This window comes from Thalassospira sp. (assembly GCF_048059015.1).
Classification (GTDB): Bacteria; Pseudomonadota; Alphaproteobacteria; order Rhodospirillales; family Thalassospiraceae; genus Thalassospira.
Genome location: NZ_JBLLNT010000018.1, coordinates 1 through 57,671 on the forward strand (window position 1 = coordinate 1; position 57,671 = coordinate 57,671).

Annotated in this window: 44 protein-coding genes, 2 tRNA genes and 1 pseudogene; 32 read left to right on the forward strand and 15 right to left on the reverse strand. The window is 53.9% G+C overall.

The genetic code is table 11. From position 1 onward, the window contains the following. From ACMZ66_RS20080 to ACMZ66_RS20095, 4 genes are all read left to right on the forward strand, one after another. Positions 1-990: TRAP transporter large permease (locus ACMZ66_RS20080; RefSeq protein WP_416940014.1), on the forward strand; the 990-nt coding region annotated here is incomplete at its 5' end. Between the two features lie 68 nt (positions 991-1,058). Next, positions 1,059-4,700, forward strand: a complete 3,642-nt coding sequence (locus ACMZ66_RS20085; RefSeq protein ID WP_416940016.1) for a hydantoinase B/oxoprolinase family protein — start codon at positions 1,059-1,061, stop codon at positions 4,698-4,700. Between the two features lie 336 nt (positions 4,701-5,036). After that, positions 5,037-6,713: an FMN-binding glutamate synthase family protein gene (locus ACMZ66_RS20090; protein WP_416940018.1), complete on the forward strand. Its 1,677-nt coding sequence runs from the start codon at positions 5,037-5,039 to the stop codon at positions 6,711-6,713. Positions 6,714-6,752: 39 nt separating this feature from the next. Continuing rightward, entirely contained in the window at positions 6,753-7,106 is a 354-nt protein-coding gene (locus ACMZ66_RS20095) for a VOC family protein (protein ID WP_416940020.1), read from the forward strand. Positions 7,107-7,136: 30 nt separating this feature from the next. Here the strand turns inward: ACMZ66_RS20095 and ACMZ66_RS20100 are convergent. From ACMZ66_RS20100 to ACMZ66_RS20115, 4 genes and pseudogenes are all read right to left on the reverse strand, one after another. Continuing rightward, positions 7,137-7,382 (reverse strand): annotated as a pseudogene (locus ACMZ66_RS20100) (YjhX family toxin); the annotation flags it as partial. 236 nt (positions 7,383-7,618) lie between these two features. Continuing rightward, complete coding sequence (locus ACMZ66_RS20105; RefSeq protein WP_416940021.1) at positions 7,619-8,095, reverse strand: GNAT family N-acetyltransferase; 477 nt, start codon at positions 8,093-8,095, stop codon at positions 7,619-7,621. A 169-nt stretch (positions 8,096-8,264) separates the two neighbouring features. After that, positions 8,265-9,266 carry a diguanylate cyclase gene (locus tag ACMZ66_RS20110; RefSeq protein ID WP_416940023.1) on the reverse strand — a complete coding sequence of 334 codons (1,002 nt, stop codon included), beginning with the start codon at positions 9,264-9,266 and terminating at the stop codon, positions 8,265-8,267. Between the two features lie 71 nt (positions 9,267-9,337). Continuing rightward, the gene (locus tag ACMZ66_RS20115; protein WP_416940024.1) at positions 9,338-10,759 is read right to left on the reverse strand and encodes a branched-chain amino acid ABC transporter permease; all 1,422 of its coding nucleotides are present in this window, start codon (positions 10,757-10,759) and stop codon (positions 9,338-9,340) included. 170 nt (positions 10,760-10,929) lie between these two features. Here ACMZ66_RS20115 and ACMZ66_RS20120 point away from each other — a divergent pair, with 170 nt between their 5' ends. Together ACMZ66_RS20120 and ACMZ66_RS20125 are read left to right on the forward strand one after the other, a co-directional pair. Beyond that, the gene (locus ACMZ66_RS20120; protein ID WP_416940026.1) at positions 10,930-11,637 is read left to right on the forward strand and encodes a TIGR00266 family protein; all 708 of its coding nucleotides are present in this window, start codon (positions 10,930-10,932) and stop codon (positions 11,635-11,637) included. A 213-nt stretch (positions 11,638-11,850) separates the two neighbouring features. Beyond that, entirely contained in the window at positions 11,851-13,254 is a 1,404-nt protein-coding gene (locus tag ACMZ66_RS20125; RefSeq protein ID WP_416940028.1) for an FAD-linked oxidase C-terminal domain-containing protein, read from the forward strand. 74 nt (positions 13,255-13,328) lie between these two features. On the opposite strand, the gene ACMZ66_RS20130 is transcribed toward ACMZ66_RS20125, so the two are convergent. After that, the gene (locus ACMZ66_RS20130) at positions 13,329-14,417 is read right to left on the reverse strand and encodes a lipid A deacylase LpxR family protein (RefSeq protein ID WP_416940030.1); all 1,089 of its coding nucleotides are present in this window, start codon (positions 14,415-14,417) and stop codon (positions 13,329-13,331) included. Between the two features lie 262 nt (positions 14,418-14,679). After that, positions 14,680-15,516 carry a DUF2189 domain-containing protein gene (locus ACMZ66_RS20135; protein ID WP_416940032.1) on the reverse strand — a complete coding sequence of 279 codons (837 nt, stop codon included), beginning with the start codon at positions 15,514-15,516 and terminating at the stop codon, positions 14,680-14,682. A 472-nt stretch (positions 15,517-15,988) separates the two neighbouring features. Here ACMZ66_RS20135 and ACMZ66_RS20140 point away from each other — a divergent pair, with 472 nt between their 5' ends. From ACMZ66_RS20140 to queG, 10 genes are all read left to right on the forward strand, one after another. Next, complete coding sequence (locus tag ACMZ66_RS20140) at positions 15,989-19,573, forward strand: AsmA family protein (protein ID WP_416940034.1); 3,585 nt, start codon at positions 15,989-15,991, stop codon at positions 19,571-19,573. Between the two features lie 170 nt (positions 19,574-19,743). Next, positions 19,744-21,270, forward strand: coding sequence for an inorganic phosphate transporter (locus ACMZ66_RS20145; protein WP_416940036.1), 1,527 nt, complete (start codon positions 19,744-19,746; stop codon positions 21,268-21,270). Between the two features lie 232 nt (positions 21,271-21,502). After that, on the forward strand, positions 21,503-22,048 hold the full coding sequence (locus ACMZ66_RS20150) for a VUT family protein (protein ID WP_416940038.1): 546 nt from the start codon (positions 21,503-21,505) through the stop codon (positions 22,046-22,048). Positions 22,049-22,138: 90 nt separating this feature from the next. Next, positions 22,139-23,191 (forward strand): tRNA preQ1(34) S-adenosylmethionine ribosyltransferase-isomerase QueA, encoded by a 1,053-nt coding sequence (gene queA / locus ACMZ66_RS20155; RefSeq protein WP_416940040.1) that lies wholly within the window; start codon positions 22,139-22,141, stop codon positions 23,189-23,191. Positions 23,192-23,197: 6 nt separating this feature from the next. Further along, positions 23,198-24,340 (forward strand): tRNA guanosine(34) transglycosylase Tgt, encoded by a 1,143-nt coding sequence (gene tgt / locus ACMZ66_RS20160; RefSeq protein WP_416940042.1) that lies wholly within the window; start codon positions 23,198-23,200, stop codon positions 24,338-24,340. A 10-nt stretch (positions 24,341-24,350) separates the two neighbouring features. After that, complete coding sequence (queF, locus tag ACMZ66_RS20165; RefSeq protein WP_416940044.1) at positions 24,351-24,818, forward strand: preQ(1) synthase; 468 nt, start codon at positions 24,351-24,353, stop codon at positions 24,816-24,818. A 198-nt stretch (positions 24,819-25,016) separates the two neighbouring features. Then, a complete protein-coding gene (locus ACMZ66_RS20170) occupies positions 25,017-25,550 on the forward strand; it encodes an RNA polymerase sigma factor (protein ID WP_416940046.1) in 534 nt (177 codons plus the stop codon). 100 nt (positions 25,551-25,650) lie between these two features. Continuing rightward, a complete protein-coding gene (locus ACMZ66_RS20175) occupies positions 25,651-26,700 on the forward strand; it encodes a FecR family protein (protein ID WP_416940048.1) in 1,050 nt (349 codons plus the stop codon). Between the two features lie 256 nt (positions 26,701-26,956). Then, positions 26,957-29,380 carry a TonB-dependent siderophore receptor gene (locus tag ACMZ66_RS20180; protein ID WP_416940051.1) on the forward strand — a complete coding sequence of 808 codons (2,424 nt, stop codon included), beginning with the start codon at positions 26,957-26,959 and terminating at the stop codon, positions 29,378-29,380. A 118-nt stretch (positions 29,381-29,498) separates the two neighbouring features. Then, positions 29,499-30,653 carry a tRNA epoxyqueuosine(34) reductase QueG gene (queG, locus tag ACMZ66_RS20185; RefSeq protein ID WP_416940053.1) on the forward strand — a complete coding sequence of 385 codons (1,155 nt, stop codon included), beginning with the start codon at positions 29,499-29,501 and terminating at the stop codon, positions 30,651-30,653. Between the two features lie 6 nt (positions 30,654-30,659). Here the strand turns inward: queG and ACMZ66_RS20190 are convergent, their stop codons facing one another. Further along, a complete protein-coding gene (locus ACMZ66_RS20190) occupies positions 30,660-31,439 on the reverse strand; it encodes a phosphodiesterase (RefSeq protein WP_416940055.1) in 780 nt (259 codons plus the stop codon). A gap of 75 nt (positions 31,440-31,514) precedes the next feature. Between ACMZ66_RS20190 and ACMZ66_RS20195 the strand changes: the two genes are divergently transcribed. Then, complete coding sequence (locus tag ACMZ66_RS20195) at positions 31,515-31,784, forward strand: ribbon-helix-helix domain-containing protein (RefSeq protein WP_416940056.1); 270 nt, start codon at positions 31,515-31,517, stop codon at positions 31,782-31,784. 12 nt (positions 31,785-31,796) lie between these two features. Further along, positions 31,797-33,683, forward strand: coding sequence for an asparagine synthase (glutamine-hydrolyzing) (gene asnB / locus ACMZ66_RS20200; RefSeq protein ID WP_416940058.1), 1,887 nt, complete (start codon positions 31,797-31,799; stop codon positions 33,681-33,683). Here asnB and ACMZ66_RS20205 read toward each other — a convergent pair. Beyond that, positions 33,651-34,745, reverse strand: a complete 1,095-nt coding sequence (locus ACMZ66_RS20205) for a response regulator (RefSeq protein ID WP_416940060.1) — start codon at positions 34,743-34,745, stop codon at positions 33,651-33,653. The two genes, asnB and ACMZ66_RS20205, sit on opposite strands and share 33 nt — an antisense overlap. 278 nt (positions 34,746-35,023) lie before the next feature. Between ACMZ66_RS20205 and ACMZ66_RS20210 the strand changes: the two genes are divergently transcribed. The 7 genes from ACMZ66_RS20210 (at position 35,024) to ACMZ66_RS20240 (ending at position 42,555) form a co-directional block, all read left to right on the forward strand. Further along, on the forward strand, positions 35,024-35,926 hold the full coding sequence (locus tag ACMZ66_RS20210; protein WP_416940062.1) for a MurR/RpiR family transcriptional regulator: 903 nt from the start codon (positions 35,024-35,026) through the stop codon (positions 35,924-35,926). Beyond that, positions 35,923-37,299, forward strand: coding sequence for an aspartate aminotransferase family protein (locus ACMZ66_RS20215; protein ID WP_416940064.1), 1,377 nt, complete (start codon positions 35,923-35,925; stop codon positions 37,297-37,299). Before ACMZ66_RS20210 ends, ACMZ66_RS20215 begins: the two co-directional genes overlap by 4 nt. After that, positions 37,299-38,129 (forward strand): 3-keto-5-aminohexanoate cleavage protein, encoded by an 831-nt coding sequence (locus ACMZ66_RS20220; RefSeq protein ID WP_416940065.1) that lies wholly within the window; start codon positions 37,299-37,301, stop codon positions 38,127-38,129. Before ACMZ66_RS20215 ends, ACMZ66_RS20220 begins: the two co-directional genes overlap by 1 nt. Positions 38,130-38,334: 205 nt before the next feature. Next, complete coding sequence (locus ACMZ66_RS20225) at positions 38,335-39,312, forward strand: TAXI family TRAP transporter solute-binding subunit (RefSeq protein WP_416940067.1); 978 nt, start codon at positions 38,335-38,337, stop codon at positions 39,310-39,312. A gap of 196 nt (positions 39,313-39,508) precedes the next feature. Continuing rightward, on the forward strand, positions 39,509-40,966 hold the full coding sequence (locus tag ACMZ66_RS20230) for a TRAP transporter permease (protein ID WP_416940069.1): 1,458 nt from the start codon (positions 39,509-39,511) through the stop codon (positions 40,964-40,966). A 72-nt stretch (positions 40,967-41,038) separates the two neighbouring features. After that, complete coding sequence (locus ACMZ66_RS20235) at positions 41,039-42,112, forward strand: DUF3394 domain-containing protein (protein WP_416940133.1); 1,074 nt, start codon at positions 41,039-41,041, stop codon at positions 42,110-42,112. 14 nt (positions 42,113-42,126) lie between these two features. Continuing rightward, positions 42,127-42,555 carry a universal stress protein gene (locus ACMZ66_RS20240; protein ID WP_416940071.1) on the forward strand — a complete coding sequence of 143 codons (429 nt, stop codon included), beginning with the start codon at positions 42,127-42,129 and terminating at the stop codon, positions 42,553-42,555. A gap of 91 nt (positions 42,556-42,646) precedes the next feature. Here the strand turns inward: ACMZ66_RS20240 and ACMZ66_RS20245 are convergent, their stop codons facing one another. Further along, positions 42,647-42,961, reverse strand: a complete 315-nt coding sequence (locus ACMZ66_RS20245) for a hypothetical protein (RefSeq protein ID WP_416940073.1) — start codon at positions 42,959-42,961, stop codon at positions 42,647-42,649. A 329-nt stretch (positions 42,962-43,290) separates the two neighbouring features. Between ACMZ66_RS20245 and ACMZ66_RS20250 the strand changes: the two genes are divergently transcribed. Continuing rightward, complete coding sequence (locus ACMZ66_RS20250; RefSeq protein WP_416940075.1) at positions 43,291-44,163, forward strand: formylglycine-generating enzyme family protein; 873 nt, start codon at positions 43,291-43,293, stop codon at positions 44,161-44,163. Positions 44,164-44,332: 169 nt separating this feature from the next. Beyond that, complete coding sequence (locus ACMZ66_RS20255) at positions 44,333-45,073, forward strand: DUF6969 family protein (protein WP_416940077.1); 741 nt, start codon at positions 44,333-44,335, stop codon at positions 45,071-45,073. A gap of 86 nt (positions 45,074-45,159) precedes the next feature. Here the strand turns inward: ACMZ66_RS20255 and ACMZ66_RS20260 are convergent, their stop codons facing one another. Then, a complete protein-coding gene (locus tag ACMZ66_RS20260) occupies positions 45,160-45,558 on the reverse strand; it encodes a c-type cytochrome (RefSeq protein ID WP_416940079.1) in 399 nt (132 codons plus the stop codon). A gap of 473 nt (positions 45,559-46,031) precedes the next feature. On the opposite strand from ACMZ66_RS20260, the gene ACMZ66_RS20265 reads away from it, so the two are divergent. Further along, the gene (locus tag ACMZ66_RS20265; RefSeq protein WP_416940081.1) at positions 46,032-47,168 is read left to right on the forward strand and encodes a DUF2336 domain-containing protein; all 1,137 of its coding nucleotides are present in this window, start codon (positions 46,032-46,034) and stop codon (positions 47,166-47,168) included. A 144-nt stretch (positions 47,169-47,312) separates the two neighbouring features. Here the strand turns inward: ACMZ66_RS20265 and ACMZ66_RS20270 are convergent, their stop codons facing one another. The 4 genes from ACMZ66_RS20270 to ACMZ66_RS20285 all read right to left on the reverse strand — a co-directional run bounded on the left by ACMZ66_RS20270 (position 47,313) and on the right by ACMZ66_RS20285 (position 51,123). Beyond that, positions 47,313-48,704, reverse strand: coding sequence for a TRAP transporter large permease (locus ACMZ66_RS20270; RefSeq protein WP_416940083.1), 1,392 nt, complete (start codon positions 48,702-48,704; stop codon positions 47,313-47,315). Positions 48,705-48,725: 21 nt separating this feature from the next. Further along, the gene (locus ACMZ66_RS20275; RefSeq protein WP_416940085.1) at positions 48,726-49,310 is read right to left on the reverse strand and encodes a TRAP transporter small permease subunit; all 585 of its coding nucleotides are present in this window, start codon (positions 49,308-49,310) and stop codon (positions 48,726-48,728) included. A 109-nt stretch (positions 49,311-49,419) separates the two neighbouring features. Beyond that, complete coding sequence (locus ACMZ66_RS20280) at positions 49,420-50,481, reverse strand: TRAP transporter substrate-binding protein (protein WP_416940087.1); 1,062 nt, start codon at positions 50,479-50,481, stop codon at positions 49,420-49,422. Positions 50,482-51,046: 565 nt separating this feature from the next. After that, positions 51,047-51,123, reverse strand: a tRNA-Pro gene (locus tag ACMZ66_RS20285). Positions 51,124-51,343: 220 nt separating this feature from the next. Here ACMZ66_RS20285 and ACMZ66_RS20290 point away from each other — a divergent pair. From ACMZ66_RS20290 to ACMZ66_RS20305, 4 genes are all read left to right on the forward strand, one after another. Further along, positions 51,344-53,092, forward strand: coding sequence for a ShlB/FhaC/HecB family hemolysin secretion/activation protein (locus tag ACMZ66_RS20290; RefSeq protein ID WP_416940089.1), 1,749 nt, complete (start codon positions 51,344-51,346; stop codon positions 53,090-53,092). 12 nt (positions 53,093-53,104) lie between these two features. After that, positions 53,105-55,120, forward strand: a complete 2,016-nt coding sequence (locus ACMZ66_RS20295; RefSeq protein ID WP_416940091.1) for a hypothetical protein — start codon at positions 53,105-53,107, stop codon at positions 55,118-55,120. Positions 55,121-55,312: 192 nt separating this feature from the next. Next, entirely contained in the window at positions 55,313-56,593 is a 1,281-nt protein-coding gene (locus ACMZ66_RS20300) for a diguanylate cyclase (protein ID WP_416940092.1), read from the forward strand. After that, positions 56,580-57,395 (forward strand): substrate-binding periplasmic protein, encoded by an 816-nt coding sequence (locus tag ACMZ66_RS20305; RefSeq protein WP_416940094.1) that lies wholly within the window; start codon positions 56,580-56,582, stop codon positions 57,393-57,395. The genes ACMZ66_RS20300 and ACMZ66_RS20305 overlap by 14 nt, the downstream gene beginning before the upstream one ends. A 100-nt stretch (positions 57,396-57,495) precedes the next feature. On the opposite strand, the gene ACMZ66_RS20310 is transcribed toward ACMZ66_RS20305, so the two are convergent. After that, positions 57,496-57,572: transfer RNA gene (locus tag ACMZ66_RS20310), tRNA-Pro, on the reverse strand. Between the last annotated feature and the right edge of the window lie 99 nt (positions 57,573-57,671).

The window sequence follows — 57,671 nt, forward strand, 5'->3', positions numbered from 1 at the left end:
GGCTGTGGCATCTTTGCTGCTGTCTCGGGTTCTTCGGCAGCAACGGCGGCAACGATTGGCCGCATGTCGATCCCGGAACTGCGCAAGCAGGGCTATGCCGATAAGCTGATCCTTGGCACACTTGCCGGATCGGGCACCCTTGGTCTCCTGATCCCGCCTTCGATCATTCTGATTGTCTATGGTGTGTCGGCCGAACTTTCGATTGCCCGTCTGTTCATTGCCGGTGTTTTGCCCGGTGCGATGCTGATCATCATGTTCATGAGCTTCGTTGGCATTTGGGCCACAGTAAACAAGGACAAGATGCCGCCTGCGGCACCGACCCTGCCATTTGCTGAAAAGCTTCGTGCATCTGGTCGCCTTATTCCGGTCATTGCCCTGATCGCTGCGGTTATTGGTTCGATCTATGGCGGTGTTGCCACCCCGACCGAGGCAGCAGCATTCGGTGTTGTTGGTGCGCTGATCCTGTCGCGTCTGAGCGGTTCACTGACATGGGAAAGCCTGATTGATGGCATCATGGGTGCAACGCGCACATCTTGCATGATCTGCTTTATTCTTGCTGGGGCTGCTGTTTTGACCGTTGCCATGGGCTTTACCGGTATCCCGCGTGAGCTGGCTGCATGGATCGCGCATATGGAACTGTCACCCTATGCGTTGCTTGCAGCACTGACCGTGTTCTTCATTGTTCTTGGCTGCTTCCTTGACGGGATTTCGGTGGTGGTACTGACCACGTCTGTGATCCTGCCGATGGTACAGGCTGCCGGGATCGATTTGCTCTGGTTTGGCATCTATGTGGTTCTGGTGGTCGAAATGTCGCAGATCACCCCACCCGTAGGCTTCAACCTTTTCGTTTTGCAAGGTCTGACAGGCAAGAACCTGTTTGCGATTGCGCTGGCTGCTTTGCCCTTCTTCTTCCTGCTGTTGCTCGCCGTTCTGATGATTACGATTTTCCCGGAAATCGTGACCTGGCTGCCGCAGCAAATGAACGGCTAACCGGCTTTTTGAAGATCTGATCGTTCGTACAGAATTTTATGACTACAGATGCCCAAGGAGACAGCATCATGGCTTCTCACGACCAAAATTCGCCCGCTTCGCAGACCACCGGCCAGCCAAAATGGCAGTTCTGGATTGATCGCGGCGGCACCTTTACCGACATCGTTGCGCGCAAACCCGATGGTTCGCTTGTCACCCACAAGCTGCTGTCGGAAAACCCGGAACGCTATCGCGACGCCGCCATTCAGGGCATCCGCGAACTGCTTGAAGTTCCTGCTGGCGAAAAAATCCCGGCCGAGAAAATCGAAGCCGTAAAGATGGGCACCACGGTTGCCACCAATGCGCTTTTGGAGCGCAAAGGCGACCGCACGGTTCTTGTCACCACCAAGGGCTTCCGCGATGCACTGCGTCTGGCCTATCAGAACCGTCCGCGTCTGTTTGATCGCAACATCAAACTGCCAGAAACCCTTTATGAAAGCGTGATCGAGGCTGATGGTCGTTTCGACGCGCAAGGGGCTGAACTGACCCCGCTTGATCGCGACAATCTGCGCAAAGATCTTCAGGCGGCTTATGACAGCGGCATTCGTGCTTGTGCCATCGTCTTCATGCATGGCTATCGTTACACCGCCCATGAAAATGCTGCAGCCGAAATTGCCCGCGACGTTGGCTTCACCCAGGTTTCCGTAAGTCACGAAGTCAGCCCGCTGATGAAGCTGGTATCGCGCGGTGACACCACGGTTGTGGATGCTTATCTTTCTCCGATCCTGCGCCGCTATGTGGATCAGGTCGCATCCGAGCTTGGCGGCGTGAAACTGATGTTCATGCAGTCCAATGGCGGTCTGACCGATGCGGCCAAGTTTCAGGGCAAGGACGCGATCCTGTCTGGTCCGGCTGGCGGTGTTGTCGGCATGGTTCGTACGGCCGAAATGGATGGCTTTAAACAGGTCATTGGTTTTGATATGGGCGGCACGTCAACCGACGTTTCGCACTATGACGGCGAGTATGAACGTGACTTTGAAACGCAGGTTGCCGGTGTGCGTATGCGTGCGCCGATGATGAAAATTCACACCGTGGCCGCTGGTGGTGGTTCGATCCTGCATTTCGATGGTGCCCGTTTCCGCGTGGGGCCGGACAGTGCCGGTGCAAATCCGGGCCCGGCTGCTTATCGCCGTGGTGGTCCGCTGGCCGTAACCGACATCAACGTCATGCTGGGCAAGGTTCAGCCAGAATTCTTCCCGAACGTCTTTGGTCCTGAAGGCAACGAGCCGCTTGATGCGGATGCAGTTCGCGCGGGCTTTGCCGACATGGCGCTTAAGATCAAGGAAAGTACGGGTCAGGTCAGAACACCCGAAGAAGTCGCCGAAGGCTTCTTGCGTATTGCTGTTGAAAACATGGCAAACGCGATCAAGCAAATCTCGGTGCAGCGCGGCTATGACGTGACCGATTACATCCTGCAATGCTTTGGCGGTGCCGGTGGTCAGCATGCCTGTCAGGTGGCTGACACCCTTGGCATGACCAAGGTGTTCGTCCATCCGTTTGCCGGTGTCTTGTCGGCCTATGGCATGGGCCTTGCCGATATTCGTGCGATGCGTGAACAGGCCGTCGAAGCCAAACTGGCGACCGAAGCACTAGCCGGTCTTGGCGAGCAGCTTGATGCGCTGGCGGTTGACGCCCGTGGCGAATTGCATGAGCAGGGCATTACAGATGCCAAAATCTCGATGCTGAAAAAACTGCATCTGCGTTATGACGGTACCGACACCCCGCTGATCGTTGATTTTGGCGATGTCGATGCCATCAAGTCGCAGTTCGAAGAACAGCACAAACAGCGCTATGGCTTCGTCATGAGCGAAAAGCCGCTGGTCGTTGAAGCCGTTGCTGTCGAGGCAATTGGCGAAACCCAGGGCCTGCCAGACGCCGAAGCCGAAGCATCCCACGAAGATGTCGCAATCAATGCACTGGCATCACGCCGTGTTGTCTTTGATGGCGAGGCACAGGACACCCCGTTCTACAAACGCGAGGCCCTGAAGCCGGGTGCGACCGTGCGTGGTCCGGCTGTGATTGTCGAACCGGTCGGCACCACCGTGATTGATCCGGGCTGGGAAGCCAAGGTCAATGGTCGTGACCATCTGGTCCTGACCCGCGTTGTCCCGATGAAACGATCCGAGGCGATTGGAACCCAGGCCGATCCGGTGATGCTTGAAGTCTTCAACAACCTGTTCATGAACATCGCTGAACAGATGGGCGTTACCCTTGCCAACACTTCCTACTCGGTGAACATCAAGGAACGTCTGGACTTCTCCTGTGCCGTCTTTGATCAGGAAGGCCTTCTGATCGCCAACGCTCCGCATATGCCGGTCCATCTTGGATCGATGGGTGAGTTGGTTCAGGCCGTCATTGGCAACAATGCCGGCAAGATGAAGCCGGGCGACGTTTATATGCTGAACGATCCGTATAATGGCGGCACGCATTTGCCCGACATTACGCTGATCACGCCGGTCTTTGGTGATGATGGCAAGGATGTTCTGTTCTATGTCGCATCGCGTGGTCACCATGCCGATGTTGGCGGGATCACCCCGGGCTCCATGGCGCCGAATTCCCGCATTCTTGAGGAAGAAGGCGTTCTGATCGACAACTTCAAACTGGTTGATCAAGGCAAGTTTGATGAAGCTGGCCTGACGGCACTGCTTGAGGGGGCAAAATACCCGGCCCGTAACCCGTATCAGAACATTGCTGATCTGCGCGCACAGATCGCCGCCAATGAAAAAGGCGTGCAGGAACTGCGCAAGATGGTCGATCACTTTGGCCTTGATGTTGTTCACGCCTATATGGGCCACGTTCAGGACAATGCCGAAGAAAGTGTTCGTCGCGTGATTGATGTGCTGAGTGACGGCGAGTTTTCTTACGAGATGGACAATGGCGCGGTCGTAAAGGCCAAGGTCACCATCCATAAGGAAACCCGGTCGGCAACGGTCGACTTTACCGGAACGTCCGATCAGCTTGATAACAACTTCAACGCACCGTCGGCCGTAACCCGTGCAGCTGTGCTTTATGTCTTCAGAACCCTTGTTGATGATGACATTCCGCTTAATGCCGGGTGCCTGAAGCCGGTCAATCTGATCGTGCCCGAAGGTTCCATGCTGAACCCGCGTTATCCGGCCGCCGTTGTTGCCGGTAACGTTGAAACCTCCCAGCATGTCACGGACACGCTTTATGCGGCCCTTGGTGTCATGTCAGGTGCACAGGGCACCATGAACAACTTCACTTGGGGCAATGATACGCATCAGTATTATGAAACCATCTGCGGTGGTTCGGGTGCCGGTCCTGACTTCGACGGCACCAGCGGTGTTCACACCCATATGACCAACTCGCGCCTGACCGATCCCGAAGTCCTTGAATGGCGCTTCCCGGTCATGCTCGAAAGCTTTGAAATCCGCAAAGGGTCGGGTGGTAAGGGCAAACACAAGGGCGGTGATGGCACCACCCGTCGTGTTCGCTTCCTTGAAGACATGACCGCATCGATCTTGTCCAACCACCGTCGCGTGCCCAATCAGGCCGTTGCCGGTGGCGAACCCGGCCAGCTTGGCCGCAACGCAATCGAACGCGTTGATGGTTCCGTGATCGAGCTTAAAGGCACCGATGGCGCAGAAATGCATCCGGGTGATGTCTTCATCATCGAAACACCAGGTGGTGGCGGTTACGGCAAGGCCTAAGGCCAACTGCTCATGTCACCATCCACTTCTGACCGGAAACGCTGATTTCCCCCTTAACACGGCGTTTCCGGTCACCGCACTCCCTGCTAGCAGCACCTTGGCCGCCCGGAGTTTATCTCCTGGGCGGCATTTTTCTTGAACTTGGCACGACCATCCCTACATGGTGAAGAAGTGGGGACTTCTTTAAAATCAACGACATTGCCATTGAGGCTTGCGGACAAATCAGGGATGATCGCAGGCAATGCTGCAATCAGGGATCGGTTGCCAATGCCTGCCCGCACAGGCGGTGACCAAGGATCCATCAGGTCGACCTGACAAAAACAGGATGAGAGCACCGTGAAATTCTTGATCTTGAACCAGCGCTATTTTGTCATCGGCAGTGTCGCGCTTTTGACAGTCATTTCCGTGATTTGTGCTGGCACTGTCGATAGCTGGTTCTGGGTGCCAGCCGTGATCTTTGGGCTGTTGCTTCTGGTCGGTGCACATGACCTGCATCAGCATAAACACTCCATCCTGCGCAACTATCCCATCAGCGCGCATATCCGCTTTATCCTTGAAAGCTTCCGCCCGGAAATTCGCCAGTATCTTCTCGAAAGCGACCAGGATGAAATCCCGTTTAGCCGTCAGGCACGTGGTCTTGTCTATCAGCGCGCCAAGGGTGTCGAAGACAAACGCCCGTTCGGCACGATCGAGGATGTCTATAAATCGGGCTATTCATGGATCACGCACTCGGTTGCGCCCAAGCACATCACTGATACCAATTTCCGGGTGCGCGTGGGTGGTCCGCATTGCAAGCAGCCCTATGATTGCAGCCTATATAATATCTCGGCCATGAGCTTTGGCGCGCTTTCGGGCAATGCGATCCTTGCTCTTAACAAAGGGGCAAAAAAGGGTGGCTTTGCCCATGACACGGGCGAAGGCAGCATTTCGCGTTATCACCGCGAAGGCGGTGGCGATCTGATTTATCAGGTGGCGTCGGGCTATTTCGGGGCGCGCAACGAAGACGGCACATTCTCCGAAGAAAAGTTTGCCAAAACCGCCTCTGACCCGCAGGTCAAAATGATCGAGGTGAAGCTAAGTCAGGGCGCAAAACCCGGCCATGGCGGTATGTTGCCGTCAGCAAAAATCTCGCCCGAAATTGCCGAAGCACGCGGCATCCCGATGGGACAGGATTGTGTTTCGCCTGCCGCACATAGTGCCTTTGATACCCCGATTGGCCTGATGGAATTCATCGGACGTCTGCGTGATCTTTCGGGTGGCAAGCCTGTTGGCTTCAAGCTGTGTATCGGTCACCGTCGCGAATTCATGTCGATTATTAAGGCGATGCTTAAAACCGGCATCACTCCGGACTTTATCGTAGTTGACGGCAAAGAAGGTGGCACCGGTGCCGCCCCGGTCGAATTCGCTAACCGTGTCGGCATGCCGATGCAAGAAGGCCTGACATTCGTTCATAATGCGCTTCGTGGTGCAGGCATCCGCGATCAGATCAAAATCGGTGCGGCGGGTAAAATCGTCTCGGCGTTTGATATTGCCCGGACCCTTGCGCTCGGTGCTGACTGGTGTAATGCCGCGCGTGGCTTCATGTTTGCACTGGGCTGCATTCAGGCGCAAAGCTGCCACACCAACTGCTGCCCGGTTGGTATCGCGACACAGGATAAAATCCGCCAACGCGCCCTTGATCCGGGTGATAAAAGCGAACGTGTCGCGCGTTTCCACAAAAACACCATGCATGCATTGGCTGAAATCACCGGTGCAGCAGGCCTAACCGATCCGCGTAACTTCATGCCTTATCACTTTATGGTCCGCCAAAAGGACAATGAATTCCTTGATGGCAATGAAGCCTATCCGTACTTGCCCGAAGGGTTCCTTGTTTCAGGCAACGAAATTGACGAGCTTTCCGAATGGCATTCCCGCTGGGATCGCGCGTCGGCCGAAACCTTTGCGCCAAAGGAAATCCCGTTTGGCCCCTATAAACGGGTTAAGGACACCCCCAACGAAGAAGCCGCTCAATAGCCAGACATTAACCCCCAAAAAAGCAGGACCATCGCCCCAATGGTTGTTAAACGAATTGTCGCAAACTTTGCGGTCGATGACATCGCAAAGGCCGAACGTTTTTATGAAGATATCCTCGGCCTTGATACTGTCATGGATCATGGCTGGATCAGGACCTTTGCCGTTGCCGGTGAAACCATGACCACACAGGTCAATTTCGCCACCGAAGGCGGATCAGGTACGCCAGTTCCTGATATGTCGATTGAGGTCGACGACCTTGATGAAGTGCTTGGCAAAGTGACCGATGCCGGGATTGCAATCGAATATGGCCCGGCTGACGAGCCATGGGGTGTCAGGCGGTTCTATGTTCGTGATCCATTTGGCAAGCTGATCAATATTGTCATGCATAAATGAAGAAAGCCCGGCCATTGGCCGGGCTTCTTGTTAGCGTTGAAACATCTCCGCGCGGACCGCAACCAACCCTTCGCGGGTAATGCGATAGGGGGCACCGGCGCGGGATCGGATGAAGCGGCGTTTGCGCAGTTTCTTGAAAACCTCGATCGTGCAGGCGGTCAGAAACCAGCCGTCACGGGTAATGCAATCAGCTTCGAGGATACGGTTGCGGTCGTCCTTGATCACTTTGATCAGGCCGCCTTGTGCGAGTGCGTGAAGCACGCGCTGTTCATTCTTTGAAAGATTTAATGCTCAGAGTCCGAAAACCAGTAAAGAAAACGGTTTTCGATCGGGACGGGCACAACAGTACCGGTCACGCGCACCCGATTGTTGGTCGGGCAGGCGGTCCGATCTGCTGATCAGCGGTCTGGATGGTCAGGCTTTCAAACCGCGATCAGCGGCTGTGCCGGGACTCTGACATAAAAACTCCGATTAAATTCAGAACGGCAGATAGCCGTTCTGAGATCAATCTGTCAAGCAGCGCGCTGCATTTCGACGGTGGGGATATCACGATCCGGGACCGGTCCGGTGACCAGGAATCCGAACTTGCGATAAAATGCCTTGGCGCGTTCATTATGGGCCACGACTGTCAGGCGGACATTGGTGCGCGTGCCTTTTTCGGCCAGCGCATCAAGGGCAGCAATCATCAGTGCCTTGCCAGCGCCACTACCGTGGGCGGCGGGGTCGACCATGATCCAGTCGATTTCCGGGATTTCGTGAATGGCAATCACATAGCCCAGAAGGATGTCTTCCTTGGTCGCGACATAGACCGAATGGTTCTGACTTTCCAATGCCTTGGAAAAGACGTCGGTCGACATTTCAACATAGCTGGCAACAACACCGGTCGCGGCATCGCCCATGCCATCAATGAAATAAGTCGAATTGGTTGCCCGTTTTGTCAGCTCGCGGATGAAGGGAAGATCGTCGGCAGTGCCTTTGCGGATCTGCATTTTTTGTAAGCTCGTGAACGTTATTCTTTGCGGGACTTTTCGCCCGGGCCGCAGTGTCGCCGAAAAACGATACCATGTCGTTAATGATTGTTCCGAGCAGGCAGAGTTTTTGTGAAATGCGCAGGATGATTTGGCCCGAAACCCAACGGTTACAGGCACATAGTGGGTGCTAGTTTTTGCGTTTTTTCTTGTCGCGATACATTTCCAAATCGGCCATCGCCATCATGTCATCAAGGTTCTGATCAAGCGGCTCGAAAAACACCGATGCGCCAGAACTGATTTCCGGTGTTTCGCGGATCGGGGATTTGGGATTGGGAACAACAAGCTTTGCCCGTGTCAGGGCATTGCGAACGCGGGCAATGATGGTGGTCAAATCACCCCGATTGCGCACAAAGCCAAGGACTGCGAACTCATCCCCGCCAATTCGGCCACAAATATCAACCTCGCGGATGCTGGCGGTAATGGCATCGGCAACCGCACGCAAGGCTGCATCACCTGCGGCATGTCCGTAATCATCGTTCCAGTGTTTCATGTTATCGAGGTCGATAAAGATGATGCCGATATTGTGGTGGTAGCGCTTGGCGATGCGGATTTTCTGTTCGGCGAGCAATTCAAATCCGGCGCGGTTATTAAGCCCCGTCAGCGGATCTGACATCGACAGGGTCCGCATGATTTCGAACTGTTCATACAAACGCAAATCCGCCTCGATCAGATCACGAAACACACCCATCAGTTCCTGAAGCGTTTCTTCATAACCGGTTGGCTTTTTATCAAACACGCACAGTGTGCCGTACACCACACCATTGGGCCACAAAAGCGGAATGCCGAAATAGGACACATAGCCATCCTCGATCAGTTCCGGGTTGTCTGCCCATTCCGGTTTGCCGGTGGCATCGCGTTCGTAATAGGTGTCTTTGGTCTGGACAACGCGGCGGCAATAGATATTGGCATCAAGCGGTTCGGCCTTGCCTGATACCTTGCGATAGGGGTTTTCGGGGTTTTGACTGGTCAGGGCGGCGCGATAGCCATGCTTTTCGTGATATTCAACGATATAGCCCGCTGTTGCGCCAAGCAATGTGGTCATCAGGTCAACCACGCGCTGCCACTTGTCGAGCGACGCCTGCATGGCCTCGTCCTGAGAAATCCAGTCCAAATTCTTAAGCGAGACCATCCTGATCGCCTTCGTCACCTATCGATAAAATGACCGGACCTTGGTCCGGAATTTGCGGGTGGGGCTTTTATTCATATTTGTCCCGAGCGGGGCGAGAACAAGCTGTCTTTTCCATCATTTACGCCAACAAGCCCACCCGGACGCAGGACCAAAATTGCGGCAAGTAACCCGAAAACAGCCACGTCACGATATTCACCCCCGAAATATCCCGACCAGAATGCTTCCATCAGGCCAATGACAAATCCCCCAAGCCAGGCCCCGCGCATATAGCCAATCCCGCCAAGAATTGCCGCGACAAGTGCCTTGAACCCAAATAGCGTACCGGAGTGAAAGTTAATCACGCCATAACGAAGCGCCATCACGGCCCCGGTGATCCCGCACAGAAACCCTGCCAGCAAGAATGTCTGTGCTTCGATGCGTTGCAGTGACACTCCGCATAGTGCGGCGGCAATCCGGTCCTGGCTGATCGCGCGCCATTGCCGTCCGAACGCGGTTTTCGCCATACCCCAGACAAGTGCACCACCAATCACACAGGCCAGTCCGATGGACAAAAGATCAAAGCCCAACAACCGTACCACAAAATGGTCACTTCGTATTAGTGGTGTCGAATATTGCCAAAGTGGCGGCAGGTTAAAGTTCCGCGCCGAAATGACGATGCGAACGAACTCCTGAATGAATAAAACGCAGCCAAGGGATGCGACAATCATCGCCCGCCCGCCAGCGGCCTTTTGCCCCAGCGGGCCAAACACATTTCGCCATGTCAGGTGGCTTAGCCCCGATCCGACAAAGGCAGCCATCGCCGTTGCCCCGATCACAATCAGCGCAATGTTCCAGCCCATCATGGATGACAGGAGCAATCCAAAGATCACCGTGGACAGGGCGGCTGTCATGACAATCTCGCCAAAGGCCAGATTGATCCGCCCGATCAGCCCGTAAATCAGGGTAAAGGACAGGGCCAGCAACCCGTAAATCGCGCCGCGCGACAGGCCGTTGATCGTGATCTGCAACCCATACGCCAGATCGCCATCAATCTCTGGCACATCAATTTGCAGTCCCTGATCGACATTCTCGTAGCGTTCAAGGGCAGCACGACCAACCCGATCTAGCCAGAACCGGTTCAAGATCGACAGATGCGTCGGCGAAATCACGCCATAACGGCTGCTTTCAATGCCGATCAGTTGGCCCGGCATATTCGGGCGGTCGGGAATGGTGAAGTGACAGGTCAGGCTGTGAATTGGGGGCGGTGTTGGTCGGCTTGCGGTGGTGTCCGAGAGTAGCTGATAATTCAGCGTAACGGTTGCCGGATCAGTGATCTCGTCAAACCGGGTCAGAAGCCGGATTTTTGTCGCGTCATCCTCAATGCCCGGCAGGGCAATGCGGCAGATATTGAAGTTCCACGGATCATCGGGCGCACAGCCAGCAAGTCCCGCGGCCAAAACCGGCAGAAGGCAAAGCAAACGCCATAAAATCCTGATCTGGAACCGATAATGCACGCAGGCCTCCGGTGGATCGCGAAGGTGATATCCTGCTTGATTTTCAACTTTTTACAAGATGCTGCTGTGTTTGTTTACCGGATTGTTGCCCCTTTTCCTTGCGATCAGGATCAACAGGTTTCAGACTTGGCCGATAAACCAATTCACTTTGATAAACAGGAGCTACCCGTATGGCAGACGTGATCGACTATGTAATCCACGGCGAAGAGATGCAGTTGGTCGAAATCGAACTTGATCCGGGCGAAGGTGTCCGCGCCGAAGCCGGCGCCATGATGTATATGGGCGACGGCATTGCCATGCAGACCGCAACCGGTGGGGGCATCTTTGCCGGTTTCAAACGCATGCTGACCGGCGAAGGCTTCTTTATCACAAGTTTCGTCCATGAAGGATCGGGCAAGGGCCATGTTGCCTTTGCCGCACCCTATCCGGGCAAGGTCGTTCCGCTGAACCTTGCTGAACATGGTGGGGAAATCATCTGTCAGAAGGATGCATTTTTGTGTGCTGCGGCGGGCATTGATATTGATATCGCCTTTTCCAAGAAGCTCGGCGCGGGCCTGTTTGGCGGCGAAGGTTTCATCCTTCAGCGCCTTAGCGGTGATGGTATGGCCTTCATGCATGCGGGCGGCACCATCATTCGCAAGGATTTGCAGCCGGGCGAAACGCTTCGGGTTGATACCGGTGCACTTGTCGCCATGACCCCGTCGATTGATTATTCGATCAAGTTTGTTGGCGGCTTTACCAATGCACTGTTTGGCGGTGAGGGGCTTTTTGTCACGACCCTTGAGGGCCCCGGCACCGTATGGCTGCAAAGTCTGCCATTCTCGCGTCTGGCGGATCGTATTGCCGCGGCCCTGCCGCAGGATCGCAATAAGGGATAACGCACCCCGGTTGGTGTGAATGTGTTGGGCGACAGGGGGAGGGCGATTGAGCCAGCCTCTGTCGCCCTGATCATTTTTTTACCTCTCAGGGTTAAAAGGTAATACCAATTTCGGATATCTGGGCGTAGGGTAGGTGCCGAACAATTTTGGCCAGTTGGTCCGCCCCACAACGTGACCGACGCCCAACTGCCACCAGGACCAAAGAGGAAACCCATGTCAGATCGTCAATATGAACGCATTGAAACACCCGAAAGCCTGATCAGCGCCCTGCGCGAGATGCTTGGGGATCGTCTTTCAACGGCGCAGGCTGTGCTTGAACAGCATGGCAAGGACGAAAGCTGGCATGCGGCGTCTCCGCCCGATGCGGTTGTTTTTGCAACCTCGACCGAAGAAGTCGCCGAGGTCGTCAAACTTTGTGCATCCCACGAAGTTCCGATTGTGCCGTTTGGCACCGGATCGTCGCTTGAAGGCCATGTTGCGGCCCTTCGCGGTGGGATTTGCATTGATGTGTCGCGCATGGATGCGATCCTTGAGGTCAATAACGAGGACCTTGATTGCCGCGTTCAGGCAGGTGTCACCCGCGAACAGCTTAATGATCATTTGCGCGATACCGGCTTGTTCTTCCCGATTGATCCGGGCGCCAATGCATCGATCGGTGGCATGACGGCAACCCGTGCATCGGGTACCAACGCGGTGCGCTATGGCACCATGCGTGAAAATGTCATCAGCCTGACGGTGGTGACCCCGGGTGGCAAAATCATCAAGACGGCTAATCGTGCACGCAAATCATCGGCGGGCTATGACCTGACGCGTTTGTTTGTTGGTTCCGAAGGAACCCTTGGTGTCATCACCGAGATCGGCTTGAAGCTGTATGGCATCCCCGAAGCAATGTCGGCAGCCGTTTGCTCCTTCCCGTCAGTTGAGGCAGCGGTTGATACCGTGATCCTGACCATTCAGGCTGGTATTCCGGTCGCACGCATCGAGTTTCTCGATGAATTACAGGTGCGCGCGGTCAATAACTATTCCAAGCTGGGTTATAAAGAAGCACCGACCCTGTTCTTTGAATTCCATGGCACCGAAGCAGGCGTTAAGGAACAGGCAGAATTCGTGCAATCGGTTGCCGAAGAATATGGCGCCGAAGAATTCCAGTGGGCTACCCGTCAGGAAGATCGCAACAAGCTTTGGGCAGCGCGTCACAAGGCCTATTACGCATCCCTTCAGTTGGAGCCGGGCAAGGCCGGTATGCCGACCGATGTCTGTGTGCCGATTTCAAAACTGGCCGAAGCAATTACCGAAACCCGTGCGGATTGCGATGCCAGTCCGCTGACCTGCACCATCATTGGCCACGTGGGTGATGGCAACTTCCACACCCTGATCCTGCTTGATCCGGAAGATCCGGCACAGATGGAAGAAGCCAACCGCCTGCATCGTCGCATGGTCGAACGCGCCCTTAAACTGGGCGGGACCTGCACGGGTGAACATGGCATTGGTTATGGCAAGCTTGACTTCATGGTGACCGAGCATGGCGAAGATACGGTGGCGCTGATGCGCACCCTGAAGGCTGCCATCGATCCAAAAGGTCTGATGAATCCCGGCAAGCTTATCCCTGGTCTTTGATATCATCAGACAAATAGTTCTACGCATTGAAAACGGGGCCATTTGGCCCCGTTTTTGTTTCTGTGCTGATGTGATCAGAAGCGGAAGGAAAGTGACAACGATCCAAACTGATCAGCGCCACTTTGGGCGGTGAATTCAGGCGTGCGATAGACATGGGTGTAAGTCAGGCGGGCTTGACCAACTATGATGGCAACACCGACCTGAAGATCACCGACCAATGGTTCCTTATCCACCGAGGCCGAATTGGCAAAGGTATTGCCATCAAGGGTGATGTCACGTGCGACATAACGCCCGGCAAAACCGGCAAAGATATAACCGCTAAGCGGAAAGCCTTCGGTATCAGGTACAAAGAAGTCCGATCCCGGCAAACTCGGGCGAATACGCGGAGGGCCGTAATCAGCCGGCAGGTCAAAGCCCATGCGGAACATGGTGCCCAGTTCCGCATTGGTAAATGCGTTACCCAGCGTGACTGCCCCATGCGGGGTCGCGTCAAACTCGACACCCAAAAGATCGGCTTCAAACCAGCCGCGATATTTACGCTCATATGTCAGGCCAATGATCGGTTCGTTCTTGATCTGATTGTCCCAGCCTTCGGGATGAGGGCTATTGATCAGCTTATGCACAAAGCTTTGCGTTTCGTCGGCAAGGGACGCCGGACCAACCACACCCAATGTCAGCTCGAGTGTATCAATGCGGGAATAATTGCTGTTCTCGCCCTTTTTCTGAAGCCCCGTATCAGACAGAAGCCCCGCCGTTCCATAAAGCATCCCGGCCCATGGACGGTCATCTGGCTGCGGGGCTGAAAGGGTGATGTCATCGGGAGTATACATCGTCTGACCCAGCGAATAGCTGGTCCGAATGCGTCCTTCTGATGCAAAGAACGGGACCTGTTTAGCGATGTTCAGGAATGATGCCGGTGCGCTGTCTTCGGGCGAGATAAAGGCAAGCCGCACACCATTGGTGTAATGCTGGTCGCTGTTGGTTGGCGTGAATAGATCGTTTTCAACAGACAGCGACACGCCCCATTTATCATCGGGTGTCCGGGTTGATTGCGGGCCAGACGCGGTATCGGTCTGCGCAAATGCGCTATCCATGCCAAGCGTCATGGCAAAGAGTGAACCGGAAACTGCGATAACATGGCGGAACGCAGGAGCGTGAGGCATGATGGATTTATCTCGTCAATGCAGATGGTTGCAGAATGTCTACCTGTTGAACGCTGATTTTGGACAATTTGTGGCGAGCATGCCAGTGATGATTGTGCGCAGGCGAACAAGTTCGCAGACCATCCTGCTACGACATGTGATGGCCATTGGTTTAAACTCCGTCACATGGATTTTGTTCCCATCGCCTTTATTCTTGGTGCCGATAAACGAAAACGCCGCCCCGAAGGACGGCGTTTTACTGTGTCGAACATATGATGTCGGATTACGGAACCTGACGGCGCAGCCGTGCGACGTCGGCCTGACTTTCATCAATGATCCCGCGATAGGCATGCCAACTGGCAAATCCCAGAAGCGGCATCGTGATCGCCAGACCAAACATGAAGACAACCATCCCGCACGCCGACAGGATGGCGATCACACCAGCCCAGCCGATCAGAACTTTCCAGTTCTTGCGAAACGCGCTGACACTGATGATGACAGCAGTGATCACATCAACATCGCGATCCACCAAAAGCGGGATCGAGACCACCGAAATGGCAAAGACAATGATGGCAAGCCCGCCACCAATGATACTGCCGGTGATCAGGAAGGTGATGGCATCGCGCGAGAAGAAGGTTTCCCACACCAGCACATCAAGTGACGGCATGGTGCCATTGTGAAACAGCGCAAACAGCAGCATGGCAATGCGCGTCCATGCCAGGAAAAACAGCATCAGGACAACGCCGATGGCGCCGATCTGCCCCGGATTACGGCGAAAGCCATTCAGACTGTGCCAAAGCGTTACATTCTCGCCCATCTCAAGGCGGCGGCTGGTTTCATAAAGTCCAACTGCCACCAGCGGGGCGAGTAACATGAAGCCCGCTGCCAAGGGCAGGGTCAAATAGGGCTGCCCGGTTCGAAAAATGCTTAAGACCATAAGCCACCCGGCCAATGCGCAAAGTGCGCCATAGGCAAGGCCAATGGCAGGGGTGCGTTTGAAATCTTGCCAACCAGCCTGTAGCCACGCACCGGATTGATCGGTGGTGATGGTGCGTACAGTAATGCCGTGCTGACCGGGTTCGACCGCGTTTTCTGGCGTTTTGATTGTTGTATCGGTCATTTTAATCCTCCCTGTCGCAAATGCCTGCAACGATCTTTCGTTAGGAATGAAAGTCAGGATTGAATTTATTGTTTTATAAAATGTATCATTTTAAGGGTGGATTTCCAGTATCCAATTGATTTTAAACTATCTATCTGGATTTCAGGGTGTGGCCTAATCGCCATTTACGGTTTTGTTTCCGTGTTCTCCGACCTTGTTTTTATTTGTTAAAAACAAGGTGATGTTGGTGGCAAGCTTGATCCGGGCCCGTGGTCAACTCACATGAAGATGGAAGCAAACGGCCCCCGCGATGTGGTGTGGCGTTTGACCCAAACTGAACGGGAAATGGTGCTCGCCTGAAAATAGCTACATTCTTTCGCCATTTTCTGTTGCGAGAGCCTGCACGAGCCTTATGCTTTTAGAATTAAAATCAAACCTTTGAGGGTCACTGCCGGTTGGCAGAATGAACTCGCGAGCAAGCGGAGCCTGACTGTTGAAAAAAATCCTTGCCGTAATCGGTGCATTACTTGTGGTTCTTGTGGCCGCATTGCTGATTATTCCGTCCTTGATCGACTGGAATGGGTACAAGGCGCAAATCAGTCAAGCTGTGCGCGATGCCACCGGACGTGAGCTGGCCCTTAAGGGCGACCTTTCCATGTCGCTGATCCCGTCACCCTCGCTTTCGGCATCTGACGTTACCCTTGGCAACGTTGCCGGTGCGCAGGATGCCGATATGGTTTCGATCGGTGAAGTTCGGGTATCGGTTGCACTGATGCCGCTTCTGACCGGCAATGTGCAGGTCAAGGAAGTCAGCGTCATTGATCCTGTGATCTCGATCGAGACGTTCGAAGATGGCAGCAACAATCTGGTCTTTGATCCGGACCAGGCACAGAAATCCGGCCCGGATGCCGGGACCATCAGCACGCCAAATACCGGCACGCAAACTGACGCTGCGCCAGATGTGACATCTGACGGCGCGTCCGATACCGGCAGCAGCGATATCGCCAGCACGATTACGGTCGACAGTCTGGAAATTGAAAATGCCACCATCATCTATCGTGCGCCCGGGACCGAGGAACGTATCGAAGGCCTGACCCTTGCTGTGTCGGCTGACACGCTGAATGGTCCGATGGATGGCGAAGGATATGTATTCTATCGTGGCATTCCGCTGACCTTTGGCTTTAACGTTGGTCAGATCAGTCAGACCGCACCGTTCCCGGTCAGTCTTAAAGTTGGCCTTGATAAGGTCGACGGTGGTGTGACGCTTGCAGGTCGTGTTGATCTGTCATCGGAAAATCCGGGATTTGAAGGCGACATCGATAGCGACTTCAAAGACCTTCGTGAAGCAGCCCGCCGGATTGCTGGCGAAGATGCTGATATTCCCGACATCGCGGCCAAGCCGCTCGATCTCGGCGGGCATATCACGGCAAACGCCAAGTCGGTGACGCTGAACGATCTTTCGATCCGCTTTGGCGAAACCCGTGGATCGGGCGCGATTGCGATTGATCAGGAACCCAGCATGCGTGCCGATGTGGCGCTGCGCTTTAACCAGCTTGATCTTGATAGCATTCTGGTTCTGGCAGCGGACATGGGTGAAGGTGCGGCTGCCCCGGCAACGGGGGGCAACACTGCCAATGGCGGTGATGCGGCATCCGATGGTGGTTCGGGTGCGCAATCCATTCCGTCGCAAAGCTCTGTTAAAAAAGGCACCGTTGCCAATGCACCGGCCATTCCGGCTGATTTGACGGCATCTATCGACTTTGAAGTCGAAACGCTGATCTATAATCAGACCCCGGTTCACAACGCACGTGTGAATGCGGCAATCGCCAACAGCAAGGTAACCCTGAACGAAGTTTCTGCCGGTCTGCCCGGTGGAACCGATGTTGCAGTGTTTGGCAGCATTTCAGGCGAGAAGCCGAAACTGACTGCGGCACTGAGTTACGAAATCGCCTCAGAAAACATTCGCGCGGTCATTCGTTGGCTGGGTGCGGATGTTGATGGCATCCGTGCTGATCGCCTGCGTCGTTTCTCGCTTACCGGCGGGATCAAAGGCACGCCTGATCAGCTCAACATCTCCGATCTTGATCTGCGTGTGGATGACACCGCGATCCGTGGGGCCGTTGTTGCCAACCTTGGTGGCGAGGGGCTCCCGGCACTTGGGATTGGCTTGAAGCTCGATAAGATCAATCTTGATCAATATATCGCAGCAAGCCCCGAAGGGGATGGTGCTGCGACATCAAGCGGCTCTGGCGGTTCAGCTGCTTCGTCTGGTGGCTCAACCGGTTCCGCGTCATCGGGTGCAGGATCGGCCGCCACAACCGAACAGGATATGGTCAAGGTCATCAAGGATGCATTGGCACCGCTGAACGGATTGGCAGCCAATTATCGCCTTGCTGCGGATGAGATCATTTCATCGGGTGTGGCGGTTCGTGGCATCACGATTGATGGCAGCATCAATGGCCCGGACATTACGCTGAATAACTTTGCGATTGCCGATGCGGCGGGTCTTGCGGCCAGTGCAAAGGGCGTGTTTAACGGCGCGGCCAATGTTCCGGCCTTTGACAAGTTCTCTGTCCGGGTAACTGCGAAAACACTCGAACCGCTTGCTAAGCTTACCGGCATTACCCTTCCAGCACCGGCAAGTAGTTATAAAAGCATTCAGGCAAATCTGGGTGTAAATGGTCCGGTAACGGGTCCGACCCTTGATCTGGAGGTTTCCAACCCGCTGATGCAGGTCGCCCTTGATGGTGTTGTGTCGCAGGTGTTTGGTGCAAACCCGGGGCTTGATGGCAAGCTTGCCCTGCAGGCATCCAGCCTAAACCGTGCGTTGGAACTGCTGGCACCCGATTACACACCGTCTGGCAATATTGGCCGACTGGCTGTTTCAAGTGCGGTAAAGGGCAACGCCCAGAATGTCACACTTGATGGCCTGAAGCTGGTCGTCGGGGCGTTCGAGACCGCAGGGAACATCAAGTTCGATGGTTCGCAGGCACAGCCGAAACTTTCGGTGAACCTGTCTGGCGGAACCCTTGATGTTGATCCGTTCCTGCCAGCGGAAAAACGTGCAGGCTTGATGCCCGGAAGTGGCAGTGGCCTGCGCAAGGCGGCCTTTAATCTTCCCAAGACTATGACCGTGACGCGGGTTGATGCCCGTGATGGCACGCCGTGGGATGACACGGTGATTGATGTATCAGCACTTCGTTCACTTGATGCCGATATCGCCATTGCATTGGATCAGCTTGATTTTGATGCCTATAGCCTTGTGAAGCCGGACCTGAAGGCAACATTGGTCAGCGGTCTTTTGACCATTTCAAACCTGACCGGTCTTCTGGGTGACGGTAACCTTGGGATTAATGGCACCTTTGATGCGCGTAACACCGATGTGCCGCAACTGGCACTTAAGGGCAGCCTTGATGGCGCACGCGTTGAAAAGCTGACCCCGATCAAAGTTGCCAATGACACCATTCTTGGTGGGGCAAACCTGAACTTCGATGTGAAGGCATCGGGCAACACGTCGCGTCGTCTGGTTTCGGCCCTGAATGGCACGTCCAATCTGGTCCTGCGGGAGGTCCGCTTTAGCAATGCAAGCAAGCGTTCTGTTGATCCGAGCCTGAATATTCAGGCACTTCTGAGCCAAGGCCCGCAGGCCATGGTGGTTGAAGGGGTTGGCAATAACGATCTGCTGCAATCGCTTGAGGCAGATATCGCCATCACCAACGGCATTGCCAAAACCACCCGCGTCGAAGCGCTTTCGCGTGTCGGTACGGCCGATGCCGATGCGACCCTTGATCTGCCGAAATGGACGATGGATACCAAGGCGGACTTCGATTTCTCGGAAAAGATCGAAGAACTGCCGCCATTCAGCGTCTATGCCAAAGGCAAGATTGATGATCCGGTCATCACCGGTCAGATGGACAAGATCGCGGTCAAGGTTCTCGACAATGTCTTGGACAAGGTTCTTGGCGGGAGTGGTTCAAGCAGTAGCTCTGACGGCGGTTCGTCCGGATCAAGCGGCGGTTCTGCCGAAGATGCGGCCAAAGGATTGCTCAAAGGCCTGTTAAATCAATTCGGTCGCTAAGTATCAGCGATTGATAATGCAATTAAACGGCTCCGCTCTGCGGGGCCGTTTTTCCTTTGTGCTCAGGTGTTTGGTGGATGTTTGTAATATAACGGCAAAAAAACCTTAACAAACGGGCCCGGCTTCGACATGATCCGCCCGTCGATTCCCTTTGATGGTAACGGTTGATTATGTCGGTAAAGAAAACTGCTCTGGATAAGGATCTCAAGTGGCAGAAGCGCATGGATGCAGGTCTCGGTGAGACCGGTTCGATCAGCGCAAAGATTGGTCTGGCCATTGTTTTCCTGCTTGCCTGTAGCGCGTTTGTTGCCTTCCACTTGGGTGGCTTGCCGCAAAGTGGCTTCCTGATCGCTGCTGCAGTGATCGGCGGTTACATGGCGCTGAACATTGGCGCCAACGATGTTGCGAACAACGTTGGCCCGGCAGTCGGTTCCAAGGCGCTGACCCTTGTTGGTGCGCTTGTGATTGCTGCGGTTTTTGAAGCGGCTGGTGCAATCATCGCCGGCGGTGACGTTGTCGGAACCATCAAGAACGGGATCATTGATCCTTCGCAGATGCCTGATACCCAGACCTTTGTCTGGGCGATGATGGCAGCCCTTCTTGCTGCGGCCCTTTGGCTGAACCTTGCGACCTGGCTGGGCGCACCGGTTTCAACCACGCACTCCATCGTTGGTGGGGTTATGGGCGCTGGCATGGCTGCTGTCGGCTTTGGCGCGGTTAACTGGCCGACCATGTCCAAGATCGCTGCAAGCTGGGTTATTTCCCCGGTACTGGGTGGCTTGATCGCTGCTGGCTTCCTGGCCTTTATCAAATTCCGCATCATCTATACCGAAGACCGCGTATCGGCTGCACGCAAATGGGTTCCGATCCTTGTTGGGGTGATGGTTTCCGCGTTTTCGATGTATCTGATGATGAAAGGTGTGAAGAAAATCTGGAAAGCTGACACCCCTGTGATCATCGCGATTGGTGTCGCTGCATTCTTCCTCACCGTCATTCCGGTGCGTCAGGCTGTTATTCGCGCCTCTGCGAACATGACCGGTCGCCGCAAGGAAATCGCATCCCTGTTCCGCATCCCGCTTGTGGTGTCAGCAGCCCTTCTTTCCTTTGCCCATGGCTCGAACGATGTTGCCAACGCAATTGGTCCGCTGGCTGCGATCGTATCGGGTATCGGCAGTGGTGAAATTGTGACCTCTGCGCCGATCCCGCTTTGGGTGATGGTCATTGGTGCGATTGGTATTTCGGCTGGTCTGATCCTGTTTGGTCCGAAACTGATCAAAACAGTCGGATCGAAAATCACCAAGCTTGATCCGATCCGTGCTTACACCGTGGCCTTGTCTGCGGCGCTGACCGTTATTGTCGCATCTGCGCTTGGCCTTCCGGTGAGCTCGACCCACATTGCGGTCGGTGCGGTGTTTGGTGTTGGCTTCCTGCGTGAAAGCCTGTCGCATCGTCGCCGTCAGGTCGCACCGCCGATGCTGGTTGAAGGTTCCGATAATGCGCAGGCAGATGAGCATATCGAAGCTCTGCGTCAGATCGATCCGAACGAAGCCGAGCGTGCTGAACGTAAACTGCGCAAGCGCCTTCTGGTGCGTCGTCGCTATGCGTTCACGATTGCGACCGCTTGGGTGGTGACGGTTCCGGCGGGTGCCTTCCTTGGTGCATTGCTGTTCTTCACCATTCGCGGCATCATGCTGTGATCTGAAGTTCGACAAGTTTCGCGGCACGGACGTCCCAATTTCCCCGGGACGACTTGCAGCGATCTGCAGCGGCGGTCAGGGTTCCCTGGCCGCCGTTTTTCCTTGACCCGCGGTTGGGGTGGGCGTAAACACCCCCTCCAAAGCTGAACAGAACCCGGTCTTGATCGTCGCCCAGTTAAGGTGGGCCGCGAGATTTGTTATGCGTGGGTTCCCCTTTTTGAAGGACGAGAAGATGAAAGCGATCATTTTCGGCATTCTGGCAATGGCAGCGACCGTTGTTGCATCGAACATTCTGGTCGAATACCCGCTTCCGGGGGTGCTTGCAGATTGGCTGACTTATGGTGCCTTCACCTATCCGGTGGCATTTCTTGTGACGGATCTGACCAACCGTGCACGCGGTGCGAATGCTGCACGCGTTGTGGTGTTGGCGGGCTTCGCACTGGCTGTTGTGTTGTCGCTGATCTTTGCTGACACGCGCATTGCCATTGCCTCTGGCACGGCCTTCCTGATCGCGCAGATGCTTGATGTCACCATCTTTGACAAATTGCGTCAGGCTACCTGGTGGAAAGCACCGCTGGTATCATCGGGTATCGGGTCGGCTGTTGATACGGCTTTGTTCTTCTCGATCGCGTTTGTTGGTACCGGTCTTCCTTGGGATACCTGGGCGCTTGGTGACTTCACTGCCAAGGTGATCATGGCGCTGACCTGTCTGGCACCGTTCCGCCTTCTGATGGCAGTAATTACGCCGCGGATGAATACGGCGCCTGCACAGGGCTGATATACCGCGTGCCTGCTTGTGATTTATGGCGAAGGGGCGCATAAAACGCCCCTTCGTTTGTTTTCAATTGACCGAGAATAGCCCCGATCCATGAAAGTCGATCTGTTCGATTTCGAATTGCCGCGTGAACGCATTGCCGAGCATCCTGCATCCCCGCGTGATGCGGCGCGTATGCTTGATCTGTCTGGTTCAAAGACGCAAGACCGTATCGTGCGCGAGCTGCCAGATATCCTGCGTCCTGGTGATTTGCTGATTTCCAATGACACGCGCGTTATCCCGGCGCGCCTGTTTGGCAAACGTGGCGAGGCCAAGGTCGAAGTCACCCTGCACAAGCAAGAAGGTCTTGGTACCTGGGTTGCCTTCGCCAAACCGGCCAAGAAGCTTCGCATTGGCGAAACCTTCATTGTGAACGAAGAATTCGAAGCCGAAGTCCTAGATAAGAAGGATGGCGGCGAAGTGACTTTGCGCTTCAATAAATCGGGAGCAGACCTGATTGCAGCGCTTGAAGCATATGGTGTGATGCCGCTGCCGCCCTATATCCGTCGTGAAACAGGTGGCGACGATCAGGACAAATCCGATTATCAGACCATCTTTGCGCAAAAAGATGGTGCAGTAGCAGCCCCGACTGCGGGTCTGCATTTTACGCCCGACCTTTTGGCCAATCTTGATGCGCGCGGCATTAACCGCCGGACCATCACCCTTCATGTCGGTGCGGGCACGTTCCTGCCGGTTAAGGTGGATGATACCGAAGACCACAAGATGCACGCCGAATGGGGATCGATCAGCAAGGAAATTGCGGATCTGATTAACGAAACGCGTGCGAATGGCGGGCGTGTTGTTGCGGTCGGGACGACGTCGTTGCGCCTTCTTGAAAGTGCGGCACGTGAAGATGGTGTGGTTGAACCTTTCGAGGCGGAGACCGACATCTTTATCACGCCGGGCTATAAATTCCGCGCAGTGGATATGCTTCTGACCAACTTCCATCTGCCGCGTTCGACCCTGTTTATGCTGGTGTCGGCCTTTGCCGGGTTTGACCGGATGAAGGCGGCCTATATGCACGCGATCGAAAACGAATACCGTTTCTATTCTTATGGCGATTGCAGTCTGCTTGAATGCGCCAACAAAATTGATGCACGGACATAATAAGAAATGACCGAATTTCGCTATGAATTGCTTGCCCAGGATGGCAAGGCCCGTCTGGGGCGCATTCACACCGCCCACGGCGTGATTGATACGCCGACCTTTATGCCGGTGGGAACCGCAGCAACGGTCAAGGGCATGTTGCCCGAAAACGTTGCGGACACGGGTGCGCAAATCCTTCTGGGCAATACGTATCATTTGATGCTGCGTCCGGGGGCAGAACGTATCGCGCGCCTTGGTGGCCTGCATAAATTCATGAACTGGGACAAGCCGATCCTGACCGATAGCGGCGGGTATCAGGTCATGTCACTGGCGAAGCTTCGCAAAATCACCGAAGAAGGTGTGACCTTCAAAAGCCATATCGATGGCCGCAAGTTCAATTTGACGCCGGAACGTTCAATGGAAATCCAGCATCTGCTGGGTTCGACCATCACCATGGCATTTGATGAATGCACCCCGTTCCCGGCAACGGAAAAGCAGGCAGCCGACAGCATGCGCATGTCCATGCGCTGGGCAAAGCGTTCCAAGGATGCGTTTGTCGAACGCGAAGGTTATGCGCTGTATGGCATTCAGCAGGGCAGCGTTTTTGAAGCCCTGCGTCGTGAAAGTTCTGAAAAGCTGGCGGAACTTGATCTTCCGGGCCATTCGGTTGGTGGTCTTGCAGTTGGTGAAGGCCAGCAGATCATGTTTGATACGCTTGATTTCTGCGTTGATATGCTGCCAAGCAACAAGCCGCGCTATTTGATGGGCGTTGGTAAGCCGTCTGATCTTGTCGGTGCGGTTATGCGCGGGATTGATCAGTTTGACTGTGTTCTTCCGACCCGTTCGGGACGTAACGCACAGGCCTTTACCCATCGCGGGACACTGAACCTTAAGAACGGTCGTCATCGTGATGATGATCGTCCGCTTGATGAGCAGTGCGGTTGCCCGGCTTGCACCAAATATTCGCGTGCCTATTTGCATCACTTGATCAAGGCTGGGGAAATACTCGGCGCGGTTCTGCTGACCTGGCATAACCTTGCCTATTATCAGGACCTGATGCGCGGCATGCGTGAAGCCATTGCCGAAGGCCGGATGGAGGCGTTTGCACGCGATTTCCATGCTGGTCAGGAAGGCGGGGATATTGATCCCGTGCCGATTATCGAAGATTAAGGAGGCTGTCATGGCCGATCAGACGATTTACGACAATCTCACCATGCTTGGTGGTGACACTGTACAGCCTGCATCCCCAGATGAAGCCGTTCTTGAACGCGTTGCTAACCCGCAGGCCGGAACCGATTACTGTGTGCGTTTCGTCGCACCGGAATTCACATCCCTGTGCCCGATTACCGGTCAGCCCGATTTCGCCCATCTGGTGATTGATTATGTGCCCGGTGACTGGCTTGTGGAAAGCAAGTCGCTCAAGCTTTTCCTGACCTCGTTCCGCAACCATGGTTCATTCCATGAAGATTGCACGATCAAGGTCGGCAAACGCATTGTTGAAACGCTTGATCCGAAATGGCTGCGCATTGGTGGTTATTGGTATCCGCGCGGCGGCATCCCGATTGACGTGTTTTATCAAACCGGCCCGGCACCGGATGGTGTCTGGATCCCGGAACAGGGCGTAGCCCCTTATCGCGGTCGCGGTTAGGTCAGATCAGCCAAGTCATTTGAAAGGGTCATCTTGAATTTCAGGATGGCCCTTTTTCGTTTAGTTCAGCTGGCGTTGAAGCTATACGCAAAGTTATTGATAATTATTCGCATTGTTATTTAATAGTGTTCCTGCTAATGGATGGACTTGGCAAGGGTACTTGCCACTTATCTGTGATTGGCCAGGTTGGAATTGGCGATGGCGCGTCAAAGCGCAGCAGTCCTCATTGCGAGCTTTCAGGAAAACTATGAACAGCTTTTGCGGTTTTTGACCCGAAAGCTGAATGGTGATTCTGATCGTGCTGCTGATGTGGTGCAGGATACATATCTGCGCCTTGCCAAGACGCCAGATAGTGATGATCAAATCGATAATCCGCGCGCTTATATCTACCGGGTTGCCGGGAACCTTGCGATTGATCAGATCAGAAGTGATCGCCGTCAAAATGCCCATCAGGATAACGATATGGGTGACACTGGCGTTGCTAACATTAGTGATCCAAAGCCCGGCCCGGAGAATATCTTTTTATCGCGCGAACAGATCACGCTTCTGGATCAGGCGCTGAACGAATTGCCGGCAAATGCCGGTGCGGCACTGCTGATGTTTCGGGTTGAGGGGCTTTCACATAACGAGATCGCGGAAAAACTCGGTGTTTCAAACAGCATGGTGGCCAAATATATTGGCCGCGCGCTCAAACATTGCCGTGACGCATTGTTGGCGGGGGGCGAAAAATAATGTCAAAAAATTTGGCAGTATTTGCGTCTCTCACTCGTCTAAGTAATAGGGACGGTTGTTTGTCGGGAGCGACCTTGGATCAGGATTGGGGGCAAAAGCTTTGACGTCGCAAAATGCGGTGCATAAGCAGCCTGTGCTGCAGGGCTATGACGATGCCATGATCACGTTAAGTGATCAGGCGATCGACTGGCTCGTGCACCTGCAATCTGACGATGCTTCTGATCATGACCGTGCGGCGTTTGCACAGTGGCGAACCCTAAGCGATGCCCACGCCAAAGCTGCAAACGATGCCGAAGCCCTGTTTTTCGGGGTGGATGAAACATCAAACGCACGTGAATGGTCAGGCGTGCCAGAGGTATCGAAACCAACACCAAATACGCATCGTTTCCGCCGCCGCAAGCTGACTTCTGCACATCCGGTTAAGCTCGTGGGGCGCCGCATCACCTATCTCGCAGCAAGCCTGTGTGCTGTGCTGGCACTTGTCACCGTTGGTGCAATCGGCAACAGCGACCCATGGGCGCGGTGGCAGGCAGATTACGCAACCGCGGTGGGCGCGTTTGAAACGGTTTCCTTGCCCGATGGCACGATTGCGCATCTCAACACTGCATCGGCCTTTTCGATTGATTATTCGGGCGGTGTCAGGCGTATCGAACTTGCGACCGGCGAGGTCATCTTTGACGTCGCCAAAGATCCCGAGCATCCCTTTATCGTTGAAGCCGCCGGTGGTGAGGCCATGGCAGTTGGAACGAGCTATGGCGTCCGTATCGACGATGATCAGGTCAAAGTCACGGTTCAGGAAGGTATCGTTGAAGTCGGCACAGGCACTGGCAACTCAATCCGCCTGACCGCGGGCGAGCAGGGATCGTACCGAGCAGGTTATGCGCCAAGCTTAAATAACGATGCGGACCTTGCGGCCTATGGTAGTTGGCAACGTGGCAAGCTGATCTTTAACAGCCGGGCACTTGCCGATGTGATCAAAGAAGTTCAGCGCTATAAGTCCGAGCGCATCATAATTGCGCGTGATGAGTTGCGTGACCTTAAGATCACAGGCGTTTTTGAAACATCCGAGCTTGATGCTTTGCTGAGCTCTCTTGCGCAAACAACAACGGCCAAGGTCGTCAGATTGCCGTTGCTGACGGTCATCTACTGAGCGTCTGAGCTTAGATAGCCGCCGTTATAATTCCGCCCGCGACGACATAAATTTCAAAAAAATGAAAATGCTGGTGCAAATCCCGTTGGGTCAGATCGTCATAAGATCAAAAGAGAATGATTTTGGTTCTTAACTTCATTCGCAACAAGGGGAAGATAAACCAGAAGGCCTTATGATGAATGCAATGAATTTGTCGGTGCAAAAGACTTTGATCCGCAACACTGGATCATATGCGGGGGATACGCGAAACGTCTGGATGAAGCGCCTTGTCGCGACCACTTTGATTTCAGGGTTTGCAGCCTTTAGCCCGTGGCAAGCAAACGCTGCGGACCTAGCGCCAAAAAGCATTGAAATCGCCCAATCCACCATGGTGCGTCTTGATATCCCGGCACAGGGACTGGATCGTGCATTGACCAGCTTTGCTGATCAGGCGGATTTGAAGCTTCTGTTCCCGTCTGATGGTCTTGGTGATTTGCAGGCACCGGCACTTCAAGGGGAAATGTCGGTTGATGCAGCGCTTTCAACGCTTCTGAGCGGTTCTGGATTTACCTGGCGCTTTACCGATGACGGAACCGTCACCATCGAAAAGATCGCGGCAAGTGGCGAAAACGTTCTGGATCCGGTTCGGGTCGAAGCCAATGCCGTAACAGAGCATCCAGATGGCCCGGTTGCCGGATATATCGCGACCCAATCACTGGCGGCGACCAAAACCGGCACGCCAATCCTTGAGACATCACAAAGCATCTCGGTCGTCACCAAGGATCAGATGGAAGATCAGGGATCGCAGACAGTCATGCAGGCGGTGCGCTATACGCCCGGCGCATTCACCGGGCAAGTCGGTGCTTCTAATCGTTATGATTATGTCATTTTGCGTGGTCTGGTTGATCGGTCGATCGACAATATCTATCTCGATGGCCTGAAAACCATGGGCGATGATTCAACCTATAGCTCGATGCAGATTGACCCGTATTTTGTTGAACGTGCCGACGTTGTCAAAGGCCCGGCTTCTGTTCTGTATGGACGTAGTTCACCGGGGGGTATCGTCGCCCTTTCCAGCAAGAAGCCACAATTTGAACAGCAGGGCGAGATTGAGGTTTCCTATGGCAACCGCAATCAGCGCGGTATCGGTTTTGATCTTACCGGTCCTTTGGATGATGCCGGAAAACTCGCCTTTCGCGTGACAGGTAAGGCGGACGCCGCAGACACCCAATATACCGGTACCGAGGAAGAACGTTATGCGATTGCACCTTCGCTGACGGCGAACTTCACGGATGATACGCGCATCACACTGATGGCATATCTGCAAAAAGACCCCGAAGGTGGCACCCATAACGGCCTGCCATCTGAGGGCACATTGTTCCCGCGTAATGGCAAATATATCTCGACCGGGTTCTTTGATGGTGACCCATCGCTTGAAGCGTATGAGAGAACCCAGAACATGTTCGGCTATCAGTTCGAACATGATTTTGATGACAATCTGACCGCGCGGCAGAACTTCCGTTTCCTTGATGCTTCGGTTCATATCGATCAGATCTATCAGACCGGATGGGAGGGATCGTCCGACAACCTGAACCGCACCTATGGCGGTGGTGATGAAGACTTGCGTGCTTACGCGGTCGATAACCAGCTTCAGGCCAAATTTACGACAGCAGATATTGATCACACTGTGCTGGGTGGCTTTGACTATCAGCATCGCCGGGTTGAGAATGCCTGGCAGTTTAGAAGTGCATCGGACATCAACGCTTTTGATCCGGTTTATGTAAGCCCCGGCGTAACCCTTGGTGCGCCGACGAACAGCAAAGTCCAGACGCTTGAGCAAGCCGGTCTTTATCTTGAAGATCAGTTTGAATACGACAAATGGCGCTTTTCCGTAGGCTTGCGTCAGGACTGGGTCGAAACCACCAAGCATGACCGCCTGACACAGAAAGATACTGGGGAAGACCGCCAGAAGCTTACCAAGCGGGCAGGGGTACTTTATCTGTTTGATAATGGTGTCGCGCCCTATGTCAGCTATTCTGAATCCTTCAATCCAAGCCTCTATTCCGACGCTGCTGGCAATCCGATCGAACCGTCGGAGGGAACGCAATATGAGGCGGGCGTAAAATACCAGCCTGAAAACGGTAACCTTCTTCTGAGTGCGGCGGCATTCTATCTCGAACAGGATAATGTCGCCGTCTATGACTCTTCAGCCAACGCCTATGATCCGGTCGGTAAGATCGAAAGTCAGGGGCTTGAGCTTGAGGCGCGGGCCAACCTTAACGAAAATCTCAGTGTGATCGCGTCTTACACCTACACGGACGCTGCCTATGACGCACCGGGTGACACCAAAGATGGCAAACAGCCGATGCAGGTGCCTGAACATATGGCATCCCTTTGGGGCAATTATTCGTTCTATTCCGGTGTGTTGAACGGTCTGTCGATCGGGGCTGGTGCGCGGTTTGTCGGTGAAATGGCTGCCAATGAAACCAACACGATTACGGTGCCCGATTACACCATCTTTGATCTGTCGCTGAACTATGACATGGCCAATGTCGGTCTTGAAAACACCGATCTTCGTGTGAATGTGAACAACTTGCTGGATGAGGAATATGTCGCATCCTGCTTGATCACGTCGTCTTCGGATAACTGTTACTACGGCGAAGAACGTTCGATCTTGGCAACGGTTCGCTATCGGTTCTGATCCCAAGGATTATTCAGACCAAAGGCCGCAGCTTCGTACTGCGGCCTTTTGCGTTTTTGGCAGATGATTATATAAGGCAGCAGAGAGAGGCCCAAACAAGACAAGCCCAATCAATGCCATGACGACCAAGACGCGCGCGACCATCAACTTCGATATGCTTCAGGCCAAAGCCCGTGAAATCGGCTTTGATGTTTGTGGTGTGGCGCGGCCAAAAATTGATGCGCGCAATCAGAAGCGTCTCGATGAGTTTGTTGCTGGTGGCGAATATGGCTCGATGGCCTGGATGAATGATCCGGAACGCTTGCCGCGCCGTCGTGATCCGGAAATGCTGTGGCCTGACGTCAAATCGGTCATTGTTCTGGGTAGCAATTATGGCCCGGCGGAAAATCCGATGGCACTGCTTGATCATCCCGACCGGGCGATGATTTCGGTCTATGCCAAGAACAAGGATTACCACGACCTGATCAAAAAACGCCTGAAGCAACTGGCCCGCTGGCTGGTCGAGCAATCAGGTGGAACCGAGCAGGTCAAAGTTTTTGTCGATACCGCCCCGGTTTTGGAAAAGCCGTTGGGGCAGGCATCCGGGATTGGTTGGCAGGGCAAGCACACCAATCTGGTGTCACGTGAATTTGGCAGTTGGCTGTTTCTGGGCGAGGTGTTTACCACCATTGCTTTTGACGAAGCCACGCCGGAAGTTGATCATTGTGGATCATGTTCCAAATGTCTGTCGGCCTGTCCGACGGATGCCTTTCCGACCCCCTACAAACTTGATGCACGTAAATGCATTTCCTATCTGACGATCGAGCATGACGGGGTAATCCCGCATGAATTTCGCAAGGCGATGGGCAACCGCATTTATGGCTGTGATGATTGCCTTGCGGCTTGCCCTTGGAACAAATTTGCCAGCCGAACCGAAGAGTTGGCCTTTATCCCGCGTGCGGAACTGACCGCACCACGGCTGGCCGATTTTCTTGAACTGGATGACGAAGCATTTCGTGCCTTCTTCACCGGATCGCCGATCAAGCGGATTGGTCGGGCAAAGTTTCTGCGCAATGTGCTAATTGCGGCTGGCAATAGTGGTGCATCAAATCTGATTGCCCGCATTGAAGGCCTGCTTGAAGATGAAAACGCGCTGGTCCGTGCGTCTGCTGTTTGGGCTTTGTCACAGCTGATGAGCGATACGGCGTTTGCCAGCCTCAAAGACACACGGGCAGCTTTGGAGAGCGATCCAACCGTTCAGGCGGAATGGGATCAGGCAAGCAAGGTTGCCTGATCGGCACTAGAAATCGAACTTCACAAAATCGAAGTGATAGCGAAGGCCACCCTCGGCATCGGCGAAGGCAATGCCATAGCCCGGGCCAAGCGGATTGCGATCTTCGAGTTCTTCTTCTTTCTCGTGACGGAAATCAAGCGGCTCACCACACTGGGTGCTGTTGCCCAAAACAAACGGGATACCTTTCCAGGTGCCAGTGGCCGGACGATGTAGATGGCCAAAGAACAGATGTTTGATTTGTGGGTTGGCACGGATGATCTCGGCCAGTTCATCACCGGTATCAAGGCGGATGGTGTCCATAAACGGCAGGCCCATCTCCATCGGCGGATGATGCATGAACAGGAAAGTCGGTAAATCGCGATGGGTGGCAAGCTCATCGCGCAACCAGCCAAGGCGTTGTTCGCACAGCGTTCCGTGATGATGATCCGGAACGATACTATCCATCATGACAAACCGCACGCCGCCAAAGGTTTGACCGAAATTAACAAACCCGTTGGCATCAACGCCCGTGGTCGGGAAGGCATCCTTGAAGGCTTCGCGCACATCATGATTGCCCGGAATGATCAGATAAGGAATGGCAAGCTCGGACAGGATGTCGATGGCTTGTTCATATTGTTCTGGTGTGCCGCGATGGGTGATGTCCCCCGTGATGACGCAGATTTCCGCATCACTGTGAAGCGTATTTACCTCGCCGATGACCTTGCGCAGGGTGGCGGCCGCATCGGGCTTTCGCGACATGTCATTACGGGCAAGAATATGAAGGTCGGAAAGATGTATGAATTTCATGTCGATGCCCTATCATGACGGAAAGCATTTGAAATCATGGCCGCTTTTGCCATTCGTGAAAAGATATAAACGCCGATGGAAGACGCCGTTCGTAAAAGATCAGTGACAATCGCCGGTCACAGAACCAGCTTCTCGCTTGAGGATGCGTTCTGGGAAGAACTGGTCGGAATTGCTCAGCGTCGCGACATCACGCTGGCAGAATTGGTTGTCGAAATTGACTCAGAACGCGAAGGCAATCTTTCAAGTGCGCTGCGCCTTTATATCCTGCGCGATCTGCAGGCACGTGTTGCTGGTGCCGATGATGACGCCGACTTATCCGAAGATGAACTCAATGATCAGGGCTAAGCAGGGCCGATAATGTGTGCAATTGCCGGGCTCACAACTTTCAGCGATGAAAATGTGGTTGCCCGCATGCTTGATCGGCTTCGTCACCGGGGACCAGATGGCATTGGTGTGTGGTCTGATCTAAACAATGGCGTGACACTTGGTTGTTCCCGGCTTGCAACGACCGACCCATCAGATGTCGCCAATCAGCCGCTTCAAACAGCCGATGGCCGGTTTGTTCTGGTGTTCAATGGTTACATTGCCGGACACCGCCGCAAGATCGCAAAGGCCAGCAAAGACGGGCTGCCAGTTCAAAGCCAGAATGACGCAGAGCTTGTTTTGCATTTGCTGACGGATGCCGTTCTTCGCGGTGGAGAGATCAGCAACGTGCTGGCGTCCTTGTCCGGGCAATATGCCTTGGCGCTTTGGGATAAGCTTGATCAACGCCTTTGGTTGGCGCGCGATCCGTTGGGGATCAAGCCGCTATATGTGATGCATTTGCCATCCGGCGGTATCGCCTTTGCCTCCGAGCCATCCGGTCTGAGCGCGATTACACCGCTGGAGCCTGATACGGCGATCAAACCCCAATACCTGTCTCATCTGTTTGTGCCTGCCCCAAAAAGCGGTCTGGTTGATGTTGAGCTGTTGGCGGCGGGGACCATGTTGAGCTGGCAAAGCGGGTCGATCAAAAGAAGCAAAATCCCGCATCCCGCGCACAACGTAAAACCCCATCGGGCTGATGATCGGCTTGTTGCGGAGCTCCGCAAATCGGTTCGGCAGTCCGTTGCTGATGCCATGGATGCGGACCGTAATGTTGGGTGCCTTGTTTCGGGTGGGCTGGATAGTGCTGGGGTTTCTGCAATGGCGTGCGATATTGCGCGGGAACGCGGGGAGCGTCCGCCTGTTGCCTTCGTGATGGGGTTTGACAATCCAGAGCGGGATGAAACCCAAGCTGCGCAAAGGCTCTGCCGGCATGTCGGGCAAGAACTTCACGTATTCAAAGCTCCAACGAACCCGGAAGACATCCATGCCGGGTTGCTTGAGGGGTTAAAGAGCATAGGAGCCCCCTTTGCCAATCCTTCGCTTGTTCTGATGCGCGCACTTGCCAAGCAGGTCAGCGCGCATGTGCCGGTTTGCTTATCCGGCGATGGTGGGGATGAGCTGTTTGGTGGCTATCCGCGTTATCGTGCTGCACGGCTTTATGATCGTTATTGGCGGCGTCTGCCCGCGCTATTCCGGCGAATTGGCGGGTCGCTTGGAACTAGAATTACGAAACGTAACCTTGGCCGGTTTCTGCGTGGTGCGGCTGGTGGTCGGGAAGATGCCTTTGCCGCTTGGAATGATCGTTGTGCCATCCCGGAATTGTTGGCGCAGTTGGATGTTTTGAATGGTAATGCAGCGTCAAACGGTGACTTGGTTGATGACATGATGCAGTTTGATCGCGATGTGACCCTGCCGGGCAATCAGCTTTTGATGTCGGATAGGTGCGGGATGGCGTTTGGGCTGGAATATCGTTTGCCGCTTTTGGGGCATGATGTGGTGCGCTTGGCTGCATCAGTTTCCGGGAAGGCGCATTTGCGTGGCGGGGCGAAGGCGATTTGGCGGCAGGAAATCGCGCCCTATTTGCCAGCGGATCATATCCGCAATCCAAAGATCGGCTTTAACCCGCCGGTTGCTGACTGGTTGCGTGATGTAGCGGCGTATCGCTGGGGAGATGAAGAACGCATCATCAATGCGGTCTTTGCCGAAACGGATGTGGCAACGCCGCGCGCGAGGGGATATTGGAAACGCGCAGTATCAGGTCGCGATCTTGATATGTCGCTGACCGTTTGGGCGTTAATGGTATGGCAGATATGGCTTGCGCTGGATGACAGCGAAGAGCCTCAATCAGATGCGCGCGTCACTGCCGATGTGACGTGACCGGCGATAGAGGTTCAACGCGGTTAATGCGGTAGGTGCCAGTTGAACCACCTGCCGCGACAGCGATAAGACCCGATCTTCATCAAGCTGGCTTTCTTCAAAGATCGACTGGGTGGTTTCACAAAGCTCGGAAAGCTGACGCAGACCAAAGGTGCCCGAGGTGCTTTTAAGCACATGGACCTCATTCTTGACCGTGGTCAGGTCGTCCTCGGACAGGGCCTTGTCGATCTTGACCAGTCGTGATTCCGTTTCATTGATGAAGATATCAATACCGCATTTCGCCCCTTCATCCCCGGCATCGCTATAGAGCTGTTCGAGAACGCGGATATCAAGCACGGGGCTTGTGAGTGATTCTGGCCGCTGCGGGCGCCCAAGACGGGCACTTTTGCTGCGCAGATGTGGTGGCGGTGTTTGTTTGGGATTGCCACCTTTTGTCGTGCCCGGTGCGCGCGAAATCAGATCCTGCATGGTTGCGATCAGTTTTTCGCGCTGTATCGGTTTATTGATGAATTCATCGACACCCGATTGCCGGGCAATGACGTTCCAGTCGCGCGACTGATGGGCTGAAAGGGCAATGATCGGCGTGTTGGAAACGGGACCTGGCATATGGCGAATGCGGCGCGTGGTATGCAGCCCATCCATATCAGGCATTTCAACATCCATCAGGATCAGATCGGCATTCACACCTCGGCGCAGCATGTTTAAAACGGTCTGGCCGTTGCTGGCTTCGACAATGCTGTAGCCTTCGGCCTGAAGGATGCGGCGCGCAACCATTCGGTTGCTTTCGCTGTCATCAGCGATGATCACAGTGCCGATTTTGGCATCATTGGCCGAGCTTTTGATATCGAGTTTTTCAAGCGGCAGGAGCTGTGGTTTGACAAAGCAAACGGAAATCATGCCGCCATTGGCAAGTTCGGTTTCATTGAAAATCAGATCTTCTTCGGCGACACCCGTGATCAATTGCTCCCACGCCGGATTGGCATACACAATCCGTTCGTCAGCATCAAAAAGAGCTATGCCCGCTTGCGTCTGCGCAAGCGCATCAATGATCTGGTTATCCATTGGCCACCTACCGATTCGGTGCCCAGTCCCATACCAAGAGGCACATTTTTCTTATTTATATGAAACGTTAAGGTTTCAACTTTGATTCCTTACATTGTTACAGTTTTTCCTAATAAGTCCATGTTTTTTCAAAGCCGCAGCTAATTTAGCAGACGGCAAGATGAAACACTTATGTGAAACAGATGTTTCATGCTGAAATGATTTCGAAACATATGTTGTGCGGGGGCGTTGCTTGTGGCGTAATTCCATCTATCGTGGTGCACAGGGGTGCTGGGTTGATGGGGCTGTATTCAGATTTGCGCGAAAAGCTGATTTCAGATTACGCAAAGCTAAGTCCGCAGATGCAAAAGGCTGCGCGCTACATCCTTGACCATCCCAATGATGTTGCCCTGCGCTCCATGCGCGCACTTGCCCGTGCGGCCGACGTCCCGCCAAGTACGATTACCCGACTGATGGCCGCCATCGGCGTCGAAACCTGGCAGGAATTTCGCGATCATTATCAGAACCGTCTGCTCGATCAGCCCGCAAGTTATGCCCAGCGCGCGCGTGAAACCCAAAGCACCGAACATGATGCCAACCGCGATGAGCATCTTCTTGAAAGCATCGCGCGGACCGAGATTGATAATATCAGTGCTGCCTTCAGCCCCGATCTTGTCGCAAAGATGATTGAAGCCTGTGCTGCGATTGAAAATGCCCGGCATGTGTTTATCGTCGGTCGTGGGGCTGCCTATCCGGCGGCCTATCAGTTCGCCTATGGCTATCGACTGTTTCGCGATAACGGCATTTTGGTGGATGGCCATGCCGGCGCATTTGGTGATGAACTGCGCGGGATCGGTCGACGTGATTTGCTGATTGCGGTGGGGGCAAAGCCCTATATCCGCGATACGGTGCGTGCGGTCGAATTTGCCCGCGCCCAACATTGCCCGGTTATCGCGATCAGTGATTTAGATGTTTCGCCAATCGCGCTTGATGCGCTCACCAAACTTGTGGTGCGCGATACATCACAATCGTTTTTCCAAAGTTTTACCGCCGCACTTTCGGTCATGCAGGCATTGGTTGCCCTGCTGGTCGCGCGTGGCGGTCAAAAGGCCCTGCAACGGATTGCCGCTGCAGAAGGGCAACTTGCCGCTTTCGATACCTATCTTGATGATAGAAACACCTCACGGAACCCCCGATCATGACAGCTTCGTCAAACACTGCATCTGCCCCCAATGCATCGACTTATGTTCTGCACAGAACAAGCATCAACACCCCGCCGCGCGCGGTAAAGGGTGAGGGGATCTATATCTTTGATCATACCGGCAAAAGTTATCTTGATGCCTGTGGTGGTGCGGCGGTGTCCTGTCTTGGGCATTCCGACCCGGAAGTTCGTGCCGCGATGCATGCCCAGATCGATCAGATTGCCTATGCCCATTCCGGGTTCTTTTCATCCGATGCGATGGAGGAATTGGCCGATGAATTGGTCGCAAGCGCACCTGCAGGGATTGATAAGGTCTATTTCGTATCAGGTGGGTCCGAGGCGACCGAGGCGGCCCTTAAGATGGCGCGTCAGTATTTCCTTGAGATCGGTCAGCCGGAACGCAAATACGTCATTGCCCGTCGTCAGTCCTATCACGGCAATACGCTGGGTGCGTTATCGGTCGGCGGCAATATGTGGCGCCGTCAGCAGTTTGAGCCGCTTCTGATCACCGCAACCCACATTGCACCGGTCTACCAGTATCGCGATCAGCGCGCTGATGAAACGGCAGAGGCCTATGGCCTGCGCGTTGCGAACGAACTTGAAACCGCCATTCTCGAACTGGGTGCGGATAATGTTGCCGCTTTTGTTGCCGAGCCGGTTGTTGGTGCAACAGCCGGTGCCCTTGCGCCGGTGCCGGGATATTTCAAGCGCGTGCGCGAGATTTGCGATCAATATGGCGTCTTGCTGATTCTGGATGAGGTCATGTGCGGCATGGGCCGAACCGGGACGCTGCATGCGATTGAGCAAGAAGGCATTTCAGGCGATTTGCAAACCATCGCCAAGGGATTAGGGGCAGGTTATCAGCCGATTGGCGCGGTGCTTGTGTCAAAAAAGATCAATGATGCGATCGCCAATGGATCTGGTTTCTTCCAGCATGGTCACACCTATCAGGGGCACGCAACCGCGTGCGCGGCAGCACTTGCGACCCAGCGCGCGATCAAGAACCGCAATCTTCTGGCCAATGTCGTCAAGCAGGGTGAAAACCTGGTGGATGGTTTGCAGGCAAAGCTTGGTCAGCATCCCTATGTCGGCGATATACGCGGGCGCGGATTGTTCCGGGGTGTTGAACTGGTTGCCAATCGCGAAACCAAGGACCCGTTTGACCCGGCACTTAAGATCAATGCCAAGATTAAGAAGGCGGCCTTTGCCCGTGGCCTGATGGCCTATCCGATGGGCGGCACGATTGATGGTGTACGTGGTGACCATGTTCTGTTTGCCCCGGCCTTCATCGTGACCGAAGACGACATCGCCAAGATCGTCGATCTGTTTGCCGGTGCACTTGATGATGTGTTCAAGGCTGAGGGGCTTGCCTGATGGGATATGGCGATACCCCGTTTCTGATTGCATCCGCGCCAAATGGCGCGCGCAAGACCAAGGCTGATCAGGCAAATATCCCGATCACACCGGCCGAAGTTGCCCGCACCGCTGCCGAATGTCAGGCGGCAGGGGCTGCAATGATGCATCTGCATGTGCGTGATGATGATCAAAAGCACAGCCTTGATGTTGGTCGATATCGCGAGATGCTGACCGAGGTAAAGGCAGCTGTTGGCAGTGACATGTTGCTTCAGGTCACGACCGAAGCGGTTGGCATGTATTCCGCAGCCGATCAGATGGAGATGATCCGGGGGCTGGTGCCTGACGCAGTATCGGTCGCTATTCGTGAAATCGCCCCGGATGATGCGGACCTGAACGAGTTGAAGGCATTCTTTGCCTTCATGCGCGAAGCATCGATTTGCCCGCAATTCATCCTTTATGCGCCAGAAGATGTCGCACGGTTTAATCAGCTGGTCGAACAAGGTGTGTTGCCCGGTGAAAAGTTCCCGGTCTTGTTCGTTTTGGGGCGTTACACAGTTGGGCAGGTTTCAAGTCCGGCGGACCTGTTGCCGTTTATCGGATCAAGCAACTATGTCTCGGAATGGATGGTGTGTGCCTTTGGCGCGTTTGAAAATGCCTGTGTGCTGACCGGGGCCGGATTTGGTGGTCATGCGCGAATTGGATTTGAGAATAATCATCTTAAGGTTGACGGATCGCCCGCATCGAACAATGCTGAGCTTATTGCTCAGGCGCGAGACGGCTCGATCCTGATGGGACGCAAAATCGCGACAGGTGAACAAGCCAGACAGATCATGCAACCCATGTGGTAGGAGGGATCAAAACGAACCGTCTAATCAGCAAAAATATTGAATTCCGTCAGGAGGTTTCAGGGTTATAGGCTTTAAATTCGGATTGCCGGACACTATAATCCTTTAGTCGAAACATCTGATTTATCTGATGTTTCCATATAATTCTTCTGTTCGTCGTCGAATAGTTGAATGCCTTATAACAGGGTGTACAAGGGAGCTAATCCTAATGAAAAAACTTATCGCTGTAGCGGGTGCAGTCGCAGCTATTGCTGGCGCATCGCTCTTTGCCGGTCAGGCCTCGGCACAGGAAAACCGTTTCATCACCATCGGTACCGGTGGCGTAACGGGCGTTTATTACCCGACCGGTGGCGCAATCTGCCGTCTGGTAAACAAAGATCGTAAAGAGCACGGCATCCGTTGCTCGGTCGAATCCACTGGTGGTTCGTCCTACAACATCAACACCATTCGTTCCGGTGAACTGGATCTTGGTGTTGCTCAGTCCGACATTCAGTACTACGCGCTGCATGGCGAAAAAGCCTTCTCGGAAGTTGGTCCGTTTGAAGACCTTCGTGCTGTTTTCTCCGTCCATCCGGAGCCGTTCACCGTTGTTGCCCGTGCTGATGCCGGCATCAAAACCTTTGACGACCTCAAAGGCAAGCGCGTGAACATTGGTAACCCGGGTTCCGGTCAGCGCGACACCATGGACATCGTTATGGCAGCCAAAGGCTGGACCCTTGACGATTTCGCACTGGCGTCCGAACTGAAGCCGGCTGAACAGTCCCAGGCACTTTGCGACAACAAAATCGACGCGATGATCTACACCGTTGGTCACCCGTCCGGTTCGATCCAGGAAGCGACCACTGCTTGTGATTCGGTTCTGGTTGAAGTTGCTGGTGATGCGATCGACAAACTGGTTGCTGACAACCCGTACTACCGTGTTGCCACCATTCCGGGCGGCATGTATCGCGGTAACCCGGACGACGTCAAAACCTTCGGTGTTGGCGCGACCTTCGTTTCCTCGACCGCAACCGATGCAGACATCGTTTACAACGTTGTCAAAGCTGTCTTCGAAAACTTCGACGACTTCAAAAAGCTGCATCCGGCATTCTCCGTTCTGGTCAAAGAAGAAATGGTCAAGGACGGTCTGTCTGCACCGCTGCATGACGGCGCTGCGAAGTACTACAAAGAAGCAGGTCTGATGTAATTCAGTCTGGAACGGAGGGCAGAAACTGCCCTCCGTTTTTCTTTCTTTCGCCCAACGGGTACGACCAAAAAACTTAATTAAAACGGTATCTTACATTGATACCAATGTGCTCCGTGGGCGACCGGGTGTGTGTCGACGGAGATTTTTTGATTCTGGGCCTCCAGACAGAAATCTTCGCTCAGACCGGGAGTTTGTAATGACCGACGTGAACAACGCGAACCAGGCTGCTTCCGATCAGGACCTGCAAGACCTGATCGCGGAAAATGATACAGGCGCGCGCCAACCAACCGGCATGACAGCGAAAGTGCTTCTTTATGTCGCGGTGGCTTGGTCCTTGTTCCAGCTGTGGCTGGCTTCGCCATTGCCTTATATTGTCAGCTTTGGTGTTTTCAACTCGACCGAAGCACGGTCGATCCATTTGGCATTTGCTGTATTTCTGGCGTTTCTGGCCTATCCGGCCTTCAAGAATTCACCGCGCAGCTATATCCCGATCCTTGATTGGATATTGGCCGCGGCTGCCGCATTTTGTGCGGCATATATTTACATCTTTTATCGCGATCTAGCCGGTCGTCCGGGCCTGCCGATTACGCAGGATCTGGCCGTTGCCGGTGCCGGTCTTGTATTGCTGCTTGAAGCAACCCGCCGTGCCCTTGGCCCGCCGCTTATGTGTGTGGCGGTGATCTTCCTGGTCTATGTGTTCTTTGGTAATGCATCCTGGGTGCCCGAAGTTCTGCAATGGGCAGGTGCCAGCTTCTCCAAGGCGATGTCGCACCAGTGGATCACGACCGAAGGTGTGTTTGGTATCGCCCTTGGCGTATCGACCAGCTTCGTCTTCCTGTTTGTTCTGTTTGGCTCGCTGCTCGATAAAGCCGGTGCAGGCAACTATTTCATCAAGGTTGCGTTTGCTGCCCTTGGTCACATGCGCGGTGGTCCGGCAAAGGCCGCTGTTTTGTCATCTGCCATGACCGGTCTTATTTCCGGTTCGTCGATTGCAAACGTTGTGACGACGGGAACCTTCACCATTCCGCTGATGAAGCGTGTTGGTTTCTCGGGCGAGAAGGCCGGTGCGGTTGAAGTCGCATCCTCGGTCAATGGTCAGATCATGCCACCGGTCATGGGGGCTGCTGCCTTCCTGATGGTGGAATATGTTGGCATTCCCTATCCGGAAGTGATCAAGCATGCCTTCCTGCCAGCCACCATTTCCTATATCGCGCTGATCTATATCGTTCACCTTGAAGCGCTCAAGGCGAACATGAAAGGTCTGCCGAAACGTAAAACTTCGACATTGCGTCAGGCCTTGCTGCGCACGCTGATATTGCTCTCGTCAATGATTGTGCTTTGTGGGGTCGTATATTATGCGATTGTCTTCCAGAAAGGACTGTTTGGTGACGCGGTTGGCTGGATCGTCGCGGCCGAATGTGCGGTGATTTATTTGGCCGGTCTTTATTACGCGGCCAAATATCCCGACCTTGAAATGGATGATCCCAACCAGCCGGTTGTCGAATTGCCGGCACTGGGTGAAACCACCAAAGCGGGTTTGCATTATCTGCTGCCGGTCGTGGTTCTGGTCTGGTTCCTGATGATCGAGCTGAAGTCACCGGGGCTGTCTGCCTTCTGGGCGACGGTTCTGATGATCTTCATCATGCTGACTTAGCATGCCGCCAAGGGCTTCTTCCGCAATAAACCCGATTTTGCCAATGACCTGAAACTCGGTGTTATTGACGTCATTGACGGCTTTGCCACCGGGGCCCGCAACATGATCGGCATTGGTGTCGCAACCGCTGCGGCCGGTATCATCGTGGGTACTGTGTCGCTGACCGGTATCGGTCAGGTGATGGTTGAATTTGTCGAACTGATTTCGGGTGGTAATCTTCCTCTCATCTTGGTCTTTACCGCGGTCATCAGCCTGATCTTGGGCATGGGTCTTCCGACCACGGCAAACTATATCGTGGTATCGAGCCTGATGGCGCCGGTGATTGTCGAACTTGGTGCGGAAAACGGCCTGATTGTGCCGCTGATCGCGGTGCATCTGTTCGTCTTCTATTTCGGCATCATGGCCGATGTGACCCCACCGGTTGGTCTGGCTTCCTTTGCGGCCGCCGCCGTTTCAGGGTCTGATCCGATGAAGACCGGGCTGGTTGCATTCTTCTATTCGATGCGTACCGCAGTTTTACCATTCCTATTTATTTTCAATAACGAACTGCTACTGATTGGGCTTGATCATCCGGTGGATGTGGTGATCGTGATCATTGTTTCGACAATAGCCATGCTGGTCTTTGCCGCAGCGACGCAGGGGTATTTCTTTGCCCGTTCGAAGCTGTGGGAAAGTGCGGCATTGCTTCTGATCGCCTTCACCTTGTTCCGTCCTGGTTTCTGGCTTGATCTGATTGAGCCGCCTTATGAAAACCTGCCGGCAACAACCATCATCGAAGACGCTGCCAAGATGCCGGAAAATGCCAGCATCCTTCTGGATGTCGAAGGCATGAATATCGAGGGCGAGGAAGTATCCAAGTCCGTGATGTTGCCGCTTGGTCCGGCGGGTTCGGGTGAAGACCGTCTTTATAATGCAGGCATCGCCGTTCGTGACGAGGATGGCCGTATCTATATTGATGATCTGGTCTTTGCCGGTCCGGCCGAAAAAGCCGGTCTTGATTTCGACTTTGAAATCACCGCGGTAAAGGTCGAAGCCGATCGTGAACCGAAGGAAATCTTCTTCATTCCGGCCTTCCTGCTTTTGGGCGGGATCATTGTTCTGCAACGCCGTCGTAAGCGCAATGAAGATGCGCTTGCCGCAGCCTGACAGGGAGAGTGAACATGTATAAGGATATTCTGGTTACAGTAGACCTTGATCATGAGTTTTCCTGGAAGAAGGCCGTGCCGGTTGCCATCAAACAGGCGCAAAGCTTTGGCGCGCGTCTGCATGTTCTGACCGTGGTTCCCACGGTCGGCATGTCGATGGTCGGTCAGTTCTTCCCGAAGGGCTATGAGAGCAAGGTTCTTGAAGCCTACAACGAACGCCTGCACACCTTCGTGTCCGAGCATATCCCTTCGGACATCAAGGTTCAGCACATCGTTGGCCAGGGAACTGTTTATGAAGTGATCCTGAAAATGGCGAAGAAAACCAATTGCGATCTGATCGTGATTGGCGCGCATCGTCCGGAGCTTAAGGATTATCTCCTTGGTCCGAACGCAGCACGTGTTGTTCGCCATGCAGATTGTTCGGTGATGGTCGTTCGCGACTGATACTGATCTGATCTTGATGAACGAACAAAGGGGCGATGCAGTGCATCGCCCCTTTGTCATTGGGGAACGCCCGAGGGAGACTTAAGGGCGCTTATTTCGCGGCACACGGGTTGGCCGCGCAAGGATTAGCAGCGCACGGGTTGGCTGCTGCACACGGGTTTGCGGCACATGGGCTGCACGGGCTGCAAGGATTGACGATTTTCTTGGCAGCACACGGATTGGCAGCGCAAGGGTTTGCCGCACACGGGTTCGCAGCACACGGGCTGCACGGTGCGCAGCTTGCAACTTCGGCGGTCGGGGCCGGAAGCGGGGCCGCCATCGCCATCGGGGCAGCTATTGCCAGCGTGCCAACTGCAAGTGCCGGGATCAGTGCCTTCTGTGCAAAGCTCGTGGATTTCTTGGTCATTATTGCCTCTCTGAAAAGTCCTGTAAAACTGTGGCCGACACGAACTGTGTGGTCGTCGGTAAGCGCACTATGAGCGAAAAAATCCGCCTGCTGGCGTCACATAGTTTCACTGTTCTGTGAGAGCGGCGTGTGGGAATCCCGACCCCTTGCAGCCTTAAGTGGCGGTCCTTGGTGATGAGCTTCATCACAAATTCGGGAATAATGTCGTCAAACCGATTGAAACAACGGTCAATTTTACTCATGTTATTGGTAAGAAACAAAATTAGCCAAGGTGCTTGCAGCGGTTAAAGAAACCGTGAGAACGAGATCCCACTAGGACGGATTTGCTTATGAGAGTCGGGGATAGTATCGCAGCCATTCACAAAATCTGCGCGGTTGCGTGTCTCGCATTCGGAGCTGGCGGTGCGTTTTCGCAAGCCATGGCTCAGGAAGTTCCCGAACTGGTTTCGGTTCCGTCCGGCTGGTTCTGGCAAGGATCCAACTCTGTCGAACGCCAATATGCCTATGACATTGATGAGCAGGTTTATGGCCACGATATCAGCCGACGCAATCGTTGGTACGATATTGAAGGCGAAAAATGGCGCGTGCATTTGCTGGGCTATGACATTGGTAAAACCCCGGTGACCAATGACCAATATGCTGCTTTCATCGAAGATACCGGCCATCCGACCCCGGAGCTGAGCCGCGATGAATGGAACCGTCAGGGTCTGATCTACAATTACGACACCATCGAGCCGTTCCTGTGGTCAAACGGCAAACCGCCGCGCGGACGCGGTGATCATCCTGTCGTTCTGGTGTCCTGGCAGGATGCCAGTGCATATGTTCAGTGGCTGAGTGCCAAAACCGGTGAAAACTGGCATCTGCCAAGTGAACTTCACTGGGAAAAGGCTGTACGTGGCCCGGATGGAACATTCTATCCATGGGGTAATATCTTTAAGCCCGAAATGCTCAATAGCGGTGATCGCGGGCCGTTTGACACCATGCCGGTTGGCCAGTTCGAAGCCGGCCCCTATGGCGTGATGGACGGTGTTGGTCAGGTGTTTGAATGGACAGCCACATCGTCGCAGGCAGGCTACCGCATCGTAAAGGGCGGGTCATGGGATGACCGCGGATGTGGCGTCTGTCGCCCGGCCGCACGTCATGGACGTCCGGAACATCTTAAGCATATCCTGATCGGTTTCCGGGTCATGCGCGACAACTGATATTGCGTGACAGCATGTCAGAAATCCGACGCCCGTGAATGATCTTGGTTGCAAACCACGTTGAAATCACTAACTGTTGAACGGGTTTCACTGGCCTCCTGGGTCAGAATGCCGATTATTCTGCCTTTGCGGAAATTCTTGAGCGGATCGCAAAGATGCTGGTGCTGGTATGACTGAAATTACGATTGATTGGGCCTCTATCCCGACGGGCCAACTTGAAAAGATGTTGGAAGCCGGGCGCGATGTTATGGAATGCCACCGGGTTTTGACGGCCACGGGCGATAACATCGTTGGTGAACTGATCAAAGGGTCAGGGACATTTTATGAATGGTCCCATTATCCCGAAGGCGACGTGTATGACCGACAGTCGCACGCGCAGTTCTATTATCATGCCCATCCCAAGGAAGAACGTCGCGATTGGGATGAACATGGCCATTTCCATACATTCATGCGCCCGCGCGGGATGCCTGATGGCTGCAAGCCCAAACAGATTGATGGATTTGATTATCCTGAAGGTCCGAACGATGCGCTATCGCATCTGGTCGCCTTTTCAATGGACGAGTTTGGTTTCTGTCAGCGGCTGTTTACCACCAACCGCTGGGTCACCGGCGAGGTCTGGTATGAGGCCGAAGACGTGATTGCCATGCTTGATGGCTATATCATTGACCACGCGCAGCCATCCTGGCCGGTTAATCGCTGGGTATCGGGGATGATGATCCTGTTCCGGCCCCAGATCGAACAGCTGATCCGACTACGTGATGTGGCAGTGGGCGAATGGATGGCAACGCATCCTGATCGCGATGTCTATGAAGACCGGGAACTTGAAGTCACATCGACCCATGATGTTGCCGTTGTCGAACAGATGCGCGCAGTCGGCGAAGAACTTGGCCGACGCCGCCAAGCCGCCTAAGCCATCACGATCAGATACCAGCACGCCAAACGAAAACGGCCGGGGCATAAACCCCGGCCGTTTTGTCTACCAAATGTCAGGACGACTTATTTGGTTTTCAGGAACTCGATGATGTCTGCGATATCAGAGTCTTTTTTCAGTTTGAACGCCATTTTCGAACGTTCCTTGGAGCCCGCGATCTCGCTCAGCTTTGCTGACGGATCTTGGAGGTAATCAGTCAGGAATGCCTCGTCGGCAACAAAGCCCTTGTCGCAAGCAGCCTTATAGCCTGCGCCATATTTATAGCCTTCAACGGTGCCGCACTGACGACCAACCGAACCGGCTAAGCTCGGTCCGACCTTGTTCACGCCTTCGTCAAGGCTGTGGCAAGCCGCACAGCGTTTAAACAGCTTTTCGCCATTTGCAGCATCGCCAGCAATCGACGGGGTGGCAGACAGAATGAACAGGGAGCTGGCAACCAGAGCCAGTTTACGCGGGAACGTCATTAGTGGGCCTCTCTCTCATTTAGGTGATCCCGTTTGCGGGATTACGTGTCTTGTGTCTAACGCATGCAGGGTAACCGTCAGGTCAACGCATCGGATTTTCGATCGTTGATCGCACTTGACGGGCACACAAACCAAAATCTGTCGGGAATATTTAGCACGTCTGTGGCTCGTACAATTTGAGTTTAGTCAATTTACCCGCACGCCCAGCGATTTTATCGCCCTGTGGAATATGCCAATTCGGATACCCAAGTAACACTGAAAGAAGTGTGGTTTGGATGGGCTGGATTATCAAGGTCTTTGATCTGGCGATCTTGATTAGGCAGAAGTTAAGTTTGTGGTGCCATGATCAGGATGGTTGAAAATCAGGAACTTGTGTCCCATTTGAGGAAATTATGATTGTCGATTTCCTGCCAAAAGTATAATCTTGGTTGGTTGTTTGGCAGCCATTAGAGAAGCGTGCCAGGAGATATCTATTGCCACGTATCACTAAAGAAGATCTGAGTAAGCTGGTTCAGGACCCATCCGGGTCGAACCGTGCGGACACAGCCGATAAGATCAGTCGCGAGTTTTCAACAGAAGGCTTGTCTGACAGTGAACGTGTTCTTGCCGAAGACATCTTTCGCCTGATGATCCGCGACGCGGAAGTCCGCGTGCGTAAGGCGCTTGCCAAGAACCTGGCCCAAACACCGCTTGTGCCCCACGATGTTGCAGCGACCCTTGCGCGCGACGTTGATGAAGTTGCCTTGCCGGTTCTTGAATTTTCCGAAGTTCTGAATGACGACGACCTTGTCGACATCATTGGTGACAACGCCGATAGCGTTGAAAAGCAGCGTGCCATTGCATCGCGCGCCCATGTGTCCGAAGTCGTGTCCGCGACCCTTGTCGATATTGGCCATGAAGACGTGATGGTCGATCTGATGTCGAACCAGGGTGCTGAAATTAGCGAAGTGACGCTTCAGAAAGTCGTTAGCGACTTTGGCGACAATGAACGCATCCAGAAACCGATGATCGAACGCAACCATTTGCCGATCACGATTGCCGAACGTCTGGTGACATTGGTGTCGGATCGTATGCGCTCACAGCTTATTTCGCGTGGTCACATCCCAGAGGGCATTGTTAATGCCGTCATGACCCAGTCGCAGGAAAGTGCGACGATTGGGCTTTTGGGGGATGGTGTTGAAGATCGCGATGTTGAACTCCTTGTTGAACATCTGCACACCAATAACCGTCTGACCAGTGGTTTGATTCTGCGTGCGCTTTGCATGGGCGATGTGTCGTTCTTTGAGGCGGCCTTGGCGCGGCGCGCTGGTGTATCGCTGATCAATACGCGCATCCTTATTCACGATAGCGGGCCTTTTGGCCTTGAGGCGATCTATAACAAGGCTGGCCTGCCGGAACATTTCTTCCCGGGTGTGCGTGCCGCGATCGAAGTCGCGCGCGAAACTTCGTTCGATGGCGAGGAACGCGATAAAGAACGCTATTCACGCCGCATGATAGAACGGGTTTTGACCCAGTATGGTGATCTTGGTGTCGAGTTTGATTCTGATGACGTTGATTATCTGATGGGACGCATGTTGCAGCTTCCTGGTGAACGGTCAATGCATACCTGATTTATCGTCCGTCACGGATGTAAAAACAGATAAACCGCCCGATCCATGATCCGGGCGGTTTTGTTTTGGGTTGGTGGTACCAAGGTTCTGAGACAAAAAAGGCGCTGTTGTGAAACAGCGCCTTTTTGATTGGTTATGTGTGACCTATTCGAGGAACGTGTTTGGCATCCAAAGTGCCAGTTCCGGGAAATACATCACTAGGATCAAGCCGATAACCTGCAGAAGCACGAAGGGAATGATGCCCTTGTAGATCTGCTGGATCGAGATCGATTTCGGTGCCACGCCTTTGAGATAGAATAGGGCAAACCCAAAGGGTGGCGTTAAGAAGCTTGTTTGCAGGTTGACCGCAACAAGGACCGCAAACCAGGTCAGAACCTGTGCTTCGGTTGCTTCAAGACCACCGATATCAAGGTGATGACCGAAATCAAGCTGGGCGATAACCGGGGCAAAGATCGGAAGAACGATCAGCGTGATCTCAACCCAGTCAAAGAAGAAGCCAAGGATGAAGACGATCACCATCAGCAGAAGCAGGATGCCCCAGGAACCAAGGCCCGCACTTTCCACCAGATCGATCACAAGATCATCGCCGCCAAGCGAACGGAACACATAAGAGAAGACCGTCGCGCCGGCAAACAGGAAGAACAGCATCGCACCGGTCAGCGCAGAACGCTCGCAAACGTCTTTAAGGACCGGCCATTTCAGACGGCCTTTAACGAATGCCAGGAAGGTCGCGCCAATCGCACCAACGCCTGCTGCTTCGGTCGGAGTGGCAAAACCAGCAAAGATCGAGCCCAGAACAAGCACGATCAGGAAGACCGGCGGCAGGAAGCTGCGAAATACCATCTTTGCAAGGTCGGCACCGTGTACAGCTTCATCGGTCGGGAGCGGCGGAGCCAGCGACGGATTGAGCTGGCAGCGTACAAAGATATAGACCGTGTACAAGCTGGCCAGAAGCAGACCCGGAATGATCGCCGCCAGGAACAGGTTGCCAACCGAAACCGACAGAAGGTCGGACATCAGAACCAGCATGATCGAAGGCGGGATCAGAATGCCCAATGTGCCCGATGCGGCAATGGTCCCTGTCGCAAGCGACGGGTCATAGTTACGACGCAGCATGACCGGAAGGGCAAGCAGGGTCATCATCACAACAGATGCGCCGATGATGCCGGTGGTGGCCGCCATGATCGTGCCCATCAGGGTCACAGACAGGGCCAGACCGCCCGGAACCTTGCGCAGCAGCATGTTGAGACATTCCAGAAGGTCTTCTGCAACGCCACTTTTTTCCAGCATGGTCCCCATATAGATGAACATGGGAACAGCGACCATCACCATGTTTTCGGAGATGCCGCCCCAGATACGCGAAACGATATTGAAGAATTCAATAAAGGAGAAAATGTCATAGGCCATGCCAAGGAAGCCAAAGGCGATCCCGATGCCTGAAATGACAAAAGCGACTGGTAGACCGGTGAAAACAAGAAAGCCTAACGAGGCAAACATGAACAGCGGAAACCAGTCTTCGATATAGAAGTTACCCATTTGGATTGATCCCCGTTCGGCTTAGTCGTCGAGCTTGGCAGCGTCGCCAAGGTCTGCGTGGTGAGTGCCGACATAGTAGCCCGCACGATTGCGCAGGTTGGTCGGGCCAAAGACAAAGACGAAGCATTTCAGGAAGATTGAAAGCCCCGCCATGGCGAGAAGGCCAAAGCCGATGGGAATGGTTGATTTGATAATCCAGCGATGGGTCAGGCCCGTCGTCGCAGCGGAGACTTCGTTGCTATCAAACGACCTGGCAACAAAATCAAAACCGAAATAAAGCACCAAAGCGCAAAACGGTAGAACACAGACAATGCCGCCGATCATCTCGACGATGGCGCGCGTACGCGGGCGAAGATTGTCTCGAATAAGTTCAATGCGCACATGGGAATCGCGAATATAGGCGAAGCCAAAGCACAGCATGAACAGACCGGTATGCAGGTGCCATTCAAGTTCTTGCAACTTGATGGAGCCCTGACCACCGAATTTACGTTGGATCACGTCATACATGATGACGATCATAAGCGGTATCGCAAGCAGAGAAGCCAGCTTTCCAACGCGGGTAACAACATTGTCGATACCGTCACTAACTTTTAGTAGCGCTTCCATAGAAGGTCTCCCGGGTCTCTTCTTCGCGGTCAAGGCCGGGGCACTGGGCACCCGGCCTTGCCGAGACTTGTTCTTATGACCGCCTTAGCAGTCTGTCAGACCTGTTGGATTAATCGAGATAGCCGATGTCTTTCCAGATCTTGTAGTTCGCCCGGAATTCCTGAAGGCTTTCATATGCCATTTTGAAGTTGGCATCATCAGCCGAAAGTTCAGCTGCGACTTCTTCCCAAGCACCTTTCATGGTTGCCAGCATTTCCGGCGACCACTTCTTGATGTTCACGCCTTTTTCCTGAAGTTCTTTCAGGGCGTTGAACTGGATTGCTTCACCTTCAGCGAAACCGTAAGCAAGGTTGTCGTTACAAACTGCTTCGATCTGTGCCTGCTGGGTTTTGTCCAGAGCGTCCCACTTTTCCTTGTTCATCATCAGATCGAACAGGGTGGACTGCTGGTGCCAACCCGGGAAGTAGTAGTATTTCGCGACCTGATAGAAGCCGAGCTTCAGGTCAATTGCCGGCATGGAGAATTCGGTTGCGTCAATGGTACCAAGCTCAAGTGCCGGATAGATGTCGCCGCCTGCAAGAAGCTGGGTCGAAACGCCAAGCTTTTCCATGACCTTTGCGCCAAGACCGAAGAAGCGCATTTTCAGGCCTTTAAGGTCTTCAACCGAGTTGATTTCCTTGGAGAACCAGCCCGAAGCTTCCGGTGCGATCAGGCCGCAGAACAGCGACTTGATGCCATGTTCGGCATAAAGCTTGTCAAAGATTTCCTGACCGCCGCCAAACTTGACCCATGCAAGGTATTCGCCAGCCTGCGGGCCGAACGGAACAGCACCGAACAGCTGAAGTGCCGGAACTTTACCTGCCCAGTAACCCGGGGTGGAGAAAGCAGCATCAATCGAGCCGGTCGAAACGGCATCGAAAACTTCCAGTGCCGGAACGAGTGCACCCGGCTCATAGAATTTGATGTTGATATTGCCACCGGAAACTTCGTCGATCTTGTCATCAACGCGCTTACCAAGGGTGCCAAGCTGGGTCAGGCTGCCCGGATAGGTGGAGCCCATTTTCCAGCGAACACGCTCCTGTGCGTCCGCATCAGACGGAGCTGCGGTGAATGCAGCAGCGGCAAGAACTGCGACGCAAGTTGCCGATTTAAGCAATTTAGAAAAAGTCATTCGTCTTCCTCCCTAAGAAGTCCGAAATTGGTAATACCACGTGAGGCCGACTACCGCCTTTTGCTTTTATTATTGGGCGGTTTTCTCCCCGATCTTTATGTTGCAGGGCGAAGCATAAGCGTATTTCGCAAGTATGAGCAAGTTTGTTTCACCATTTGCGCAAGAAAATATCTTCGCGCTTGCGCAAAAAATAACTTGCATCGTACCTCAAAAGCAGGATTTCCGCACGGGAATGCGCATTTCCCGCGGGTGCGTTTTAGACCAAATTACTATGCCAAAAAGCGCCATGATCTTCGTTATTTAGCCGTGTCGGGTTCGAACACCCCCACTTTTCGTATGGGGATTCGACGCGCGCTCTATACCTTTGAAGGTCAATTCGCGGCGTAGGCGGATGGTAAGGGAAATGGATCCTGCCTGACTTTGCAGATGCAATATCGAGATGGGATGGCAATACGACCAGCTTGGCTGTGGGCCTGCATGATCAGCCTGTCGGGGATGGTTGATTTGGATATTCTGGATCAGAAACGAAAACGGGCGGTCTTTCGATGAAAGACCGCCCGACTGATGGTCGGAGCGAGAGGATTCGAACCTCCGACCCCTGCCTCCCGAAGACAGTGCTCTACCAGGCTGAGCTACGCTCCGTCAGTGGGCGGAGGTTTATCCCTTCTTTCGCTAAGGATCAAGCATAAAACGGACTGGATTTGATTGGAAATAAGACAACCAAAGAAAGCCGCGTCGCAAGTGTGCGCCTAAGTTGAAAAATTGTGGGGCGATCATGAACTATACGATAGGATGAATTCGTAGAAGCTTTCACAATGGAACGAACCATTTGGGCAGGCAGGCGGCATGGAGAAGCCATTTAATGAGCGTTCGTCACTCGAACTTTCCCTTGAAAGATGCATCCGTCAGTTTGCTTGGTCTGCTGCTTATGTTGGGCGTTTCCAGCGATGTCTTTGCGCAGCAACGTCCAGCTGAAACAGGCCTTAATTCAGGTGAGTTGCTCCGTGATTTTTTTGAGCCGCGCTTGTCGACCCCGTCGCTTGATGCGGTATACGCTCGCAAGCTCAAAGAGCAGCGCAACTATCAACAGCTCAGAACGATTGAAGGTGTTGGACCGGAAACCGTCACAATCCGTCAGGTGGAGTTCTTTGGTAATGACAGTCTGCCAACAGATACCCTGCAAGCCGCTGTCGCGTCATTTTTGAACCGTCCTCTCACGGCAGCAGATTTGTCTGATGCCGCACTTGCCGTAAGTGACATTTACCATCGTGACGGCTTTCTTGCGACGCAGGTTGTTGTTCCACCCCAGGAAATCGTCGACGGAAAAGTGGCCTTTTGGGTCATGGAAGGGCGTTTGGATCAGGACGGTCTGGTCATTGATGACTACAGCAATGATCAGGCGTCGATTGACTATATCACGCGCATTTTGTCGCGCGACATCACTGAAGGTTCACCGATCCACCGTCGCGAATATGAACGTGCACTGCGTCTTGTCGAAGATCTTCCGGGTGTTCATGTTGAAAGTCGTATCTTCCCTGGGCTCGAAATTGGAACGGGACGACTGGGTGTCGATGTTTATGAAACAGAACCGGTTAGCGGTCTGTTGAGCTACGATAATTCGGGCTTTTATGGCACAGGAACACACCGCGTAACGGCCTATGGTCGCGCGGAAAACACGCTGGGCCAGCATGAGGCACTTGCTTTGACGGTATCCAGCTCGGGCCAAACCCAACGCTATATTGGTCTTGATGGGGATGTACCTGTTGGTTTGGCGGGATGGAAGCTTGGCGCGCTAGCAAGCTACATGGATTACGAAATGCGCGACGAGTACAACACCAGCAACGAACACGGTCACGGCGCTGTATTTGGTGTCCGGGCGTATTATCCGATCCTTTTGATGCGCGATACGACGGTTAGTCTGACGACCAGTCTGAACAGATCTGTGATGGCCGATGAATACGATGACTACGATGATTTTCATCGCAACGTTGATGTTGGTGAAGTGACATTCCATGGCGATCATGCTGATCTTGATGGTGTTACGTCATTTGCTGCGCATTTCTTTGTTGGACATGTCGATATCACGGAAGGAAGCAACAGTGGCAAAACCGAGGGCGGTTTTGGTGTCGCCGAACTTTATGCCAGTCGTTTGCACGAAATTGGCGCGGGCTTTTCGGGCTTTGTTCAGGTTAAACTTCAGTATTCGAACAGCAATCTTGATGGTTTGATGCGCTGTAGCATTGGCGGACCTGATAGCCAACGGGGATATGCCGTTGGCGAAGTCAGTGCCGATCACTGCTTTGTTCTCAACAGCGACATTCGATATGACGTTGATCAAAATCTGTTTCCCGGTGCGGCACAGGTCGGTGCATTTGTTGATTATTCACTTAGTCAACAGGATCACACGACGATCCCGGGTGTTGAAAACCATCGTAACAGCCTGACAAGCATTGGATTTCTGGCCAATTTGCAACTTGGTGACAGCAGTTTTGTGAATGCATCGGTCGGCTATCAGCTCGCCGAAAGTGAAGAAAAGAAATCACTAGGGTATCAGGCGGACCGCAGCAGTTCACCTGTCCGCTTCTGGTTGCAAGCCGTCATCCAATTTTGAAGGAGGCTACGTATGAACGACCGGTTTATCTTCGTCCGCTTCTGCCTTTGCCTCGTTCTTTTGATCGGCGCCACCTTCATTGGCGGGGAGGCTTCAGCAACGCCAAACGGGCATGCGTATGGATATTGCCATAATCATGCATGCAACACAGGATCAACGTCGAACAGTTTCATTGCCACTCCGGTTGCCCCCACCGTTACAACAACTCGACCGGCAGCTTCGACGACGACGCAATCTGTTGCACCGTCTGCGACAACGCTGAAGCCGAAGGTCGTTATCGCCAAAAAGAAAGCCAACCGGATTATTACGTCAGCCGGGAAGCGGCTGGGTGGTGCAAAGCCAGCGAAAATTGTAAGTACTGTTGCGGCCAGCCAGGGATATGTTGAGCCACCTGAACCCGTCCTTAAAATACCCGGGCTGTCAAACATTGTTGCTCCGCCACAGATTAAGACGGTCACTGAACCGCCAATGCTGCCCGGCTATGTTGATTACCCTCATTACGTTGGTCCGCGCGATCCCGTGACCGGTTATCCAAGCCCGTCAATCCCGGTTTCACTGGTGCCGACCCAGCAAAGCTATTCGGTTCCAACCCCGCAAGTTGCCAGCGCGCCGACCAAGTTGCCGGGCTATATCGACTATCCGAACTATCAAGGCCCGCGTGACCCCAATACCGGCTATCCGATGCCCGTGCTGCCTCAGCAAAAGACACCGGGACTGGCCGTCGTCAACGCGCCAACCGCACAAACGGTACAGGCACCGTCGCTGTTACCGGGTTATGTAGACTATCCGAACTATCAAGGGCCACGCGATCCGAACACTGGCTATCCGGTTCCGGTGTTGCAACAGCCCCAAGTGCCCGGGCTTGCTGTGATCAACACGCCAACCGCACAAACGGTGCAGGCACCGTCGCTGTTACCGGGTTATGTAGATTATCCGAACTATCAAGGGCCACGCGATCCGAACACGGGCTATCCGGTTCCGGTGTTGCAACAGCCCCAAGTGCCCGGGCTTGCTGTGATCAACACGCCAACCGCACAAACGGTGCAGGCACCGTCGTTGTTGCCGGGGTATGTCGATTACCCGAACTATCAAGGGCCGCGTGATCCAAACACGGGCTATCCGGTGCCGGTTTTGCAACAGCCTCAAGTGCCCGGGCTTGCTGTGATCAACACGCCAACCGCACAAACGGTGCAGGCACCATCGCTGCTGCCGGGTTATGTAGATTATCCGAACTATCAAGGGCCACGCGATCCAAACACGGGCTATCCGGTTCCGGTATTGCAACAGCCCCAAGCACCGGGACTTGCCGTGATCAACACGCCAACCGCACAAACGGTGCAGGCACCGTCGTTGTTGCCGGGGTATGTCGATTACCCGAACTATCAAGGGCCGCGTGATCCAAACACGGGCTATCCGGTGCCGGTTTTGCAACAGCCCCAAGTGCCGGGTCTTGCCGTGATTAACACGCCGACCGCGCAAACGGTGCAGGCACCTTCATTGTTGCCGGGGTATCTTGCCTATCCAAGTTACCGCGGCCCGCGCGATCCCAATACCGGTTATCCAATGCCAAGTATGCCGACAATGGCAGTACCGCAGTTGGCATCTGGGACAAACGTTTTGGCTGTACCCACGCCGACATCAATGGATGTCCCCAATTTCTTGCCAGGCTTTATCGATTATCCGGCATATCGGGGGCCACGGGACCCGGTCACGGGGTACCCACGTCCTGGTGGTGGTTTGAACGGTGGGGCTTTGGCTGGGCAATCTGTGCTTCCGCCGAGATTGAAGGCTGAAGGGGGAGATTGGCATTCAATTCGAAGCGGGCCGACCTATTACGCAGGGCCGCGTGATCCTGAAACTGGATTTCCGATTCTGCCAAACCACGGTCTGGCGACTTACAGCGATTCCCCAACACCGATCTATGCAACAGGGTCAGTTCCTTCGGTCCAAGTGCGTCAAATCGAACTTGGGGTCTTGTCGAGTTTGAGTTTGCGGGTGATTGGTGTGGCCTTGCCGCACTTTGAATAGGTCGGCCTTTTGGCAGCACCGTGCTGAAACAAAAAATCTTGGGGTTGGGATAACCATCTGTGGCGCAGTGCAAAATGCTCGCCTAATATTAATTGTTCATTATGTTCCGGGGCTGCATGCTCATGGGCTGAAATGATTGGATACCAGATTGATTCGCTTTCGCCTGAAGTTTGACGGGAAGTTCTGATTTCGATGCTCGACAGTTTTATTCATCCCAAGAATTTGTCTCAAAAATTGATGCGCGTTATTTTCTCGATTTATCTCGGGGTATCGGCGCTGGTGACGGGTGTGCAGTTCTTTACCGAATATGCTAAAACCCAGGACTCAATTCAGAATGAGCTGGTGCAGCTTGAGCAAACGGTTCGCGAGCCCATCGCGACCAGCCTGTGGCAATATGATCAAAAGCAACTCGACGTTCTTGTCGCCGGGCTGCTTAAAATGCCGATTATTGTTGGTGTCGATATTCTTGATCAGAACGCGGAAATACTGGTTTCCAGCCGTTCATATCCAGACGGTTCTGCGCCGCTATCGCTTTTTGATACATCGACCGAGCTTTCCTGGGTTTTAAACGATACCCAGATCACGCTGGGCACGCTAAAGCTTTATTCGTCCTCGGAAGTCGTTTTGGACCGTGTTTTGTTCGGCTTCGCACTGATTGCGATCACCGCAATTATCAAGCTGTCGGTTCTATTCTTCCTATTCATCTGGGCGCTTGATCAGTTTCTCGCCAAGCCGCTTAAGGAGCTGATGTTGCAGGTTGACGAGGTGCAGCTGGGGGAAGAGGGCAGAGAACGGATCGAGCTCTCCCTTGCGGAAGAAAACGAGATCAGCACGCTTCAAAATCATATGAACAAGATGCTGTGTTCGATGGAGAACGGGCGCAAAAAGCTTCTGCAAGAGGAGCAAGGCAAACGCGCCTGGCTTGAAGAAGCAGTTGCCAAGCGTACCGAAGAACTGCAGGTCCTTAATGACAAGCTCCGCGAGTTGGCGGCTTATGATTTCCTGACCGGGGTGTTAAACCGCGGGAACTTTTTCGAAACTGCGCGGGATTGGCTTGGGCAGCCGCACGACCAAAAATCTGCTGCGTCGTTCATCTTGATGGATCTGGACTACTTCAAATTCATCAACGATACCTACGGCCATTTTGCAGGCGATCAGGTCCTTGTTCACTTTACCCGCGCTGTTCAGGCCTTGCTTCGCAAAGGTGATCTTTTGGGCCGCTTGGGGGGCGAGGAGTTTGCCCTGTTCCTGCCAGACACAGCCATTGATGAAGCCGTCAAGCTTGCCGACCGTCTGAGGCAGTCCATTGGCGATGCAAGCCTGGATGTCGACGGGCAAAGCATCACCTATACCGTTAGCCTCGGCGTTTCGTCATCTGAGCATGCTGATATGTCGGTCGAGGAATTGTTCAAACTTGCCGACGTGAAACTTTACGGGGCCAAGGATAAAGGACGGGATCGTGTTGAAGTATAGGAACGCCAAGCTTTTTTCGGTTTTAAGCGCGTTTGTTGCGCTTGCGGGCATGTCTGGTATCGCGTCCGCGGCAACGCTTAAGGTCTGTTATGACCAGTGGGCACCAATGACGATCTTTCCAACCGGCGATGAGACCGGGCGGGGTGTCGTTATTGATATGCTTGACGAGATATACACATCGCAAGGCTACGATATCGAATATTTCGAAGTGCCCTTGGCGCGCGGGATCGCGATGGTGGCTGATGGTGATTGCGACATGTTGCCCGAGTATGTCTATGTCGCAGAGGCCGAGAAAGATGTCGTCTATGCCGAGGAAAAGACATTCGCCTATACAACGGCCTTTGTGATCCGGCGGGATGATCCCTGGCGCTATAATGGTGTCACGTCGATGGAAGGCAAGCGCGTCGCAACCGGACCCGGTTGGGATTACAGTGCGGCCAGCGTCGATTATCAGAATTACATCGATAACCCTGCCAACGAAGCATTTGTCGAAGTGATATCGGGCTATGACGATGTGGTGGACCGCATCTTCACCATGATCAGGGATGGTCGGGTTGATCTGTATGCAGATAACGAGCTTGTCCTGCAATATGTGCTCAATCGCTTGAATATGAACGATGATCTACAGGTCGTCCGTCCGGGGCTGGAAGAAAAGCTGGTTGAACGGGCGATCTTCTCCAAGAAAATGTCGGCAGAGCGCAGGGACGAGCTTATCCGGATCTGGAACGAAGGGCGCATCGCCATGAGGGGCGAGAAAGAACAGGCCTTCCTTCAGAAATACGATGTGATGTTCAAGGAATAGGGGAGGCCAACGGGCGGGCCACTTTGTGGGCGTTTTGTCTGGTACCGTTTGAAACGCAAAAGGCCCTGAAACGATTGCTCGTTTCAGGGCCTTTGAATGATGGTCGGAGCGAGAGGATTCGAACCTCCGACCCCTGCCTCCCGAAGACAGTGCTCTACCAGGCTGAGCTACGCTCCGTCATTCTGCGAAGCCGGGTGATAATGGTTTATCTCAGATGACGCAAGACATTTTTGCGACAATCCGGCGCGACCCGGGCATGCGTTAGGTGTATGGCCC

Coding starts and splice junctions, on each gene's coding strand:
- ACMZ66_RS20270 (WP_416940083.1), bottom strand. CDS start 48,704: ATGGGTAACTTCTATATCGAAGACTGGTTTCCGCTGTTCATGTTTGCC.
- ACMZ66_RS20205 (WP_416940060.1), bottom strand. CDS start 34,745: ATGGATAACCAGATCATTGATGCGCTTGCGCAGACGCAAGCGGGCATA.
- ACMZ66_RS20215 (WP_416940064.1), top strand. CDS start 35,923: ATGACAGCTTCGTCAAACACTGCATCTGCCCCCAATGCATCGACTTAT.
- ACMZ66_RS20180 (WP_416940051.1), top strand. CDS start 26,957: ATGAAGCGCCTTGTCGCGACCACTTTGATTTCAGGGTTTGCAGCCTTT.
- ACMZ66_RS20245 (WP_416940073.1), bottom strand. CDS start 42,961: ATGACCAAGAAATCCACGAGCTTTGCACAGAAGGCACTGATCCCGGCA.
- ACMZ66_RS20255 (WP_416940077.1), top strand. CDS start 44,333: ATGACTGAAATTACGATTGATTGGGCCTCTATCCCGACGGGCCAACTT.
- ACMZ66_RS20085 (WP_416940016.1), top strand. CDS start 1,059: ATGGCTTCTCACGACCAAAATTCGCCCGCTTCGCAGACCACCGGCCAG.
- ACMZ66_RS20135 (WP_416940032.1), bottom strand. CDS start 15,516: ATGACCGATACAACAATCAAAACGCCAGAAAACGCGGTCGAACCCGGT.
- ACMZ66_RS20280 (WP_416940087.1), bottom strand. CDS start 50,481: ATGACTTTTTCTAAATTGCTTAAATCGGCAACTTGCGTCGCAGTTCTT.
- ACMZ66_RS20110 (WP_416940023.1), bottom strand. CDS start 9,266: ATGGTCTCGCTTAAGAATTTGGACTGGATTTCTCAGGACGAGGCCATG.
- ACMZ66_RS20225 (WP_416940067.1), top strand. CDS start 38,335: ATGAAAAAACTTATCGCTGTAGCGGGTGCAGTCGCAGCTATTGCTGGC.
- ACMZ66_RS20250 (WP_416940075.1), top strand. CDS start 43,291: ATGAGAGTCGGGGATAGTATCGCAGCCATTCACAAAATCTGCGCGGTT.
- ACMZ66_RS20125 (WP_416940028.1), top strand. CDS start 11,851: ATGTCAGATCGTCAATATGAACGCATTGAAACACCCGAAAGCCTGATC.
- ACMZ66_RS20210 (WP_416940062.1), top strand. CDS start 35,024: ATGGGGCTGTATTCAGATTTGCGCGAAAAGCTGATTTCAGATTACGCA.
- ACMZ66_RS20300 (WP_416940092.1), top strand. CDS start 55,313: ATGCTCGACAGTTTTATTCATCCCAAGAATTTGTCTCAAAAATTGATG.
- ACMZ66_RS20195 (WP_416940056.1), top strand. CDS start 31,515: ATGGAAGACGCCGTTCGTAAAAGATCAGTGACAATCGCCGGTCACAGA.
- ACMZ66_RS20105 (WP_416940021.1), bottom strand. CDS start 8,095: ATGCAGATCCGCAAAGGCACTGCCGACGATCTTCCCTTCATCCGCGAG.
- ACMZ66_RS20130 (WP_416940030.1), bottom strand. CDS start 14,417: ATGCCTCACGCTCCTGCGTTCCGCCATGTTATCGCAGTTTCCGGTTCA.
- queG (WP_416940053.1), top strand. CDS start 29,499: ATGACGACCAAGACGCGCGCGACCATCAACTTCGATATGCTTCAGGCC.
- ACMZ66_RS20230 (WP_416940069.1), top strand. CDS start 39,509: ATGACCGACGTGAACAACGCGAACCAGGCTGCTTCCGATCAGGACCTG.
- ACMZ66_RS20295 (WP_416940091.1), top strand. CDS start 53,105: ATGAACGACCGGTTTATCTTCGTCCGCTTCTGCCTTTGCCTCGTTCTT.
- ACMZ66_RS20170 (WP_416940046.1), top strand. CDS start 25,017: ATGGCGCGTCAAAGCGCAGCAGTCCTCATTGCGAGCTTTCAGGAAAAC.
- ACMZ66_RS20275 (WP_416940085.1), bottom strand. CDS start 49,310: ATGGAAGCGCTACTAAAAGTTAGTGACGGTATCGACAATGTTGTTACC.
- tgt (WP_416940042.1), top strand. CDS start 23,198: ATGACCGAATTTCGCTATGAATTGCTTGCCCAGGATGGCAAGGCCCGT.
- ACMZ66_RS20120 (WP_416940026.1), top strand. CDS start 10,930: ATGGCAGACGTGATCGACTATGTAATCCACGGCGAAGAGATGCAGTTG.
- ACMZ66_RS20095 (WP_416940020.1), top strand. CDS start 6,753: ATGGTTGTTAAACGAATTGTCGCAAACTTTGCGGTCGATGACATCGCA.
- ACMZ66_RS20145 (WP_416940036.1), top strand. CDS start 19,744: ATGTCGGTAAAGAAAACTGCTCTGGATAAGGATCTCAAGTGGCAGAAG.
- queF (WP_416940044.1), top strand. CDS start 24,351: ATGGCCGATCAGACGATTTACGACAATCTCACCATGCTTGGTGGTGAC.
- ACMZ66_RS20190 (WP_416940055.1), bottom strand. CDS start 31,439: ATGAAATTCATACATCTTTCCGACCTTCATATTCTTGCCCGTAATGAC.
- ACMZ66_RS20260 (WP_416940079.1), bottom strand. CDS start 45,558: ATGACGTTCCCGCGTAAACTGGCTCTGGTTGCCAGCTCCCTGTTCATT.
- asnB (WP_416940058.1), top strand. CDS start 31,797: ATGTGTGCAATTGCCGGGCTCACAACTTTCAGCGATGAAAATGTGGTT.
- ACMZ66_RS20220 (WP_416940065.1), top strand. CDS start 37,299: ATGGGATATGGCGATACCCCGTTTCTGATTGCATCCGCGCCAAATGGC.
- ACMZ66_RS20290 (WP_416940089.1), top strand. CDS start 51,344: ATGAGCGTTCGTCACTCGAACTTTCCCTTGAAAGATGCATCCGTCAGT.
- queA (WP_416940040.1), top strand. CDS start 22,139: ATGAAAGTCGATCTGTTCGATTTCGAATTGCCGCGTGAACGCATTGCC.
- ACMZ66_RS20150 (WP_416940038.1), top strand. CDS start 21,503: ATGAAAGCGATCATTTTCGGCATTCTGGCAATGGCAGCGACCGTTGTT.
- ACMZ66_RS20240 (WP_416940071.1), top strand. CDS start 42,127: ATGTATAAGGATATTCTGGTTACAGTAGACCTTGATCATGAGTTTTCC.